The sequence below is a fragment of the Corynebacterium halotolerans YIM 70093 = DSM 44683 genome (assembly GCF_000341345.1).
GTDB classification, from domain to species: Bacteria; Actinomycetota; Actinomycetes; order Mycobacteriales; family Mycobacteriaceae; genus Corynebacterium; species Corynebacterium halotolerans.
In genome coordinates this window covers 343,622-399,348 of the sequence record NC_020302.1, presented here as the reverse complement: position 1 = coordinate 399,348, position 55,727 = coordinate 343,622, and the positions used below count along the sequence as shown (strand labels likewise).

Annotated in this window: 55 protein-coding genes and 2 tRNA genes (2 of these 57 running past the window's edge); 26 read left to right on the top strand and 31 right to left on the bottom strand. The window is 69.4% G+C overall.

Translation table 11 applies throughout. The annotated features are described in order from the left end of the window. The 3 genes in view from A605_RS01875 to A605_RS01865 are tightly spaced (at most 18 nt apart) and all read left to right on the top strand, a layout consistent with a single transcriptional unit that may run on beyond the window. Window positions 1-752 carry the 3' portion of a glycosyltransferase gene (locus A605_RS01875; protein ID WP_015399808.1) on the top strand. Its footprint begins 88 nt before the window's first position, so only the last 752 of its 840 coding nucleotides appear in the window; its start codon lies beyond the left edge, outside the window; its stop codon occupies window positions 750-752. Between the two features lie 18 nt (window positions 753-770). Next, complete coding sequence (locus A605_RS01870) at window positions 771-1,493, top strand: glycosyltransferase family 2 protein (RefSeq protein WP_015399807.1); 723 nt, start codon at window positions 771-773, stop codon at window positions 1,491-1,493. After that, window positions 1,494-1,904, top strand: coding sequence for a DUF2304 domain-containing protein (locus A605_RS01865; RefSeq protein ID WP_015399806.1), 411 nt, complete (start codon window positions 1,494-1,496; stop codon window positions 1,902-1,904). A 30-nt stretch (window positions 1,905-1,934) separates the two neighbouring features. Here the strand turns inward: A605_RS01865 and A605_RS01860 are convergent, their stop codons facing one another. Genes A605_RS01860 through A605_RS01850 form a run of 3 tightly spaced genes read right to left on the bottom strand, consistent with a single transcriptional unit; the run spans window position 1,935 to window position 4,661 of the window. After that, window positions 1,935-2,873: an NAD-dependent epimerase/dehydratase family protein gene (locus A605_RS01860; RefSeq protein ID WP_015399805.1), complete on the bottom strand. Its 939-nt coding sequence runs from the start codon at window positions 2,871-2,873 to the stop codon at window positions 1,935-1,937. A 52-nt stretch (window positions 2,874-2,925) separates the two neighbouring features. Continuing rightward, window positions 2,926-3,555, bottom strand: coding sequence for an MBL fold metallo-hydrolase (locus A605_RS01855; protein WP_015399804.1), 630 nt, complete (start codon window positions 3,553-3,555; stop codon window positions 2,926-2,928). After that, complete coding sequence (locus A605_RS01850; protein ID WP_015399803.1) at window positions 3,555-4,661, bottom strand: S-(hydroxymethyl)mycothiol dehydrogenase; 1,107 nt, start codon at window positions 4,659-4,661, stop codon at window positions 3,555-3,557. The genes A605_RS01855 and A605_RS01850 overlap by 1 nt, the downstream gene beginning before the upstream one ends. Window positions 4,662-4,843: 182 nt before the next feature. Here A605_RS01850 and A605_RS01845 point away from each other — a divergent pair, with 182 nt between their 5' ends. Further along, complete coding sequence (locus A605_RS01845) at window positions 4,844-5,527, top strand: 8-oxoguanine DNA glycosylase OGG fold protein (RefSeq protein WP_015399802.1); 684 nt, start codon at window positions 4,844-4,846, stop codon at window positions 5,525-5,527. Between the two features lie 25 nt (window positions 5,528-5,552). On the opposite strand, the gene A605_RS01840 is transcribed toward A605_RS01845, so the two are convergent. Both A605_RS01840 and A605_RS01835 read right to left on the bottom strand, forming a co-directional pair. Continuing rightward, window positions 5,553-7,568, bottom strand: a complete 2,016-nt coding sequence (locus A605_RS01840; protein WP_015399801.1) for a glycoside hydrolase family 3 protein — start codon at window positions 7,566-7,568, stop codon at window positions 5,553-5,555. A 141-nt stretch (window positions 7,569-7,709) separates the two neighbouring features. After that, on the bottom strand, window positions 7,710-8,567 hold the full coding sequence (locus A605_RS01835; protein ID WP_015399800.1) for a GDSL-type esterase/lipase family protein: 858 nt from the start codon (window positions 8,565-8,567) through the stop codon (window positions 7,710-7,712). Window positions 8,568-8,923: 356 nt separating this feature from the next. On the opposite strand from A605_RS01835, the gene A605_RS01830 reads away from it, so the two are divergent. Then, window positions 8,924-10,564: an AMP-binding protein gene (locus tag A605_RS01830; RefSeq protein ID WP_015399799.1), complete on the top strand. Its 1,641-nt coding sequence runs from the start codon at window positions 8,924-8,926 to the stop codon at window positions 10,562-10,564. Window positions 10,565-11,094: 530 nt separating this feature from the next. Here the strand turns inward: A605_RS01830 and A605_RS01825 are convergent. Both A605_RS01825 and A605_RS15765 read right to left on the bottom strand, forming a co-directional pair. Continuing rightward, a tRNA-Thr gene (locus A605_RS01825) sits at window positions 11,095-11,170 on the bottom strand. 72 nt (window positions 11,171-11,242) lie between these two features. After that, the gene (locus tag A605_RS15765; RefSeq protein ID WP_425277961.1) at window positions 11,243-12,445 is read right to left on the bottom strand and encodes a DNA polymerase III subunit delta'; all 1,203 of its coding nucleotides are present in this window, start codon (window positions 12,443-12,445) and stop codon (window positions 11,243-11,245) included. Window positions 12,446-12,538: 93 nt separating this feature from the next. On the opposite strand from A605_RS15765, the gene A605_RS15760 reads away from it, so the two are divergent. The 4 genes from A605_RS15760 (at window position 12,539) to A605_RS01800 (ending at window position 17,223) form a co-directional block, all read left to right on the top strand. Further along, a complete protein-coding gene (locus A605_RS15760) occupies window positions 12,539-14,065 on the top strand; it encodes an adenylate/guanylate cyclase domain-containing protein (protein ID WP_015399797.1) in 1,527 nt (508 codons plus the stop codon). 344 nt (window positions 14,066-14,409) lie between these two features. Next, complete coding sequence (locus A605_RS01810) at window positions 14,410-15,126, top strand: YczE/YyaS/YitT family protein (protein WP_015399796.1); 717 nt, start codon at window positions 14,410-14,412, stop codon at window positions 15,124-15,126. Between the two features lie 86 nt (window positions 15,127-15,212). After that, window positions 15,213-15,926, top strand: a complete 714-nt coding sequence (locus tag A605_RS01805; RefSeq protein WP_015399795.1) for a YczE/YyaS/YitT family protein — start codon at window positions 15,213-15,215, stop codon at window positions 15,924-15,926. A 118-nt stretch (window positions 15,927-16,044) separates the two neighbouring features. Further along, complete coding sequence (locus A605_RS01800) at window positions 16,045-17,223, top strand: calcium:cation antiporter (RefSeq protein ID WP_015399794.1); 1,179 nt, start codon at window positions 16,045-16,047, stop codon at window positions 17,221-17,223. Window positions 17,224-17,230: 7 nt separating this feature from the next. On the opposite strand, the gene A605_RS01795 is transcribed toward A605_RS01800, so the two are convergent. Beyond that, window positions 17,231-17,839: a flavodoxin family protein gene (locus A605_RS01795; RefSeq protein ID WP_015399793.1), complete on the bottom strand. Its 609-nt coding sequence runs from the start codon at window positions 17,837-17,839 to the stop codon at window positions 17,231-17,233. Between the two features lie 164 nt (window positions 17,840-18,003). After that, a complete protein-coding gene (locus tag A605_RS01790) occupies window positions 18,004-18,312 on the bottom strand; it encodes a monooxygenase (RefSeq protein WP_015399792.1) in 309 nt (102 codons plus the stop codon). A 247-nt stretch (window positions 18,313-18,559) separates the two neighbouring features. On the opposite strand from A605_RS01790, the gene A605_RS01785 reads away from it, so the two are divergent. Next, complete coding sequence (locus tag A605_RS01785; RefSeq protein ID WP_015399791.1) at window positions 18,560-19,150, top strand: hypothetical protein; 591 nt, start codon at window positions 18,560-18,562, stop codon at window positions 19,148-19,150. Window positions 19,151-19,152: 2 nt separating this feature from the next. Here A605_RS01785 and A605_RS01780 read toward each other — a convergent pair whose 3' ends face one another. Both A605_RS01780 and topA read right to left on the bottom strand, forming a co-directional pair. Beyond that, window positions 19,153-19,878: a lysoplasmalogenase family protein gene (locus A605_RS01780; RefSeq protein ID WP_015399790.1), complete on the bottom strand. Its 726-nt coding sequence runs from the start codon at window positions 19,876-19,878 to the stop codon at window positions 19,153-19,155. A gap of 3 nt (window positions 19,879-19,881) precedes the next feature. Next, window positions 19,882-22,824 carry a type I DNA topoisomerase gene (gene topA, locus A605_RS01775; protein ID WP_027004206.1) on the bottom strand — a complete coding sequence of 981 codons (2,943 nt, stop codon included), beginning with the start codon at window positions 22,822-22,824 and terminating at the stop codon, window positions 19,882-19,884. A gap of 691 nt (window positions 22,825-23,515) precedes the next feature. On the opposite strand from topA, the gene A605_RS15225 reads away from it, so the two are divergent. The 3 genes from A605_RS15225 to A605_RS01760 are packed head-to-tail and all read left to right on the top strand — an operon-like array spanning window position 23,516 to window position 26,257. Beyond that, the gene (locus A605_RS15225; RefSeq protein ID WP_015399788.1) at window positions 23,516-24,550 is read left to right on the top strand and encodes a type IV toxin-antitoxin system AbiEi family antitoxin domain-containing protein; all 1,035 of its coding nucleotides are present in this window, start codon (window positions 23,516-23,518) and stop codon (window positions 24,548-24,550) included. Window positions 24,551-24,586: 36 nt separating this feature from the next. After that, the gene (locus A605_RS01765) at window positions 24,587-25,210 is read left to right on the top strand and encodes a DedA family protein (RefSeq protein WP_015399787.1); all 624 of its coding nucleotides are present in this window, start codon (window positions 24,587-24,589) and stop codon (window positions 25,208-25,210) included. Window positions 25,211-25,261: 51 nt separating this feature from the next. After that, complete coding sequence (locus tag A605_RS01760; protein WP_015399786.1) at window positions 25,262-26,257, top strand: DNA topoisomerase IB; 996 nt, start codon at window positions 25,262-25,264, stop codon at window positions 26,255-26,257. A 91-nt stretch (window positions 26,258-26,348) separates the two neighbouring features. On the opposite strand, the gene A605_RS01755 is transcribed toward A605_RS01760, so the two are convergent. Then, the gene (locus A605_RS01755) at window positions 26,349-26,552 is read right to left on the bottom strand and encodes a cold-shock protein (protein WP_015399785.1); all 204 of its coding nucleotides are present in this window, start codon (window positions 26,550-26,552) and stop codon (window positions 26,349-26,351) included. 280 nt (window positions 26,553-26,832) lie between these two features. Between A605_RS01755 and A605_RS01750 the strand changes: the two genes are divergently transcribed. Further along, window positions 26,833-29,199, top strand: coding sequence for a DEAD/DEAH box helicase (locus tag A605_RS01750; protein ID WP_015399784.1), 2,367 nt, complete (start codon window positions 26,833-26,835; stop codon window positions 29,197-29,199). Here A605_RS01750 and A605_RS01745 read toward each other — a convergent pair. The 7 genes from A605_RS01745 to ssd form a co-directional block, all read right to left on the bottom strand. Next, a complete protein-coding gene (locus A605_RS01745; RefSeq protein ID WP_015399783.1) occupies window positions 29,196-29,516 on the bottom strand; it encodes an Rv3654c family TadE-like protein in 321 nt (106 codons plus the stop codon). The two genes, A605_RS01750 and A605_RS01745, sit on opposite strands and share 4 nt — an antisense overlap. After that, entirely contained in the window at window positions 29,513-29,809 is a 297-nt protein-coding gene (locus A605_RS01740; RefSeq protein WP_015399782.1) for a hypothetical protein, read from the bottom strand. The genes A605_RS01745 and A605_RS01740 overlap by 4 nt, the downstream gene beginning before the upstream one ends. Further along, a complete protein-coding gene (locus A605_RS01735; protein WP_015399781.1) occupies window positions 29,809-30,009 on the bottom strand; it encodes a DUF4244 domain-containing protein in 201 nt (66 codons plus the stop codon). Before A605_RS01735 ends, A605_RS01740 begins: the two co-directional genes overlap by 1 nt. A gap of 72 nt (window positions 30,010-30,081) precedes the next feature. After that, on the bottom strand, window positions 30,082-30,720 hold the full coding sequence (locus tag A605_RS01730; RefSeq protein WP_015399780.1) for a type II secretion system F family protein: 639 nt from the start codon (window positions 30,718-30,720) through the stop codon (window positions 30,082-30,084). Further along, a complete protein-coding gene (locus A605_RS01725) occupies window positions 30,717-31,499 on the bottom strand; it encodes a type II secretion system F family protein (protein ID WP_015399779.1) in 783 nt (260 codons plus the stop codon). Before A605_RS01725 ends, A605_RS01730 begins: the two co-directional genes overlap by 4 nt. Further along, window positions 31,496-32,638: a TadA family conjugal transfer-associated ATPase gene (locus tag A605_RS01720; RefSeq protein ID WP_015399778.1), complete on the bottom strand. Its 1,143-nt coding sequence runs from the start codon at window positions 32,636-32,638 to the stop codon at window positions 31,496-31,498. Before A605_RS01720 ends, A605_RS01725 begins: the two co-directional genes overlap by 4 nt. Further along, on the bottom strand, window positions 32,638-33,786 hold the full coding sequence (ssd, locus tag A605_RS01715) for a septum site-determining protein Ssd (RefSeq protein WP_015399777.1): 1,149 nt from the start codon (window positions 33,784-33,786) through the stop codon (window positions 32,638-32,640). Before ssd ends, A605_RS01720 begins: the two co-directional genes overlap by 1 nt. Window positions 33,787-34,252: 466 nt before the next feature. On the opposite strand from ssd, the gene A605_RS01710 reads away from it, so the two are divergent. Continuing rightward, window positions 34,253-35,080 carry an HAD family hydrolase gene (locus tag A605_RS01710; RefSeq protein WP_027004204.1) on the top strand — a complete coding sequence of 276 codons (828 nt, stop codon included), beginning with the start codon at window positions 34,253-34,255 and terminating at the stop codon, window positions 35,078-35,080. A 45-nt stretch (window positions 35,081-35,125) separates the two neighbouring features. On the opposite strand, the gene A605_RS01705 is transcribed toward A605_RS01710, so the two are convergent. Further along, window positions 35,126-35,833, bottom strand: a complete 708-nt coding sequence (locus A605_RS01705) for a hypothetical protein (RefSeq protein WP_015399775.1) — start codon at window positions 35,831-35,833, stop codon at window positions 35,126-35,128. Window positions 35,834-35,977: 144 nt separating this feature from the next. On the opposite strand from A605_RS01705, the gene A605_RS01700 reads away from it, so the two are divergent. From A605_RS01700 to A605_RS01690, 3 genes are all read left to right on the top strand, one after another. After that, entirely contained in the window at window positions 35,978-36,481 is a 504-nt protein-coding gene (locus tag A605_RS01700) for a phage holin family protein (RefSeq protein WP_015399774.1), read from the top strand. A 147-nt stretch (window positions 36,482-36,628) separates the two neighbouring features. Continuing rightward, entirely contained in the window at window positions 36,629-37,573 is a 945-nt protein-coding gene (locus A605_RS01695) for an alpha/beta fold hydrolase (protein ID WP_015399773.1), read from the top strand. A 107-nt stretch (window positions 37,574-37,680) separates the two neighbouring features. Then, entirely contained in the window at window positions 37,681-38,028 is a 348-nt protein-coding gene (locus A605_RS01690) for a hypothetical protein (RefSeq protein WP_015399772.1), read from the top strand. A 356-nt stretch (window positions 38,029-38,384) separates the two neighbouring features. Here the strand turns inward: A605_RS01690 and A605_RS01685 are convergent, their stop codons facing one another. From A605_RS01685 to nth, 4 genes are all read right to left on the bottom strand, one after another. Next, on the bottom strand, window positions 38,385-39,578 hold the full coding sequence (locus A605_RS01685; protein WP_015399771.1) for a MarP family serine protease: 1,194 nt from the start codon (window positions 39,576-39,578) through the stop codon (window positions 38,385-38,387). 75 nt (window positions 39,579-39,653) lie between these two features. Then, window positions 39,654-40,415: an NUDIX hydrolase gene (locus A605_RS01680; protein WP_015399770.1), complete on the bottom strand. Its 762-nt coding sequence runs from the start codon at window positions 40,413-40,415 to the stop codon at window positions 39,654-39,656. Next, entirely contained in the window at window positions 40,412-41,038 is a 627-nt protein-coding gene (locus tag A605_RS01675) for a TlpA family protein disulfide reductase (RefSeq protein WP_015399769.1), read from the bottom strand. Before A605_RS01675 ends, A605_RS01680 begins: the two co-directional genes overlap by 4 nt. Beyond that, window positions 41,039-41,836 (bottom strand): endonuclease III, encoded by a 798-nt coding sequence (gene nth / locus A605_RS01670; protein WP_027004202.1) that lies wholly within the window; start codon window positions 41,834-41,836, stop codon window positions 41,039-41,041. 80 nt (window positions 41,837-41,916) lie between these two features. Between nth and A605_RS01665 the strand changes: the two genes are divergently transcribed. Both A605_RS01665 and glxR read left to right on the top strand, forming a co-directional pair. After that, window positions 41,917-42,147: a hypothetical protein gene (locus tag A605_RS01665; protein ID WP_149029368.1), complete on the top strand. Its 231-nt coding sequence runs from the start codon at window positions 41,917-41,919 to the stop codon at window positions 42,145-42,147. Window positions 42,148-42,353: 206 nt separating this feature from the next. Next, entirely contained in the window at window positions 42,354-43,037 is a 684-nt protein-coding gene (glxR, locus tag A605_RS01660; RefSeq protein WP_015399766.1) for a CRP-like cAMP-activated global transcriptional regulator GlxR, read from the top strand. Window positions 43,038-43,139: 102 nt separating this feature from the next. Here glxR and A605_RS01655 read toward each other — a convergent pair whose 3' ends face one another. The 4 genes from A605_RS01655 to A605_RS01645 form a co-directional block, all read right to left on the bottom strand. Continuing rightward, a complete protein-coding gene (locus tag A605_RS01655) occupies window positions 43,140-43,958 on the bottom strand; it encodes an MBL fold metallo-hydrolase (RefSeq protein ID WP_015399765.1) in 819 nt (272 codons plus the stop codon). Window positions 43,959-44,047: 89 nt separating this feature from the next. After that, the gene (locus A605_RS01650; protein ID WP_015399764.1) at window positions 44,048-44,506 is read right to left on the bottom strand and encodes a RidA family protein; all 459 of its coding nucleotides are present in this window, start codon (window positions 44,504-44,506) and stop codon (window positions 44,048-44,050) included. Continuing rightward, the gene (gene sp36 / locus A605_RS15220) at window positions 44,506-44,661 is read right to left on the bottom strand and encodes a Sp36 family protein (protein ID WP_015399763.1); all 156 of its coding nucleotides are present in this window, start codon (window positions 44,659-44,661) and stop codon (window positions 44,506-44,508) included. The genes A605_RS01650 and sp36 overlap by 1 nt, the downstream gene beginning before the upstream one ends. Window positions 44,662-44,690: 29 nt before the next feature. After that, window positions 44,691-45,050 (bottom strand): WhiB family transcriptional regulator, encoded by a 360-nt coding sequence (locus tag A605_RS01645; protein ID WP_015399762.1) that lies wholly within the window; start codon window positions 45,048-45,050, stop codon window positions 44,691-44,693. A gap of 160 nt (window positions 45,051-45,210) precedes the next feature. Here A605_RS01645 and A605_RS01640 point away from each other — a divergent pair, with 160 nt between their 5' ends. Then, window positions 45,211-47,619, top strand: a complete 2,409-nt coding sequence (locus tag A605_RS01640) for a transglycosylase domain-containing protein (protein WP_027004201.1) — start codon at window positions 45,211-45,213, stop codon at window positions 47,617-47,619. A gap of 21 nt (window positions 47,620-47,640) precedes the next feature. Here A605_RS01640 and A605_RS01635 read toward each other — a convergent pair whose 3' ends face one another. Next, window positions 47,641-48,108, bottom strand: a complete 468-nt coding sequence (locus A605_RS01635) for a GatB/YqeY domain-containing protein (protein ID WP_015399760.1) — start codon at window positions 48,106-48,108, stop codon at window positions 47,641-47,643. Window positions 48,109-48,143: 35 nt separating this feature from the next. On the opposite strand from A605_RS01635, the gene A605_RS01630 reads away from it, so the two are divergent. Both A605_RS01630 and A605_RS01625 read left to right on the top strand, forming a co-directional pair. Beyond that, on the top strand, window positions 48,144-49,064 hold the full coding sequence (locus A605_RS01630) for a metallophosphoesterase (protein WP_015399759.1): 921 nt from the start codon (window positions 48,144-48,146) through the stop codon (window positions 49,062-49,064). Window positions 49,065-49,159: 95 nt separating this feature from the next. Further along, a tRNA-Pro gene (locus A605_RS01625) sits at window positions 49,160-49,236 on the top strand. 95 nt (window positions 49,237-49,331) lie between these two features. Here the strand turns inward: A605_RS01625 and A605_RS01620 are convergent. After that, window positions 49,332-50,915 carry an ABC transporter permease gene (locus A605_RS01620; protein WP_015399758.1) on the bottom strand — a complete coding sequence of 528 codons (1,584 nt, stop codon included), beginning with the start codon at window positions 50,913-50,915 and terminating at the stop codon, window positions 49,332-49,334. Between the two features lie 188 nt (window positions 50,916-51,103). Continuing rightward, the gene (locus A605_RS01615) at window positions 51,104-52,693 is read right to left on the bottom strand and encodes a catalase (protein WP_015399757.1); all 1,590 of its coding nucleotides are present in this window, start codon (window positions 52,691-52,693) and stop codon (window positions 51,104-51,106) included. A gap of 187 nt (window positions 52,694-52,880) precedes the next feature. Between A605_RS01615 and A605_RS01610 the strand changes: the two genes are divergently transcribed. The 3 genes from A605_RS01610 to A605_RS14720 form a co-directional block, all read left to right on the top strand. Continuing rightward, complete coding sequence (locus A605_RS01610; protein WP_015399756.1) at window positions 52,881-53,450, top strand: RNA polymerase sigma factor; 570 nt, start codon at window positions 52,881-52,883, stop codon at window positions 53,448-53,450. 276 nt (window positions 53,451-53,726) lie between these two features. Beyond that, window positions 53,727-55,133 carry a YkvI family membrane protein gene (locus A605_RS01605; RefSeq protein WP_015399755.1) on the top strand — a complete coding sequence of 469 codons (1,407 nt, stop codon included), beginning with the start codon at window positions 53,727-53,729 and terminating at the stop codon, window positions 55,131-55,133. Between the two features lie 122 nt (window positions 55,134-55,255). After that, window positions 55,256-55,727: the start of a hypothetical protein gene (locus A605_RS14720; protein ID WP_015399754.1), read on the top strand. 731 nt of this gene lie beyond the right edge of the window; the window shows 472 of its 1,203 coding nt (coding positions 1-472); its start codon is at window positions 55,256-55,258; the stop codon falls past the right edge of the window.

Here is a 55,727-nt window from a genome sequence, read left to right as displayed (position 1 = left end):
CCCGTCCGGCGGACGAGATCGTCATCGTCGAGGACGGGCCGGTCGGTGACCGGCTGCGCGCGGTGATCGACGCGTTCGTCGACAAGCGGCCGGAGGCGCGTACCGTCGTGCTCGCCCGCAACCAGGGTTCCGGGCCCGCGTCGGCGGCGGGCATGGCCACGATCACCAGTACCTTCGTGGCGCGTCTCGACGCCGACGACATCGCCGCCGCGGACCGTTTCGCGCGGCAGTTGGACTGGTTCGCCGCCCACCCCGAGTTGGATGTGCTAGGCACCTCCGTCACCGAGCTCAACAACGCCGCCGTCCGTGCCGGGGCAAGCCTGGAGGAGGCGGCCGGGAAGGTGCGTGCTCTCCCCGAGCACCACGACGCGATCACGCGGTACCTGCGTATCAACTCCCCGGTCAACCACCCGTCGGTGATGATGCGCACCGCCGCCGTCGTCGAAGCGGGCGGCTACCGCGACGTCCACCACATGGAGGACTACGACCTGTGGGCCCGTCTGCTCGCTGGCGGCGCGCGCTTCCACAACCTGTCCGAACCGCTGACCTATTTCCGTGTCAGCCCGGAGCAGTTCGCCCGCCGCACCGGAAAGGGCATGTTCGCCGCCGAGCGGCAGATGCAGCGCAACCTCGTGTCCTACGGGCTCATCTCGCGGCCGCGGGCGGTGGTCAACCTCGTCGTGCGCACCGCCTACCGGCTGTTGCCGGCAGGGCTGCTCACCCACGTCTACGGCAGGTTGTTCCACCGGTGAGCGCGTCCGGGGGATAGCATGAATGACATCATGGACGAGACCACCAGTGCCGCCGACAACCGGGACACCTGGCTGATCATCCCCTGCTACAACGAGGGACCGGTCATCCAGGACGTCATCGAGCACGCCCGCGCCACCTTCCCGAACATCGTCGCGGTCAACGACGGTTCCGCCGACGACTCGGCCGAACGCATCCACGCCGCCGGCGCCCACCTGGTCGACCACCCGGTCAACCTCGGACAGGGGGCCGCGCTGCAGACCGGCGTGGAGTACGCCCGGAAACAGCCCGGCGCGAAGTACTTCGTGACCTTCGACGCCGACGGTCAGCACCAGGTCAAGGACGTGCTGACGATGGTCGGCCGCCTGCGCACCGAACCCTACGACATCATCGTGGGCACCCGCTTCGGCCGCCCCCGTGCCGAGGACGACCAGGTGCCCTGGATCAAGCGTGTCGTGCTGAAGACCGTCGTGGCGCTGTCGCCGACCACCCGCAAGCTCGGGCTCTCGGACGCCCACAACGGGCTGCGCGCCTTCAACAAGAAGGTCGCCGACGAGATGGACATCCGCATGAACGGGATGTCCCACGCCTCCGAGATCGTCTCCATGATCGCCGACAAGGGTTGGCGCGTGGCGGAGGAGCCGGTGGACATCCTCTACACCGAATACTCGATGAGCAAGGGCCAGTCGCTCATCAACGGCGTCAACATCCTCGCCGACGGTCTGCTGGCAAGGAGGCTCTAAGTGACCGCCACGATCATTCAGCTGCTACTGCTCGTCGCCACCTTCGCGCTGGTGTTCTACTTCCTGAGCAACCGCCGCAAGGCCCGCGCGCGGGCCGGGGTGAAGCTCGGCTTCGTGCTGTTCGTCATCCTGGCGGTGTGGGCGGTGCTGCGCCCCAATGACCTGACGGTGGTCGCGAACTGGGTGGGCGTGGACCGCGGCACCGACCTGCTGCTGTATTTCCTGGTTATCGCCTTCTTCTTCACCACCATGTCCACGTGGTTCCGCTTCCGTGAGCTGGAGGTGCGCTACTCGCGTCTGGCGCGCGCCGTCGCCCTGCAGAACGCGGTCAAACCCGAACGCGACGACGCCGACACCGCCTCCGGCACGGACTCCGATTCCGCGGGCTCCACCGGTTCCACACAGCTCTGACAGATCCGGCCCCGCAGGGCCGGACCCCCGCTACGCCTCCCGGCGGAAATAGTCGACGGTCTGGGCCACACCCTCGGCGATCGGGGTCAGCGGCTCCCAGCCGAGGACCTCCCTCGCCCGTGCGTAGTCCAGGGCCGAGCGCGGCAGATCGCCCAGGCGGGCCGGGGCGTACTCCGGATCGTCGGCAGCACCGGCGGCCTCGGCCACCAGGGAATGCAGCTGCCGGTCACTCGTCTCCACAGCGGTGCCGATATTGAAACGCATCCCCCCGCCCTTCTCCCCCGACGCCAGGTAGAACGCGCGCACGACGTCACCGACGAAGACGTAGTCGCGGGTGTTCGACCCGTCGCCGAAGACCTTCGTCGGCTCACTGGCCAGCAGCCGCTGGCTGAAGATCGCCACCACCCCGGCCTCGCCGTGCGGGTCCTGGCGTGGACCGTAGACATTCGCCGGGGCGATGTGCGAGCAGTCCAGCCCGTACAGGTGACGGTAGGTGTTCAGGTACACCTCACCGGCGAACTTGGAGGCCGCGTACTGCGAATGGGGATCCACCGGGGTGTCCTCGCCGACCGGGAAGCCCTCCGGCTCGCCGTAGATCGCCCCACCGGAGGAGGTGTGGACGACCTTGCGCACCCCGTGTTTCCGGGCGGCCTCGGCCAGGCGGATGGTGGCCAGGATATTGGTCTGCGCGTCGTGCAGCGGATCGTCGACGGAGTTGCGCACGTCGATCTGCGCGGCGAGGTGGAAGATCACCTCGGGGGCGTGCTCGGCGACCAGGGCGTCGAAGTCGACGTCGAGCAGATCCGCCTCGATGAAGGTCAGCGTGCCGCCGGCCCGGGCGTTCTCCAGGTTGGTCAGCTTCCCGTGGGAGAGGTTGTCGACCACGACGACCTCATGGCCCTCACCGATGAGCAGATCAACCAGATGGGAGCCGATGAACCCGGCGCCGCCAGTGACAAGAGTTCGCATGCCGGTCACTCTAGCAGCGGCAACCGGGCTCCCGGTGAAGATCCGGGGCGGGTCAGTGGCCGCGCTTTATCCACTCCTCGAGGTGCGGGGCCTCGGCGCCGACGGTGGTGTGGTCGCCGTGGCCGGTACGCACGATCGTCTCGGCCGGCAGGTCGAGAACCGACTTCTGCAGGGACTCGATGATCGTATCGAAGGAGCTGTAGGACCGCCCCGTCGCGCCCGGTCCGCCCTGGAAGAGAGTGTCACCGGAGAACAACTCGCCCGCCTCCGGCAGGTACAGGCAGACCGAGCCCGGCGAGTGGCCGGGAGTGTTGAGCACCGTCATGTCGGTGCCGGCGATCTGGAAGACCTGGCCGTCGTGCATGGTCTCGTGCTCGACACCATGGTGGGTCTCGTCCCAGAGCATCTCGTCACCCGGGTGGAGCAGGATCGGGGCGTCGAGTTTCTCCGACAGCTCCGGGGCCACGGTGATGTGGTCGTTGTGCCCGTGGGTGAGCAGGATGCCCTTGACCTTGCGGTTTCCCACCTTCTCGATGATCGGGGCGGCGTCGTGGGCGGCGTCGATGACGTAGACCTCGGAGTCGTCGCCGACGATCCAGATGTTGTTGTCGACGTCCCACTCGCCGCCGTCGAGGGCGAACTTCCCGGAGGTCTCCACGTGGTCGATTCGCAGGCCCGCCATTACAGGATCACCACCGAACGCAGCACGTCGCCGGCCTTCATGGTGTCGAAGGCCTCCTCGACGTCGCCGAGGCCGATGCGCTCGGAGACGAACTTGTCCAGCGGGAAGCGGTCCTGCAGGTGCAGGTCCACGTAGAGCGGGAAGTCACGCTCCGGCAGGCAGTCGCCGTACCAGGCCGGGCGCAGGGAGCCGCCGCGGCCGTAGAAGTCGATGGCCGGGACGTCGATGCGCGAGGTCAGATTCGGCACGCCGACCATGACCATGCGGCCAGCGTGGTCGCGGGAGTAGAAGGCCTGCTGCCAGGTCGGCATGATGCCCACGGCGTCGATGGCCACGTCGGTGCCGAAGCCGTCGGTGATCTCGCGGACCTTGGCGACGACCTCGGAGTCCTCGCCCTCGCCGGAGAGCTGCGAGGAGTCGATGACGTGGGTGGCGCCGAACTCCTTCGCCCAGTCCAGCTTCTTCGGGTCGATGTCCACGGCGATGATGGTGGTCGCACCGGCGATCTTCGCGCCGGCGACAGCGGCCATCCCCACGCCACCGAGACCGAAGACGGCGACGGACTCGCCGCGCTTGACCTCACCAGTGTTGACGGCCGCGCCCAGGCCCGCCATGATGCCGCAGCCCAGCAGACCGGCGGCCGCCGGATCCTCGTCCGGGTTGACCTTGGTGCACTGGCCCTCGTGGACCAGGGTCTTCTCGGCGAAGGCTCCGATGCCCAGGGCCGGGGTCAGTTCGGTACCGTCGGTCAGGGTCATCTTCTTCGAGGCGTTGTGGGTGTTGAAGCAGTACTTCAGATCCCCCTTGCGGCAGGCGCGGCACTCGCCGCACACGGCACGCCAGTTCAGAACGACGAAGTCGCCGACCTCGACGTGGGTGACGTCGTCGCCGACGGTCTCGACGACGCCCGCGGCCTCGTGGCCCAGCAGGAAGGGGTACTCGTCGGCGATGTCGCCGTCGCGGTAGGCCAGGTCCGTGTGGCAGACGCCGCAGGCCTGGATCTTCACGATGACATCGTTGGAGCCCGGATCCGGGATGACGATGTCGGTCTGCTCTACCGGTGCTCCCTTTTCGCGGGAGATGATTCCGGTGACAGTTGTGCTCAAGGGGATACTCCTCATGTTTCACGGTGCGTTTTTGGCGGCATCCGCGAGCCTAACGAAAATCCGCCGACCCTGGCCTGCCATCTGACAGAAATAGCGCCGAACGGGGTTGAGGGCGGACGCCCCCGCCGAGGAGCGACTCTCACGACCCTGCACGCAAATGAGATCTCTGCCACACTTTGGGCATGAGTAACCCACTGACGCTCCCCCTCCCCGACCGCGTGACCGACTGGCTGAAAGGAAAGGACGGGTCCACGATCCGTGAGCATTCCGTCGCCGTGGACCTGCCCTGGCTGAAGGAACTGCTCGCCGCCCACGAGTTGAACTGCGACTTCCTCGGCGAGCGGATCTCCCGGGGCCAGCTCTTCACCCTCGCGGAGGAGGCCCGGGACTCCGCGGACAGGGCCCTCGACCTGCTGTGGAACACGCTCGCGTGGGGCGCGGATTCCACCAGGCAGGACGTCCGGGCAGACTTCCCCTTCATCATCGAGGCCGTGGCCGCCGAGCCCGACAGGAGAGCCGGGGACCTGATGCGGGCCGCGGAGTTGGCGGGCGACGACCCTGTGGGCGCGTTCCGCACCCTCAACGCGGGCCGGTCGAAGATCCCCCGGCTGGGCCCGGCCTTCTTCACGAAGTTCCTGTACTTCTCGGGGGCGGGCGCACCGTGGCATCCGAGCCTGATCATCGACAGGTTCGTCGCCGCCGAACTGCGGCACAGCGGGTGGGCGCACCCGGACCCGGCCAGGTTCGACGAGGTCGACTACGGCAGGTACACGGAGCTCGCGCACCGGTGGGCGGACGAGGCCGAGGTCCCGCGTATCGACCTCATCGAGCTGGCCCTGTTCTCCCTGAAGGGCGCCACCGCCTGAGCGCCTGACACCTGAGCGCCGCCGCTCAGAGCGTCAGTCCGTGCCCGTGGCCGTAGGAGACGCCCTCGCGGTCGAGGTAGGGGTAGGCGTCGCCGCAGAACTTGCCGGGCACGTCGCGGGGGGAATCCGCGACGACCTTGAAGGAGGCGGGCAGCGTCATCGGCAACCGGCCGGCCGGGCCGCCGTCCTGCCCGGCGAGCGAGGCCAGCAGGTTCTCCGGCGTGATCTCGAAGGTGGCCACCACCGCCTCGGCGGCCGGTTCGATCTCGCCGAGCAGCCACGGATTGGTGAGGTTGACCGCGAGAATCGTCGGCACGGTCTGCTCGATGTGCTGGATGCGGTCGACGTCGACGCCGTTGTCCCGCGGGTCGATCGACAGGGGCACGCCCTCGCGGTCGTCCTCGAACAGCGCGATCTCGGGCCGGGCCCATACGAGCGCGAGGTCGGCGTCCTCCGGGTGCTCGACCACCGTGGCGGTCGGCCACACCTTGGCGATCGCCGCCTCGAGTCGGCTCTGCACCTGGTCGCTGCGGGTGCGGCCGGTGACCAGCGCATGGATCCTCGGCGCGGACCCCAGGTCCAGGGGCAGCAGTTCCGCGTTGCCGCGCAGCAGGGTCACGGAGCGCCGCTGCGTGCGCCCGCCCAGTTCGGAGACGGTCTCGCCACCGATGACCGTCTCGGCGTCGTCGACGTCGACGTAGGGGTTCTCGAAGATGCCGAGCGAGAACATCTCGGTGAGCAGGCGTCGGCAGGCGCGGTCCAGAGCGGATTCCGCCAGCAGCCCCTCGTCGACGGCCGCGAGCAGGTCACGGGGGCTGGCCATGTCGGAGAAGAGGTCGGTGCCGGCCTGCACGGCGGCGGCGAAGCGCTCGGGTTTGGTGAGCTCCTCCACGCCCCACACCATGGCGTCGATGACGCCGGAGTCGGAGTTGACGTAGCCGGTGTGGCCGAGGTCCGTGCGCAGCAGTTCCCCGAGGAAGGTGGCGTTGTAGGCGAAGGCGACCTCCTCGAACTGGGTGGTCGGGCCCTGCCAGTACCGCTCGGGCAGCTGCGGCGCGGAGCTGTTCACGGGCCGGGCGTAGTAGGGCATGACCGAGCTGGCGCCGGCGTCGACGGCCGCCCGGAACGGCGGCAGGTGGTGGGTCGCCAGCGCGTCGTCGGTGGGGTACTCGTTGGTCTGGCCCCACTCGAAGTGCGGGTCGTGGCCGTCGAGGCGCACGCCGCCGCCCGGGAAGTGCTTGATGGTGGTGGCCACGGACTCCCCCGTCAGGACCATGCCCTGCATGCCGCGCACCACCGCGGTGATGTAGTCGGAGACCAGCTCCGGATCCTCGCCGAAGGTGCCGTTGAAGCGCGACCAGCGCGGCTCGGAGGCGACGTCGGCCATGTAGCCGTAGAGCTTGTGGATGCCCCCGGCGCGCCACTCCTTCGCGATCTCCCGGCCGAAGGTCTCGACCAGCTCCGGGTCCCGCAGCGCGGCCAGGCCGAGCTCGCCGGGCCACTCGGAGAAGACGCCGGCGGACTCGTTGACGCCGAACTGCGCGACGAGCGCGACGTGGTTGCGGGGGTTGGAGGCGAAGACGGCCGGGATACCCAACCGGGAGCGCTCCGCGACCTCCTGGACGGCGTTGGTCCAGGTGGCCAGGTCACGCGGGGCGAGGTTGTCGCGGACGATGAGGTAGCGCTGGTGGCGGGCGTTGACCGCGTTGTCCGTCGAGGAGGTCACCAGCACCGGTTCGGGGTAGGCCTGGCCGGTGATGGGGTTACGGTCGCGCCACACGTCGTGGCGGTTGAGGATCTCCCCCGGCTCCGGCTCGGGCAGGAACTCCGAGTAGCCCGGGTGGTGGGAGCCGATGACCATCAGCCCGGCCTTCTCGGGCACGGTCAGGCGGGCGACCAGGTCGGCGGCCCGCTCCGCCGCGGGGACGCGCCAGTCCTCGTAGGGGGCGAGCTGACCGTCGCCGTCGAGGTCACGGAACTCGAGTCCGTCGAGGTGGAGGATTCTTCCGGTGCGGCTGCCCAGCTTCGGCTGTGTGCTCATGTCGGCCCCTGTCCGTCGGCGTGGCGTGCCGCGGGCACGTCCCGACGGCGCGACGCGGGCGTCGGCAAGCGCTTGTCGACGCCGCGCCCCGCCCCGGACGCGCGGCACGGTTGCCCGCCACCCTACGCGCGGACCGGAGGGTCAGCTGGCGGCGATGACGTTCGCGACGTGCTCGTGGCCGCGGGCGTTGATGTGGATGGGCATGTTGCCCGGGCCGCCGTGGAAGTCGATGAGGCCCGCCCACATGCGGCGGTCGTCGGGGGCGCACATGCCGTTGTCGGCGGTGGATGGCTTCAGGTCGACGAACTCGGTGCCGGTGGCGTGCGCGAGGTCGTGCTGCATGTCCTGGGCCAGCCGCTCCCAGTAACCGACCCGCGGGAAGAAGGTGCGGTCGTGGATGTTGGCGCCGATGTGCGCCAGGCAGACGAAGTCACCGTCGGTGATGGTGGCGTAGCCGACGATCTGGATCCGGGCGTTCGGGGCGGCGGCCTTGATGCGCTCGATCTGCGGGGCCATCGCGTCGACGAAACGGGAGCGGACCTCGCCGACCGGGAGACTGTCGTTGTTGTAGGTGTCGTTGAAGCCGGTGGTCACGACGACGCGCTGGGTGGCCGGGGTCAGGCCGCCGGTGGCCAGGGCGCGGTCGACCTGGGCGGAGAACTGCGTGCCCGGCGAGATTGACGTGGTGCCCGGGCAGGAGTAGTCCCAGGCGGCCAGGTTCAGCTTGCGGGCCGCGCGGGCACCGAAGTTGTCCGGGGAGGTCGCGCAGTTCCCCACCGAACTCTCCGCGGAACCGGAGCTGCCCGAGGAGGTGCTCGAACCGAAGCGCTCGGCCAGGTACTCCAGGGACGGGGTGTCGGCGATGATCGAGTCGCCGAAGATCACCAGGTTGCGTTCCTGGGCGTCCGCGGGCGCGGACGCCGCGACCATCCCCGTGACGACGAGCAGGATTCCCGCCAGTAGCGTGGCCAGTCGGCGGCCGACACCGTGCAACAGCATGTCTTCTCCTTCAATGGACGGTTCTCTGACGCTCCCTGCCGGACGCGGTGGCCATCGACAGATGAGACCCTGGGGCTGATGGTACAGATGGTGCGGGAGTGATCAGGGTGATTTAATCAGTCTGGCGCAGACAGGCGGGAATGTCACTTCGGAATATCGTCAGGTAAGCCAAAACAGTTACATTCCCGATCTCCCCGAAACAGAGGACCGTTTCCGCCGGAAGTACCTCACCAGAGGGGTGGAAAACGTTTGGCGGCTGAAACTACAGTAACGTGTGCGAAACCGTACGACAGAAAACCGAGGGGCCGTCGGTTCGTTCGCCCGGCGCGCCCCTGCCACGCCGAAGGAGAGCCCACTTGACCATCTCAACCAGGCTGAAGAGTGCCGCCGTCACCGCCCGTGCGCTCGGGCAGTTCGTCCCCGCACTCTTCCGGTCCGGAATCGTCAGTGGCGACGGTGGACCCTCCGCGGTGGCGGGGCTGCCCCCCGTCCTCGCCCGCTACTGGTTCACCACCGCCCGCGAGGTGGAGCAGGGCCACCTGATGACACCGCACCGCGTCGCCCTGATCGACGACGACGGCCAGCTGACCTACCGCCAGCTGCGTGAGAACTCCCGGACCCTGGCCCGCCACCTGGTCTCCCTCGGGCTCGACGAGCTCCGCCTGGGCGTGATGGCCCGCAACGGCCGGGGCATCATCTACCCGCTGGCGGCCAAGGGCTACGCCGGCGCCACGATCTTCCTGCTCAACGTCGGCTCCTCCCCGGAACAGCTCGCCGGGATCATCGAGGAGAACGACATCAACGTCCTCATCATCGACGACGAGTTCCTCGACCGCCTCGAGGACCGCGACAACCTCCACGTCATCGTGGGGCACGCCTCCCGTGATCACGAGGATCTGCCGGTGCTCAACGACATCGTGGACCGGCCCTGGGAGACCGCCGAGACCGATCTGCCCGCGTTCCCGAAGCACGGTCCGATCGTGCTCATGTCCTCGGGCACCTCGGGCGTGCCCAAGGGCGTGGTCCGCCCGGAGCCGAAGCTGCCGCTGGTGCTGGCCGGCATCCTCCGGAAGATCCCGTGGCACTGTGACATGCCCATCCAGCTGCACGCCTCGATCTTCCACACCTGGGGCTGGGGCATGCTCAACATCGCCCTGGCCACCCGCGCCACGATCGTCACCCACCGCCACTTCAACCCGGAGCAGGTGCTCGACGACATCGCCACCCACCGGCTCGAGGCGATGTTCACCTCCCCGGTCTTCCTCAAGCAGCTGCTGGAGATCCCCGGCGGCGGGTCCTACGACACCTCGTCCCTGAAGTTCATCGTCTCCTCCGGACACGCGCTGACCCCCGCGCTGGTGAAGGGGACCATCAACCGGTTCGGCCCGATCCTGTGCAACGTCTACGGCAGCACCGAGGTCACCCTGGCGTCGGTGGCGTCCATGGAAGAGCTCGCCGAGGACCCCACGGTCTCCGGGGAGATCGCCGTGGGCACGGAACTGAAGATCCTCGACGACGACGGCAACGAGGTCCCGGTGGGGACGTCGGGCCGGATCTACCTGCGCAACTCCACCACCCTGACCGGCTACACCAACCCGGGCATCCCGATCCACCGGGCTGACGGCCTGGTCCAGATCGGCGACCTCGGCTACCTGGACGAGCATGGGCAGCTGCGCGTCCTGGGGCGCATCGACGACATGATCATCGTCGGCGGCGAGAACGTCTACCCCCGCTCCGTGGACGAGGTCCTCGACGCCATGCCCGGCGTGGCCGACGCCTTCGCCACCGGCGTCGACGACCCCGAGACTTTCCAGCGCATCGCAGTATGGATCGTGCGGGCCGACGACGCCGAGGGCGCAGCACTGACCGAGGACTCGATCCGTGACTGGGTCCGCGACAACCTCGCCGACCACTCCATCCCCCGCGACGTGCACTTCATCGACGAACTGCCCCGCAACGCCACCGGCAAGGTCGTGCCCAGGCTGCTGAAGAAGTAGGGGTTTCGGACTGATCTGGCTCGGGCGGGGGTGGGGTGCGCGTTTCTCCACACATGACCAGCTGGCGTGGCCGATTTCGCCCCGGAGCGTGTGGAGAAGAGCGTCGGGCGACCGGTTCTCGGGCTCGCGCGGATGGCACGGACGTCTGTTTCTCCACACGGATGCGGCTCGCGTGACTGATTCAGCCTCTGCGCGTGTGGAGAAGAGCGCGGGCCGGGTCGGCCGCTGACCGGCTCCCCGCTGCGGGGCGTCGTGGACGGCCACGGTGTCCTTTTCTCCACACGGATTCCGTCGGCGCATCAGTTTTCGGCCCGGAGCGTGTGGAGAAGAGTGCGGTTCCGCCCAGCTGCCGGTTTTCCACCGACTTGAGGACACTGCCCCTCGCCACGGTGCCCCCTGCTCCACACAGCCACAGGCGACGCACCGCTTTTCGGCCCGGAGCGTGTGGAGAAGAGAACACGGCGCCACCGCGCGCCGACCACAGAGAAACCAGAAACCCCGGCTCACAACTTCGTGAGCCGGGGTTTCAGTGGAGCCGCCTGCGAGAATCGAACTCGCGACCTTCTCATTACGAGTGAGACGCTCTACCGACTGAGCTAAGGCGGCGTGGTGATTACACCAGTTAAACAGCTTACCGCACGGGGCCAAAAGCAGAAAAACCGCAGGTCATAATGTAGGTCAGGACACGCCGCAGGCCTTGCGGATGCGGCCGACCATACCGTCGAAGGCGATGACCGGGGTGACGTTCTGACTGATGTGCTCGCGGCAGGCCGCGACCGCGTCGAGACAGGCCACCAACCCCGTTTCGCTGACCTTGCCGGCCAGGTCCCGGGCGAGACCCTCGAAGTCGGGGTGGGTCAGCTGCACCTGGGCCCCCACGGAGAGCATCAGGGCGTCGCGGTACAGGCCGGACAGGTCCACCAGCGCGAGGTCCAGGGAATCCCGGATCTGCCGGGTCGTGCGCTTCTTCTGCTTCTCCTTCAACTGCTTGATCACGCCGGCGCTGCCGTCCATGGCCTTCTGGGTGCCTTTTCCACGGCCGCCCTTGCCCAGCGCGCGTTCCAGCTCGGCGAGCTCCTCGGCGTTCTCATCCTCGAGCACGTCCTTGATGTCCTTGTCCGCCTTCTTCACGAACGCCTGGGTGGCCTTGAACGCCTCGTCTCGGTGGAAGACCAGCTCGGCGAGGTTGAGGATCGCGGCGCGGCGCTTCTGGTTGGCGGGGTCGGTGACCAGTCGGCGCGCGCGTCCGACGTGACGCAGCGAGGCGACGGCGGCCAGGCGGGCGTCGTCAGGCGAGGCTCCGACCTCGGTGGCGAGGATGCGCACGATCTCATCGACCGAGGGAGACGGGATGTAGAGGTGGCGGCAGCGCGAGCGCAGCGTCGGCGAAAAGTCCTCCGGGTCGGTCGACGGCGCGCACATCAGGATCACCGTGTGCTCCGGCGGCTCCTCGACGGTCTTGAGCATCGCGTCGGCGGCGGCATCGGTGAGCCGGTCGGCGTCCTCGATGATGACCACGCGCCACGGCGAGATCGTCGGCAGCTTCGCCGCCTCGCCGCGCACCTCGCGCATGGAATCGATGCTGATGGACAGTTCCGTCGGCACCACGTGGAGGACGTCGGTGTGGGCGTCGGCGAAGACGTCGCGGCAGGATCCGCAGCGGCCACAACCCAGTACCTCGGGGTCCTCGCACTGCAGGGCGGCGGCGAAGGCGGTGGCCACGATGGAGCGTCCGGAGCCGGGCGGGCCCGTCAGGACCCAGGAATGCGACATGGCCAGGCCCAGTTCCGCCGCTTCGCCCCGGACCTTCGCCCGGGCCGCTGCGGCGGCGGCCAGCACGGTGTCGCGGACGGCCGGGGTGTCGGCGAGGCGGTCGGCCACGGTGAGCGCAGGAGTGTTCACCCGGACCAGCCTATTCCCCGCGCCCACCCGTCGCCCACGCCGGACCCCGGGGAACGGATAAAGTGGTGAACCATGAGTCGACTGCTGCGTGCGCTGAAATGGCTGTGGGGAACATCCTGGCCCCTGTATGCCGCGCTCGTGCTCGGTTCCAACGTCATCGGGGCGTTGGCGATCATGACCTTCATCCGGCTGCTGATCCCGCTGCCGGAGCTCAGCGCCTTCTCCACGGACATCCCCCACCTGACCGTGATCGGGGTGGGGTATCTGGTCTTCGCGGTGGTCATCGGCATCGTGGTCACGTTCTTCCTCTTCCGGCCCGTCCTCGACTGGCAGCGAAGTCCCGACGAACACGACCCGAACATGGTCCGCAACCTGGTCATGCGCATCCCCGGCTACCAGGCCTTCGTGTGCGCGGTGGTGTGGCTCATCGGCATCGCCATCGCCGTGGTCCTCGTCGCCCCCGACAGCTGGCGGGTCGCGCTCGTCATCGCGATCGGCACCTCGCTGGCCGGCATGGTCGTCGTGCTGCTGACCTACCTGCAGGCCGAACGTCTCGTGCGCCCCGTCGCCGCGGAGGCCCTCGCCCGCCGCTTCGAGGACTCGACCCTGGAGCCGCCCATCAAGCAGCGTCTGCGCATGACCTGGACGATGACGACGGCCGTGCCGGTGGCCGGCATCCTGCTGCTCATGCTCGGCCAGCGCAACGGCTTCTTCACCGACGACGCCCGCGACCTGATGCCGGCGGTCGTCGCCCTGTCGGTCACGGCGCTGATCACGGGCTTCATCGGCACGACCCTGTCGATCATGAGCGTCGTCGATCCCATCCTGGAGCTGCAGGAGGCCATCAACCGGGTGCGCCGCGGCGACACCGACGCCGAGGTCGACATCTACGACGGCTCCGAGATCGGCGTGCTGCAGGCCGGCTTCAACGAGATGATGCGCGGCCTGAAGGAGCGCCAACGGGTGCGCGACATCTTCGGCCGCTACGTCGGCACCGAGGTCGCCCAGCGCGCGCTCGAGGAACGCCCCACCCTGGGTGGCGAGGACCGCAAGGTCGCCGTCCTGTTCATCGACGTCATCGGTTCGACCACCTTCGCCGTCAACCACACCCCGGAGGAGGTCGTCGAGGAGCTCAACAAGTTCTTCGACCGGGTCGTCGCGGTCGTCCACCGCAACAAGGGCATCATCAACAAGTTCCAGGGCGACGCCGCGCTCGCCATCTTCGGCGCCCCCCTGCCGCTTTCCGACGCCTCGTCGCACGCACTCACCGCCGCCCGCGAGCTGCGCCAGGAGCTCAAGGACATGGAGCTGCAGGCGGGCATCGGGGTGGCCGCGGGGCACGTGGTCGCCGGACACATCGGCGGCCACGACCGCTTCGAGTACACCGTCATCGGCGACGCCGTGAACCAGGCCGCCCGCCTGACCGACCTGGCCAAGGACACCCCGGGGCGGGTGCTGACCTCCGCCACCACGCTGCGCGGCGCCAACGAGGCCGAGCAGGCCCGCTGGACCGTGATGAAGTCCGTCGAGCTGCGCGGGCGCCGCGAGATGACCCAACTGGCCCGGCCCATCCGGCCCACGCTGGCCGACCGCTCCTGATACCCCGGGATGTCCGGCCACCTCCCCGTCACCTGTTCTGCTGCACAGTGACGGGCGGAAAACACCGGGCACGAGGAGAACACGGTGTCCACTCCGACCCGGACCGCCGGACATGACGCGGCTGCCGGAACGAGGTCGGCGACGTCATCATCATGATCTACCCGGGCCCCTGCCCCGACGGGCCGATCAGCCACCTGGAGCACCACACGGCCCAGATCCTGTGGCTCCCCACATCGCACCTCGGGGGATGACCTACCCGGAACCGGCTCGGAACCGGCGGGCACACTCTAATCTGAAATGACGGCGGACCGCCTGGTCCGCCGCTGTTTCCGATCAGGGGTGCCATGACCGAAAAAACCGAGAAGATCGAAAAGACCGGAAAAACCGAAAAGCGCAGCGCGAGGAGCCATCTCCGGCGTTATCTCCTGCTGTCCCTCGGTCTGTCCATCATGGCCCTCGGGATCGCCTTCTCCATCCGGAGCGGTCTGGGCACCACCCCGATCTCCACGCTGCCCCTGGTGCTCAGCCTCATCGCGCCCCTGTCCGTGGGCACGACGACCATCCTGATGAACCTGTCCTTCGTCGTGGCGCAGATCCTCATCCTCCGCAAGCGGTTCGAGCCGGTCCAGCTGCTGCAGGTGCCGGCGGCCTTCCTCTTCGGGTTCCTCATCGACGTCGGCCTCTGGGTGCTGCACGGCGTCAACTACTCCGCCTACTGGCAGCAGTGGGTGCTCGTGCTCATCGGTATCGTCTTCGTCGGTTTCGGGGTGGCCTGCCAGATCACGGCGAACACGCTGACGCTCGCCGGGGAGGGCATCGTGCTGGCGATCAGCAACTCGCTCATCCGCCACTTCGGAGCGAAGACGTACCTGCTGTTCGGCTCGCTGAAGATCACCTTCGACGTCTCCCTGGTCATCCTCTCCGCCCTCCTGTCGCTGCTCTTCCTGCACGAGCTGGCCGGCGTCCGCGAGGGCACCGTCCTCGCAGCCGTCGGCGTCGGTTTCGTCGCCCGGCACCTGATCACCCTGCTCAGGCCCCTGGAGCGTTGGCTACGCGGGTGACGCACGGACATGGACTTCCGTGTTGATAACACTAAAGTGGACTGTCGGCCGGTTTCGGCCGACATTTTTCTTTATTCAGAGGTGTTATGTTTCACAAATCCCGCGTGGCCGAGGTGGTCATGCGTTATCTCGTCCTGTTCTTCGGTCTGAGCCTCATGTCGCTGGGCATCGCGTTCTCGATCCGCAGCGATCTGGGCACCACCCCGATCTCCAGCGTCCCCTACGTGCTCAGCGTGATCACCCCCCTGTCGGTGGGCACGCTGATGATCCTGATGAACCTGGTGTTCGTGCTGGCGCAGATCCTCATCCTGCGCAGGCGTTTCCCCCCGATTCAGCTGCTGCAGATCCCCGTGGTGTTCATCTTCGGCATCCTCAATGACGTCGGGCTGTGGGTGCTGCGCGATGTCGACTACTCCACCTACTGGCAGCAATGGCTCCTGGTGGCCGTGGGCATCGTGCTGGTCGGCATCGGCGTGGCCTTCCAGGTCAAGGCACGCGCCACCCCGCTGGCCGGCGAGGGGCTCATCCTCACCATCAGCAATGAGCTCATCCGCCGCTTCGGCGCGAAGAAACCGCTGCTGTTCAGCTCCATGAAGATCCAGTTCGACACGACGCTGGTGCTGGTCGCCGTGGCACTCGCGCTGATCTTCACCCACGGCCTGGCCGACGTCCGGGAGGGCACCGTCGCCGCCGCACTGTTGGTGGGCGTGATCGTGCGGTGGACGACCCGCCTGCTCGAGCCCGCGAAGTCCGTGGAGAAGGCCAGCGTCCGCATCGCGGACTCGTCCGTGGCCAGCTGAGCAGGCTTGCCACCCCACCCGCTCCTGGCTACCATCATGGGACGTCAATCCTGGGTCAGGACGACCTGACCCCGGGGTAGCCCCGGCGGGGACGGCCCCGGAGAAAGCCACTTTTTCCATGACCGTGTCAGTCTCCTCCACCACGTCCGTGGGGTCGATGGTCACCCCCGACGTGATCCTCCGTCTCATCCTCGGCTGGGGTGCGTTCCTCGCCCTGAAGCTGGCCGCTTCCCTGCTGGGCACCCACCTGCCGACGCCCGTCCTCTGGGCCCTGCTCGGGTTGGTCGTCGCCGTGATCGTCGTGTGCGCCTTCGGTGTCATGCGGCAGGCGGAGCACCTGGCCCACCGCCTCGGTGATCCCTACGGCACGCTCGTGCTCACGCTGTCGATCGTGGCCATCGAGGTCATCCTCATCTCCGCGGTCCTGCTCGGCCCCGGTGACCACACCACCATCGCCCGCGACTCCGTGATGGCCGTGAGCATGATCATCCTGAATCTGGTGCTCGGCGCCGCCCTGCTCATCGGCGGACTGAAGCACGGCGACCTGGTACCCAACCGCACGGGTGTGTCCGCCTACCTGGCGATGACCGTGGTCCTGGCCTCCGTGGCGTTCGTCCTGCCCGTGGTCATCGGCGAGAACGGCGCCTACACCCCCGGCCAGGCGGTGCCGATCATCATCCTGACGGTCACGATCTACGCCTTCTTCCTCTGGCGCCAGATGGGCGCGCAGAAGGAGGACTTCCAGGAGGTCGGCTTCGTCGCAGCGGGGGACGTCGTCGCCCCGCGCCCGCCCGTCACGCGGGTCATCGCCGAGCACCGCGTCGAGGTGGCCACCCGCGCCGGCCTGCTCATCGCGATCGTGCTGCCGATCGTGCTGCTCAGCCACGACATGGCCGCGCTTCTCGACGACGCGCTGGGCCGCGCCGGCGCGCCCGTCGCCCTGTCCGGCATCATCATCGCCGCGATCGTCTTCCTCCCGGAGACCATCACCACCCTGCGTGCGGCACTGAGTGGCGAAATTCAGCGCGTGAGCAACCTGACCCACGGCGCACTGGTGTCCACCGTGGGCCTGACGATCCCCTCGGTGCTGATCATCGCGATGCTCACCGACCAGCGGGTCATCTTCGCCGAGACCCCCGCCAACCTGGTGCTGCTGGCGGTCACCGGCCTGCTGTCGGTGGCGGTGTTCTCGGGGCGGCGGGTGACCGCGATCCACGGTGCGGCGCACCTGATGGTCTTCGCGGTGTACCTGCTGAGCGTGTTCTCCCAGGAGGAACCGCCGGTAACGGCTTTCTGACCAGCCACTACCCGGCCGGATAGGGCTCGGCGCGCAGCAGCCGGGCGAGGTGCACCGCGTTGCGGGCGGCCCCGGCGGTGGTCGATGCGACCGGCTCCGGCACCTCATCCAGGTCCTGGTAGTCCACGCTCTGCATGGCCTCGCCGACCCAGTAGGTGCCGGCCTGGGCCGGGATGCTGAACCCGACGTCGTTGAGCGCCTGCAACATGTCGGCGATGATCTTGTGGGCGCCGTCCTCGTTGCCGACCACGGCGACGATCGCAGTCTTGTCGTACATGATCGGCCGGCCCTGCTCGTCGGTCTCGGCCAGATCGGCGTCGAGACGCTCAATCACCCGTTGGGCGATGCTGGAAGGATGGCCCATCCAGACGGGGGTCGACAGCACCAGGATGTCGGCGTCGAGGACCCGCTGCCGCAGAGCCGGCCACTCATCGCCGGGCCCCATGTCCACCTGGACGCCGGGTTTCACGTCGTGGTCGACCACCCGAACGGAGGAGGTGCTCACCCCGTGCTTTTCAAGCTGCTCCAGTACATGGCGGCCCATCAGTTCGCTGCTCGAGGGGGTCGGTGAGGGGGTCAGGGTGCAGACGAGGGCAACGGCGGAAAGTTCGGTCATGACGTGTTCCTCCTGTCGGTGGACGTTTTCCGACGACGTGCGGAGATAACCTGTCGTCGTGTGCCGCCCATTGTGCCCGAGGTTCGGCAACGGTGGCGGGGCTCTCTGATTCCGCTCCGCCTGATGACCACGCGGGTAGCTACCGGCGACAACCAGGTTCCGTCTCAGCGCCTGAGTACTGCGTGATCGGTCAGCGAGAGCTTCTCGTTGACCTCATACGACTTCGCGGTGATGTCCGTGATGCCGAATCCGGCCAGCCGCCCGGTGTGCTTGTCCACGTACGCGGCTGCCGACTCAGCGTCCTCGAAGAGATAGACGCCTCCGGCGACGCCGCGCTCGGGCGCCTCGGTCCAGACCTTCCAGATCAGGCCGTTCTCACCGGCGATGTCGGTGGCCAGGCCCGCGTAGGCGGTCTCCGCCTCAGCACCGAAGGGGCCGGTGAACGGGAACTCGAAGAACAGTAGCTGTGCCATGGGCGCCAGCCTAGGCGGATTCGACCGGTCGGAGCGGGTCTGCCGTGGGAGGGTTCAAGCGGTACCTGATGCCCAGATGGTCACGACTGGTCCGGGATCAGCCTGAAAGAACCACAACGGTGGAATGTCAACTCTTCCACCCGTCTTCTGTGGATAACTCTCCACTCCCCGCCGGTTGTCCACAGCTCAATGGTTCTGCCCCCTTCGACAGGCTGTTCGTGTCCGTACCAGCTGTCATGCTGCAGCCATGACCAACAAACGAAACCGCACCCGCACCATTGTCATCCAATCTGCCCACGGCCTTGAGGTGGGCCGTTTCGTGCATGCGCGCCGGCGCAGCCGAAAAGACCGGACGAAGGAGACCTACGAACTCATTGACGACGCCCTCGACCTCGGCCTGGTCTCCGGTGATGTCGTTTCCTGCGAGGTCAGTGGACAGGGTGGCCGGTACATGACCGGGGTCGAGTCCCTCCGCAACGGCACCCTGGGCACGCTCTCCGCAGCGGGCAGCTTCTGTCATCAGCATCTGGATGAAGTGCTGGAGCAGACCATCGGGGACTGGAAAGCCACCGGCTGCGAGGTTGTCCGCCCCCACGATTCCGGGTGGCTGTCCGGCTTCTGGCCGGCGTCGATCCCCGTCGCCGACGCAGACATGACCGTGGCCCGTTCCGCTGCGGAGTTCGGACTGGACGGCTTCATCTCCGCGCTTCCGCAGCGTCTCGGCTACATCGAGTTCCGGGTTGATCCATCGCCACGCGACGCAATGATCGATCCGGTTCTCCGGGCTCTGCGCGAGCGCCAGGGCCGGGACCGGGACACCGGTCGGTCGGCCGCCTGACCCTATTTCCGTGCCAGCCCGTCCACCAGCAGGAGGTGCCCGAAGAACGAGGTGGCCGCCGTCCCGGCATCGATCACCCGGCCGAGGGCGTTGTCCTTCGTGAACACCGCGGACCGCAGCAGGGTCAGCCCCTCGGAGACGAGCACCAGATTGGCGCCGTGCCCGAGGCCCTGCCGGGCGGTGGAACCGTCCTGGAGGTCGCGGTCGTCGGCGAGCGTTGAGGTGACGGTCACCGCGGCACCGGCGATGGTGACCGCGGGTACCAGCTGCCGCCGCTTCCGGGCGGACAATCCGACGCCAGCCGCCCAGACCGCCCCGCGCAGCACGGCACCGCTTCCCGACGCCCGCGCCCCGCGCCCCAGCAGGGCCCGGGAGTAGGCGGCGTGCTGACCCGCCACGCCGGCGAAACCGGGAACCGACGCCCGCGCGGGCGTGCGGGTCTTCTCGACGTCGCCGAGCCAGCCGGCGGTCAGGCCTGCCAGGAGGGTGGCCTTTTCGCCCGCGGCGGCGTCGGCGCGCAGCACGGTGCCGGCCAGCAGCGGCAGCAGCGTGGGCTTGAGCGCGGAGTGGAGTCGTCGCCAGCCGAAGAGCTTCGCCCAGACGGTCAGTTCTCCGGCGGCCAGGTACCCGAGGCGCTCAGGCTCGGAGCGGGCCGCCAGGACGGAGCCGGCGAGCGCCTCAACGCCCAGCCGGGTACGGCGGACGGCCTCCTCTGCAACGGATGCCACGGTCTACTTCTTCCTCGCACCGGCCTTGACCACCCGCTTGGTGGTCTGCGGGGGCTTCTTCGTCGTTTTCTTCGTCGTCTTCTTGGTCGTTTTCTTGGTGGTCTTCTTCGCCGCTCCCCCGCCGTCGGCGGCCTCCTTGGCGCGCCGCTCGGAGAGCAGCTCGTTGGCGCGGGCATCGGTCATCGTCTCCGGTTTGTCACCCTTGCGCAGGGAGGCGTTGGTGGTGCCGTCGGTGACGTAGGGACCGAAGCGGCCGTCCTTGACGGTCATCGGCTTGCCGGAGACGTCGTTGTCGCCGAGCTCCTTCAGCGGCGGCTTCGCGGCGGCCCGGCCACGGCGCTTCGGCTCGGCGTAGATGCGGCGGGCCTCATCGAGGGTGATCGTGAAGATCTGCTCCTCGTTGGCCAGCGAACGGGAGTCGCTGCCCTTCTTCAGGTACGGGCCGTAACGGCCGTTCTGGGCGGTGATCACCTCGCCGTCGGACGGATCGACCCCGACCTCGCGCGGCAGGCTCAGCAGCTGGAGGGCGTCGTCGAGGGTGACGTTCGCCGGCTCCATCGACTGGAACAGCGACGCGGTCCCCGGCTTGAGGGTCTCCTCGACCAGCGCGTTGATCCGCTTCTCCTTCTGCGCGGCCGCCGTCTTGGTCTCCCAGTTCTTGGCCCGCTTGCCCTCGGCCTTGCGTTGGGCGTCCTCCTCCTTGCGCTCCCTCGCGACGACCTTCTCGGCGTCGGCCTCGGCGCGCTCGCGCTCGTCGTCACGCACGATCTCGGTGACGTACGGACCGTAGCGGCCCTCCTTCGCCACGACGGTGCGCCCGTTGGCGGGGTTGACGCCCAGTTCACGACCGCCCTGCGGGGTGGCGAAGAGCTTCTCGGCGACCTCGAGGGTCAGCTCGTCCGGGGTGGTCGACTCGGGCAGGTTCGCGCGCTGGTACTCCGGCTCGCCGTCCTTCTCGCCGACCTTGCGCTCGATGTAGGGACCGTAGCGGCCGACACGGACGTAGATCGCGCGGCCCTCGGTGTCGTCGAACAGGTGCAGCGAGTTCACCGCGCGCGCGTCGATCTGCTCGAGGTTGACGTCGATGAGCGACTTCAGGCCACCGTGGCGGGCGATCGAGTCGGCCTTCGCGTCGGAGGCCTCCGCGTTGCCGAAGTAGAAACCGGTCAGCCACTCGGTGCGGTCCTCCTCACCGGCGGCGATGTCGTCGAGTTCGTCCTCCATGGAGGAGGTGAAGTCGTAGTCCACCAGCGACGAGAAGTTCTGCTCCAGCAGGCCGACGACCGCGAACGCCACCCAGCTGGGCACCAGGGCGTTGCCGCGGGGGAAGACGTAACCGCGGTCCTGGATCGTCTTGATGATCGACGCGTACGTCGACGGGCGGCCGATGCCCAGGTCCTCCATCTTCTTGACCAGGCTGGCCTCGGTGTAGCGGGCCGGCGGGTTCGTGGAGTGACCGTCGGCGGTGATCTCGTTGGCGGTGAGCCGGTCGCCCTCCGTGAGGTTCGGCAGGCGCTTCTCCGCGTTGTCGGCGACGTCGCGGCCGTCGACACGCGTGGTCTCCACGTAGGCGCGCAGGAAGCCCGGGAAGGTGATCGTGCGGCCCGTCGCGGAGAACTCGGTGTTTTCCCCGGTGCTGGCCTGGCCGGAGATGGTCACCTTGAGCGAGGTGCCCTTCGCGTCCGCCATCTGGGAGGCGACGGTGCGCTGCCAGATCAGCTCGTAGAGCTTGTACTCCTCGGCGTCGAGCTGCGAGTGCAGCTCACCCGGGGTGGCGAAACGCTCGCCCGCGGGACGGATGGCCTCGTGGGCCTCCTGGGAGTTCTTGACCTTGCGGTCGTAACGGCGCGGGGACTCCGAGACGAAGTCCGCGCCGTAGAGCTCGCGGGCCTGGCTGCGGGCGGCCTTCATGCCCTGCTCGGACAGGGAGGTCGAGTCCGTACGCATGTAGGTGATGTGACCGTTCTCGTACAGCCGCTGCGCGATGCGCATCGTGCGCTCGGAGGTGAAGTGCAGCTTGCGGCCGGCCTCCTGTTGCAGCGTCGACGTCATGAACGGCGCGTACGGGCGACGGGTGTAGGGCTTGTGTTCGACACCCGTGACCTGCATATCGGCGTTCTCGAGCGCGGCGGCGAGGGACTCCGCGCGGGACTGGTCGACGACCTCGACGTCCGCGGTCAACTGGCCGCGATCGTCGAAGTCGCGGCCCTGGGCGATGCGGCGGCCGTCGATGGTGGACAGCTTCGCGGAGAAGGTGCGCGGGTTATCCGCGTCACCGGCGGTGTTGCCGGTGTCCAGCTCGGCACTCAGATCCCAGTAGTCGGCGGAGATGAACGCCATGCGCTCACGTTCGCGTTCGACGATCACGCGGGTGGCCACCGACTGCACGCGACCGGCGGACAGACGCGGCATGACCTTCTTCCACAACACCGGGGAGACCTCGTAGCCGTAGAGACGGTCGAGGATGCGGCGGGTCTCCTGGGCGTCGACGAGGTTCTCGTCGAGCTCACGGGTGTTCTCGGCGGCGGCGAGGATGGCGGGCTTGGTGATCTCGTTGAACACCATGCGGCGCACCGGGACCCGGGGCTTGAGCACCTCGAGCAGGTGCCAGGCGATGGCCTCGCCCTCACGGTCGGGGTCGGTGGCCAGCAGCAGCTCATCGACCTGCTTGAGCTTCGCCTTCAGATCGGCGACCTTCTTCTTCTTGTCCGGGCTGACCAGGTACAGGGCCTCGAAGCCCTCCTCGGTGTTCACACCCAGGCGTGCCCACGGTTCCTTCTTGTACTTCGCGGGCACGTCGGCCGCGCCCCGCGGCAGATCACGGATGTGTCCGACGGAGGCCTCGACGATGTAGTCGTTCCCCAGATACGGCTGGATCTTCTTCGCCTTGGTCGCCGATTCCACAATGACCAGGGTTTTCTTACCTGATCCCTTCGCTTCCGCCACGGGACGCCATCCCTCTCATATTGCTGAGACATATGCACTCGGACAGGTGTTCCCCATCCTTTCCGGGTGACTTTAGCCGAGACCCGGTCATGGACAACACCGTACACAGTATTTAATGGCCCTCCTGCGAACGGGCGAAATTCGGTTGTCCGGGTGGGGTGGGACCGTTTCTGCACACGCTCGGGTGGATTCGGGGGCCGGCGGGGTGTGTGCGTGTGGTGGAAGGGGCGGGTCCGGCGGGGTGAGGTGCCGGTTTCTCCGGGTGAGGGGCCAACGGCGGGGCCCGGGCCGGTTCCCTGCCGTTCTGGGCTCACCGGGTCGGCGGGCGGGTGCGTGTTTCTCTGCACAGGCGGGGGTGAACCGGGCCGGGAGGGCATGGACGTGTGGCGGAAGGGGCCCTGCGGCTGTGCGGTGTCTCTTCTTCCACACAGTCAGCGGGGGATCCGGGGCGGCGGGGGCACGGCCGTGTGGAGGAACAGGCACCCGCCGGCAGCGCGGTATCTTCCTCCACACGCCCAGCGGGAATCCAGACCCGCAGGCGCTCGACCGTGTGCAGAAACAGGCGCCTGTGAACCCCGTGGCCTCTTCCTCCACACGCCTGGCCCCGTTCGCGGTCCATTCAACAATTCTGTGTGGAGAAACCGGCGCACTCCCCCGCCGCCGGGGCAATCCGGCCCTAGAATCAGCGCCCATGGGGGAGAAAAACACGGGGGATGTGTCACAGAAGGAACCGGACCTTCTGCAGGAGAACCAGGTTCTGACCACCGCTGATCTCCGAGTAGCGGGGATCAGCGGTCGGCGGGCCCGCACGCTCGTGAAGAAGGGGAGGCTCCACCGGGTCGAGCGGGGCGTCTACACGACGTCGCCCCCTGAGGGGCGGCTGCTGTTGCAGGCCCTGATCAGGAACCGGCCCTATCTGGTGTTCACGGGGACAACCGCGATCCAGCTCCGCACGCAGCAGGAGATCACCCTGCCGGTGGAGGCGCTGGCCCCGGCCGAGCAGACCGCCACCTCCACTGACCTGCTGCAGGTCCGCCGTAGCCGTGTCCTCCAGGCCCGGAATGTCGCGGGGCTGCCCGTGGTCACGGCGGTCATCGCGGCGCGGGACGCCCTACGCAGGTGGGGTGAGCAGATCGAGCAGAAGATCGTGGGATTCCTGGAGCAGCAGTACAGCCGGCGGCGGGGACAGGAAAGGCTCGACCGGGATCTGGCCGCAGCCGGCCGCAGTGGCCTGGGCGGGGTGCGGCGGCTGCTCGGGCGGGCGTCGATAGGCGCGGACAGCGGGTCGGAGCGCAAACTCGTGCGGGCCCTCAAGCAGCAGGGGATCGAGCTGCGGCAGAACGTGCGGATCGGGGACTACCACTGGGACGCCGTCATCGAGGAGGCGAAGGTGGCCATCGACCTGGACAGCTATCTCTATCACGGGGTGTCGGCGGACGGGGAGACGGAGGAGACGTTCATCAGGGACCGGTGGAAGGGCAACGACGCGGCCCGACGCGGTTATATGGTGTTGCGCTACACCGGTGAGTGCGTGTTCCACCACCTGCAGGAGGTGGTCGCGCAGGTGCGGGCGGCGGTGGAGCAGCGGCGGAAACGCGGACCGGTGCAGCTGCTCGACCTGGAGACGACGCCCGTGTGGCGCTGGCACCGGGCGCTGCGGGTCGTGTGGGGTGCGGACCTGCCGGAGGAGTCCGTTCCTCCGGCGGGATCATGGGCCGGTTACTAGACTTGCCTGACACGTCGTCGTCGCCCCGGAGGATTCATGACCGATCAGATCGTCGCGTGGGTGGAGACCCTCATGACGCTGCCGGTCTTCTATCCCGTGCTGGCGCTGCTCGTGCTCGTCGACTGCCTGTTTCCGCTCATACCCAGCGAGACCGTGATCACCCTGGCCGGTGCGTGGGCCGGCAGCCGCGGGGTGCCGAGCATCTGGGTGGTCATCCAGGTCTCGGTGGTGGCGGCGGTCATCGGCGACAACATCTGCTACCTGCTGGGGACCCGGCTCATCGGCTTCGTGGAGCGCACCCCCGATGATTCGGCCCGCGGGAAGGCGGTCGCCTGGGTGCGCCGGAACATGCGGCGGCGGGCGGGCACCACGATCATCGTGGCCCGGTTCATCCCGTGGGCGCGCTGGTTCATGACGATCATGCTCGGATCGGTGCGTTACCCCTGGCGGCAGTTCATCTTCTACGACACCGTCGGCGTGATCATCTGGGCCCTGCAGGCGGCGCTGATTGGTTACCTCGGCGGCTACCTGTTCCGGGACCATCCGCTGATCGGCCTGCTGGTCGGCGTCGCGGCCGGCACGGTGGTGGGGCTGCTCATCCAGCGGCTGCAGTCGCGGTTCTTCGCGTGGCGGGACCGGCGCCGTGCAGCACAGGCCTGACCGGACCGGGAATCATGGCGGGACCGGCGCCGACTCCCTACACTCTCGGGTATGTCCAGCAGCAGTGGTCCCCGCCGCGTCCGGCTGCGGCGCAGCGACCCCTCCGGCCCGTGCATCACCCGCCGTCGACGCGGCAAGGGGTGGTCCTTCCACCTCCCGGACGGCACGAAGGTCGACGACCCAGACGAACTCGAGCGTCTGCGCGGCCTGGCGGTTCCCCCGGCCTGGACCGAGGTGTGGATCTGCCCGTTCCCCAACGGGCACATCCAGGCCACGGGCGTCGACGACGCCGGGCGCAAGCAGTACATCTACCACTCACGCTGGAAGGAGCGGCAGGCGGACAAGAAGTTCGACCACGTCCTCGACGTGGGCGACGCCCTGCCCGCCGCCCGCCCGAAGGTCACCCGCCTGCTGCACCGGGAGGAAACGGACCTGGCGAAGGCCTGCGCCGTGGCGTTCCGGCTGTTCGACACCACCGGTATCCGGGTGGGCAACGAGGAGTACGCGGAGGAGAACGGCTCCTACGGGCTGACGACAATGCTGGTCACACACGTGCGCCTCGACGGTGACACCGTGCACCTGGAGTTTCCGGCGAAGTCGGGCCAGCACGTCAGCGTGGAGACCCGCGACGCGGATCTGGCGGAGGCGTTGGCGCCGATGCTGGCCCGCCACCCCGACGACACCGCGATCGCCCACCGGGAGGGCGACACCTGGTGCCCGTTGACCTCGGCGCAGGTCAATGACTTCCTGAAGGAGATCACGGGGGTGGACATGACGGCCAAGGACTTCCGCACCTGGCACGGCACGGTGATCGCCGCCCGCGAGCTGGCCCGCCGGTTCGAGCCGGAGGCCACACAGAAGGACCGGAAGCGTGCGGTCAAGGAGTCCGTGGAGGCGGTGGCGGAGCACCTGCAGAACACGGCGACGATCGCACGCAACTCCTACGTGGATCCGCGGGTGATCGACCTGTTCCACGAGGGAGAGGTGATCGAGGCCGGCACCTACCGGCAGGCCGAGCGCGCGCTGCGGGAGTTCCTCACCTCGTAGGGACGCCCGCTCCGGGCCCCGGGAGCCGACCCCGGAAACGACAAAACCGTCCCACCCGAAGGTGAGACGGCCGGTCAGTCAGCGTGGCTGATTAGAGAGCGCGGACCTGCTGGGCCTGCGGGCCCTTGGCGCCCTCGCCGATCTCGAACTCAACCTGCTGGTTCTCCTCGAGGGTCCGGAAGCCGGAGCCCTGGATCTCGGAGTAGTGGACGAAGACGTCAGCGGAGCCGTCGGAGGGGGCGATGAAGCCGAAGCCCTTCTCAGCGTTGAACCACTTCACAGTTCCCTGTGCCATGATGAATTACCTTTTTCTTGATGAGAGTGGTGCTACGTTCGCCGACATGATTCATCGACGACCGGGTCGTTCGAACTCCTCGGTGACCACCAAACCCCGCAGTTACTGCATGGTTGAGGAAAACCGGGCGCTCGCGTGTACATCTCTTGCGAGCGCCTAGACACTGCGCACAGAAACCGCGACCAGCACCCAGTGTGTCATGAATCGGGGGCGGGCGATAGTCTTAATTCGTTTCGAGTCAAAAAAGTCAGGTCAAATCCCACGAACAGGGGTGGTAGGGGTGACTGATTCCAACCCTCTCGGCGGCGAACTCACCGCGTCCGTCGCCCGCCGTTTCCCCTCCTCCACCTGCACCTACACCACCACGCTCGACGCCCGGCCGGCCGTCCACGCGGACTGGCCGGCGTGGGTGCATCCACAGCTGCGGGATTTCCTGACTGAGACGCAAATCACCCTTCCCTACTCCCATCAGGCGGAGTGCGCGCAACTGGCGCGCGAGAATCGCGACGTCGTCGTGGCCACCGGGACGTCGTCCGGCAAGTCACTGGGCTACCAGCTGCCCATCCTCACCGCCCTGGCCGAGGACCCCCGGACGTGTGCGATGTACCTGACCCCGACGAAGGCGCTGGGCTCCGATCAGCTCGCCGCCGTCTCGCGGCTGACCCGTGAGGTCTCCGGCCTCGACGGCGTCCACCCGGCGCCCTATGACGGCGACACCCCCACGGAGGCGCGCGCCGGCATCCGGGAGTCCACCCGCTTCGTGTTCACCAACCCGGACATGCTGCACGTCTCCGTGTTGGCGCACCACCAGCGCTGGGCGCGGCTGCTGCGGCACCTGCGCTACATCGTCGTCGACGAGTGCCACTCCTACCGGGGTGTCTTCGGTGCGAACGTCGCCCTGGTCCTGCGCCGCCTGCTGCGCATCGCCGCCCACTACGGGGCGGAACCGACGGTCATCCTCGCCTCCGCGACGGCGGCGGACCCGGCGGAACACGCCGCCAACCTCATCGGCCGCCCCGTGACCGCCGTCACCGACGACGGTGCCCCCACCGGCGCACGGACGGTCGCCCTGTGGGAGCCCGGTTTCCTCGAGGGCGTCGAGGGCGAGAACGGCGCGCCCGTCCGCCGCGCCGCCACCACCGAGGCCGCCGAGATCATGGCCACCCTGGTCGCCGAGGGCGCGCGCACCCTGACCTTCGTGCGCTCCCGGCGCGCCGCGGAGACCGTCGCCATGCGGTCCGCGGAGGAGCTGAGCGGGCTGGGCCGACCCGATTTCGCCCGGCGCATCGCCTCCTACCGGGCGGGTTACCTGGCCGAGGACCGCCGCCGGCTGGAGCGCCTGCTCGACGACGGCACCCTGCTGGGGGTGGCCACCACGAACGCCCTGGAGCTGGGCATCGACGTCGGCGGCCTGGATGCGGTGGTCACCGCCGGGTTCCCGGGCACGGTGGCCTCCTTCTGGCAGCAGGCGGGCCGGGCGGGCCGGCGCGGGCAGGGCTCGCTGGTGATGCTGGTGGCCCGCGACGAGCCGATGGACACCTACCTGGTCCACCACCCCGGGGCACTGCTGGGCAGGCCCGTGGAGCGCAGCGTGTTCAACCCGCGCAACCCGTACGTGCTGCGCGGGCACGTCTACTGCGCAGCCGTCGAGAAGCCGCTGAGCGAGGCCGACGTCGACGCCCTCGACGCGGGCGCGGTCGTCGCCGAGCTGGCGGAGGCAGGTCTGCTGCGGCGGCGCCCGCGCGGCTGGTTCGCCGTGCCCCGGCCGGGCGATGACGGCCTGCCGACCCCCGAGACCGCGCACTCGGCGGTGAGCCTGCGCGGCGGGGCGGGCACCGAGGTCATGATCGTCGACGCCACCGACGGCCGTCTGCTCGGCACGGTCGACGCCGGCCGCGCCGCCGCCCAGGTCCACCCGGGTGCGGTGTACCTGCACCAGGGCGAGAGCTTCGTCATCGACGAGCTGGACCTCGACGACCATGTGGCGCTCGCACACCCGGAGACGCCCGAGTACACGACCTTCGCCCGCTCGGAGACGGACATCCGGATTCTCGCGGAGCCGGGCGAGGGCGGCCTGGTCCACCCCTCACCCGGGTTGTGGGTGGCGAACCTGGAGGTGGAGGTCACCGACCGGGTGACCGGCTACATCGTGAAACTCGCCGACGGCACCACCGCCGACATGGTGCCGCTGGACATGCCGGAGCAGCGCCTGGTCACCCGGGCGGTGGCCTACACGATCGACCCCGCGGCACTCACGGCGATGGGGATCGCCGCCGCCGACACCCCGGGCACGCTGCACGCGGCAGAGCACGCGGCGATCGGTCTGCTGCCGCTGCTGGCCACGTGCGACCGCTGGGACATCGGAGGGGTGTCCACGGCGTTGCACGCCGACACCGGCCTGCCCACGGTGTTCGTCTACGACGGACACCCGGGCGGGGCGGGCTTCGCCGACGAGGGTTTCGCCCGCTTCCCGGAGTGGATCGAGGCGACCTTCGAGGCCGTGCGTTCCTGCCCCTGTGAGTCGGGGTGCCCCTCGTGCGTGCAGTCGCCGAAGTGCGGCAACGGCAACCATCCGCTGGACAAGGCCGGGGCGCTGAAACTGCTCGGGGCGCTGGTGACGATGCTGGGCGGGTCGGACGGTTCCTAGACCGGGCCGGCCTTTGCCGCCACCTCCCTTCCGCGGATCCCGGCGGTGACGGTGACGTCCGCACCGTCGATCCGGCACTCGCTGAGCGACGCCCCGTTGAGTCCGGCCGTGCGCCCGGCGGCGGCGCAGGCGTCCTCCCCGCGGTAGAGCGCCCACGCGCCGGCCACGGCGGCTAAATCCGCGGCGACGCGTGCCTCGTGTTCGGCGATGACCAGCGAGGCCGCCGCCCCGACGACGGCGCACAGGCCGATCAGGGCGGCGGCCATGCCCGCGCTTGCCACGGTGGCGTAGCCGCGCTCGTCCAGCCGGGCCCTCATCCGCGGTGCTCCACGGGGAAGACGGCCTCGGCCCGCATGGTGCCGAAGACGGCCGGGACCTCCGCGGTCGCGGTGACCGTACCCGCCGACTCGCTGACCTGCACGCGCCCCCGGGCCGGCCGGTACTCGACGCCGACGGCGTGGGCCCGGGCGGCGGCCCCGGCGGCGTCGACGGCGGCGACGTGGGCGGCCATGGTGGCCACCGCCCCGACGATCAGCGCGCACACCAGGACCAGGCTGGACAGGGTGAGCGCCGCCTCGACGGTGACGGAGCCGCGGTCGTCCAGGCTCATCAGCCCGGGGTGTTGGACAGGGCGTCGGTGATGATGGACTCGATGGCGTCGACGACCCCGCCGCCGTTGATGACCATGTAGAGCACCGCGGCCAGCGCCGCGGCCGCCAGCGAGCCCATGGCGTACTCGATCGTGGACATGCCGTCGTCGTTGTCGGTCACGGCACGGATTCGGGAGGCGAACTGGGACATGTGGGACATGGTGGAACTCCTTCTGGGATGCTTGGGATTCGGTGACTGGTGGAACCTGGGGTTGAGGTGGGACTGGTCGGGTCAGCCGGCGAGCAGCCGGGTCCCCAGCCCGATCACCACCGGGGCGAGCCCGAGGGTGAAGAAGGCCGGGAGGAAACACAGGGCCAGCGGCAGCGCGATGAACACGCCGGCGCGTTCGGCCCGGGCGGTGGCGTCGTCGGCGGCGTCCGCCCGCAGCCCTGCGGAGATGCGGTCGCAGCCGTCGGCGATGGCCGCCCCGGAACGCTGGGACATCCGCGCCAGGCCGGCGAGCTCCGACAAACCCGGCAGGTCGACCATCGGAGCCCACGCCCGGCCGGCGGGCACCCCGATGGCCAGCAGGGCGGCCACCGAGCGCCACCGTTCGGCGGCGGTCGGTTCGGTGCCGGCGGCGGCGACCGCATGGGCGGCCGCGGAGGTCGACAACCCGGCGCGGGCGCAGGCGGCGAACAGGTCGATGTCGGCGGCCACAGCGAGCCGGTCGACGCGGTGGGGACGGGAGGCGCGGGTGCCCGGCCACCGCCACCGCCGACACCCCGGCGGGCCGTCCCGGGGGTTCTTCGGACCGGTGCGTGGATCCGCGGGTGCGCCGGTGCCCGCGGCGTCGGGCAGCAGTCGGGTGAGCAGGCCGGGGCCGGGTATGAGCAGGGTGGCCGCGAGCAGCAGGAGGGTCAGGGTCATGCCGCCGCCCCCGCGATGAGGTGGCGGGACCACAGGAAGCCGCCGGCCGCCAGGCCGACGCCCGCGACCAGCAGGATTCCGCCGAGGCCGCCGCCGAACAGGAAGCCGAGCGGGTCGGCGCCCATGGCGGTGCCCATGCCGATGCCGGCGACGGGCAGCAGGGTGAGCACGACCGCGGTGGCTTGGGGCCCCTGCAGGGCGGCGGTGGTGGCGGCGCGGTGGCGGGCCCGGGCGTCGAGACGTGCCTGGGCCTGCTCCATGAGCGGGGCCAGCGGGATGCCGTGACGGTCGGCGATGCGCCAGAGTGTGCCCACGGCGGCCAGTTCAGGCACGCTTCCGCCCGCCTCGAGCAGCAGGCCGGCGCCCTCGCCGCCGCGGCGGGTGTGCCCGGCGGTGGTGCGCAGCACCTCGGCGAGTTCGGCCGGGGCGTGGTCGTCGAGCTGTTCGGTGGCCGAGGTGATCGCCTGCGGCAGGGCGGACCCGGCGCGCAGCTGCCCGACCAGATGGCCGAGGAAGGTGGCGGTGGCCGCCTGCCGACGCCGCGCCCGGCGCCCGCGGTGCAGCTCGCGCACGCTCCAGACGGCGGTGGCCACGGCGATCAGCGTGGCGACGGCCACACTCAGCCGGCCGACGGTGAGGAAGACGACGACCCCGACGAACACGGCCGCGGGTACGAGTGCCCCGGGCAGGTGGCGTGGGCGGCCACCGCGGGTGATGCGGCCGGCGGGGTTCGGGGCGCCGGGGATGAGCGCGGCGGCGAGCAACAGGACGGCGGTCACGGCGCCTCCCCGCTGAGTTCGGCAAAGCCGTCGAGGGCGCCGTGGTCGGCGTCCCACACGACACGGGCGGTGACGGGGTTGCCGCCGAGCACGCCGATCTGGTGGACGCGGCGCCGCCCGTCGGTCTCCCGCCGCATGGCGATGACGACGTCGACCGCCGCCGCCAGCTGGGAGTGCAGCGCGGTGCGGTCGAGCCCGCCGAGGGCGGCGAGCGCCTCCATGCGGGCGGGGACCTCGGCCAGGGAGTTGGCGTGGATGGTGCCGGCCCCGCCGTCGTGGCCGGTGTTGAGCGCGGCGAGCAGGTCCACGACCTCGGGCCCGCGGATCTCGCCGACGACGATGCGGTCGGGGCGCATCCGCAGGGCCTGGCGCAGCAGGTCGGACATGGTGATCTCGCCGCGGCCCTCGATGTTGTGGGAGCGGGAGACCAGGTTGAGCACGTGCGGGTGCGGCGGGTGGAGCTCGGCGGTGTCCTCGATGCAGATAATGCGCTCGTCGTGGCCGACCTCGGCGAGCAGGGCCGCCAGCATCGTGGTCTTGCCGGATCCGGTACCGCCGACGACGAGGAAGGCCTGGCGCTGCTCGACGACCGCGCGCAGCAGGTCGGCGGTGTCCTCCCCGAGGGTGCCGCGGCCGACCAGCTGGTCGAGGGTGGTGGTCGCCTGCCGCAGCATCCGCAGGCTCAGGCAGGTGCCGGCCTCCGCGGGCGGGGACAACAGGGCGTGCACGCGGATGGAGCTGCCGTCGTCGCGGGCCAGGCGGCCGTCGGCGAAGGGTTGGGCGTCGTCCAGGCGGCGCCCGCAGGCCACGGCCAGGCGGGTGGCCAACTGGCGGACCTCGGCGTCGGAGCCGAAGGACAGTTGCGCGCGTTCCAGGCCGCGGCCGCGGTCGAACCACACGCCCCGGGGTCCGTTGACCACGATGTCGGTGACCCCGTCCTGGGTGAGCAGCTGTTCGAGCAGGCCGACGCCGGTGGAGTCGTGGCGCAGGCGGCGCAGCAGGTCGAGCACGTCGACGTCGCTGATCACCCCGGCCTCGGCGCGCACGAGTCGGGCCAGCTCGGTGGGGTCGCCGGCTACGTCGGGCTCCTCTGCCAGGCGGCGTTGCACGCGTTCGAGGAGTCCGTCGTGGGAGTCCATCACGCCACCCCCGCCTCGTCGAGGACCGCCCGGGCGGCGGTGGCCAGTGGTCTGGGCAGTTGTTCGGGCAGGCCGGTCAACTCCACGGTGCGCGGCAGGCGGGCGACGGTTCCGAGTTCGGCGACGACGTCCGCGCGGGCGACCTTCTCCAGGTCGGCGGGCGTGAGCCCGGACCAGCCGCGGTGGCGGGCGATGACGGCGACCGGGGTGCGGGTGCGCGCCAGCTGGGCGGTCAGCCGGGCCGCCGCGGCCGCGGGGCGCACTTCGGCGGGCACGACGAGCGCGACCTGTCCGCAGGTGTCGAGGACCGCCTCGCCCGACGCGCTGAGCAGACCGTCGGGCGGCAGGTCGACGACGGTGGTCCCGGTCCCCGCCCGCAGGGAGTCGAGCACCGTGGTCACGGCCTGCGGGTCGAGGGTGAAGGGGTCGGCGATGGCGGAGCGGGCGGCGGCGAGCACGGCGATGCCGTCGCGGGTGGCCGGCAGCGCGGCGCGCAGATCCTCGGCGGCCACGGCCCCCTCCCCCAGGCGCAGGTCCGGCCAGCGGGCGCCGGAGGTGTCCTCCAGACCGAGTAGCAGGTCGAGGCCGCCGGAATTGCCGACGCCGTCGACGAGCGTCACGGCCCCGGCCTCCCCCTGGGCGGCGAGCCGGGCGACGGACCCGGCCAGCGTGGAGACCCCGGCGCCGCCGCAGGAGCCGGTGACCGCGATGACGGTGCCGCCTACCCCACCGGTGCCCGGGCGCCGCTCCCGACCGCCGGCCGGACCCGCGTCCGCCCCGGCGTGCGGGGCGCTGGCGTGGCCGAGTTCGGCGAGCAGTTCCGGGGCCTGCGCGGGCAGCAGGAAGGCCTGGTCGGCGTGGCAGGTCAGGGCGGCGCGCCAGTCCACCGGCCCCGGGTCCGGGGCCAGGAAGTAGATGCGCTCCCGCCGGCCCAGGGTGGCGACGTGGCCGGCGGTCTCGGCGTCGACGAGCATGGCGTCGGCACGCGGGAAGTGGCGGGTCACGTCGCGCGGGTCGACGGTGTCGACGACCTGGTGGCCGGTGGCCGCGGCGACGTGCATCGCCTCCGGGTGGGTCACCGGGTCGCCGACGGCGACGAGGATGAAGGCCTCGGAGCGGCTGGTGCTCGGGTGGTGGGTCTCGGTCATGGCCCCACCTTCTCCCCGTCCCCCGGCGGGCTCAACGGGGTGCGCGGCGGCCTGTGGAGTACCCGGCAGTTGGATGACGTATCAACGCGGTTCTGTGGATAACCCGGCGGCCCGGCGCACGGAAAACCCCACCGCGGTCCATACTCGCGGTGGGGTGAAAAATAAGGGACGGCCCGCGCCTCGGGGGGGTGTGCGCGGGCCGTCGTAACCCGGCCTCGGGGGGTGTGCCGGGGCAGGCCGCACGGTATATCGGGGCCTTGCACGAAGAATTATGGCATATCTCAGCCCCTGTGACAATACCCGGCCCGACTTTCCCCGAAACCTCTTTCGGGTCCCCGGGGGCACCCGGGATCAGATCCGGGAACCCCGTTCGTTCCCCCTCCCCCACACCTCCTCAACCACATCATTCACGTCTGCAACAACTGCCTCTTACTTCTCGGGGAAACGAGGTCTACACTATGGGTCCATGACAACCGGGTCCCGCCCTGCAGAACAGGCCCCCACCCCCCGCGTGGCGGCCTTCTTCGACCTGGACAAAACCATCATCGCCACCTCCTCGGCCTTCGCCTTCGGCCGCGAGTTCATGCACAGCGGCCTGATCACCCCGACGGAGGCGCTCCAGATGTCGCTGGCCAAGGCGACCTACATGTTCGCCGGCCAGTCCAGTGAGCAGATGGACACCACCCGTGACCAGCTCGCCGCCATGGTGGCCGGCTGGTCCGATGAACAGGTGCGGCAGATCGCCGAGGAGACCATGCACCACGTGGTCACCCCGGCGATCTACGCCGAGGCCCGCGAGCTGATCACCTTCCACCACAACGCCGGCCACGACGTCATCATCCTCTCCGCCTCGGCGACCCAGCTCGTCGAACTCATCGGCGCCGAACTCGGCATCGACCGGGTGGTGGCCACCGAGCTGGAGATCCGGGACGGCCGCTTCACCGGTGAGCTCCTCTTCTACTGCAAGGGCGACGCCAAGGCCGAGGCCATCGCCCGGCTCGCCGAGGAGCACGGCTACGACCTCGCCGCCAGCTACGCCTACTCCGACTCGGCGACCGACCTGCCCATGCTCGAGACCGTGGGCAATCCCGTGGCCGTCAACCCGGACCGTGCCATGAAGAAGGCGGCCCTGGAACGCGGCTGGGAGATCCGCATCTTCAAGAATCCGGTGCCGCTGTTCCAGATGCCCTCGACCAAGGAGGTCGGCATCGGCGCGGGGGTGGCCGCCGCGGTCACCGCCGGCGTCGTCGGCGGAATCTGGTGGGCCCAGCGGGGCCGGCGCGGCAGCGCCTGAGACGGGCCGGCACCGCTTGTCGACGCCGCCCGCCACGACGCCCCGCTACGACGCCGCCCGCGCGATCGCCTCGGCCTCCTCGGCCCCGGCGGTCCAGGCCCGCAATAGCAGCTCCACGAAGACCCGCACCCCCTCGGGCCCCTCGGCGAATCCTGCCGCGGCCCGCTCATAGTCACCGCGGTGGCGGTTGAGCCACGGCTCCGGCACCGCCAGGCCGCGCGGGTCGAAGCCGGTGGCCACCGCCGCCAGCCGGCCCGCCGCCCGGGCGATGACCCCGCTGCGCCCGCCGAAGATCTCCCGGGCCAGGATCTCCCCGTGGACGATCTGCGGGAGCAGCGCCGGGTGCGCCCCGGAACCGATCACCTGCGCGAGCACCCGCAGCCGCCCGGCCCCGTCCGGGGTCGCCGGCACCCCGTCGCCGCCGGCGAGGGTGTCCATGCGCGCCAGGATCTGCAGCGGGGCACGGTTGAAGGTGCGCGCGGAGGTCTGCAGGGAATCAGGCGCCAGCAGCCCGTAGACGCTGATCGCCTGCCCGAGCATGCCGGTGGGCTCGGCGTCGAGGGTGACCTGCGCGCCGTCGAGAAGCGCCGAGGTGCGCGCACCCCGCAGCACCGATTCGGAACCGGTGATCTCCGCGCGCCGGAGATTGACCGGGCGGCGGTGCACGGCGGCGACCGCCCCGGTGGCGGCGGCGGCGAGCTGGGTGATGTCCCCGAGCGAGAGCAGGGGCGATAGCGGGTCATCGGTGGGCATATCAATTACGATAGCTGTCGGACGGTTGTGGCCGGGCCCCGCCGATCACACACGATCGGGCAATCCGTGGCACGATTGGCTACAACTACACTGAACTGGCAGTACCGCGACAACCCCAGTCGATCACCCGGAGGAAGGCACATCGTGAGCAACAACGGACTCTTCACTGACGGACCCCAGGACTTCTCGTCGAAGGTCAGCTCGATTCCGCTCAGCGACGTCGACGCCACCCGGGCGGGCGAGAACTCCATCGGCGAGCTGGTCTCCAACGCGACATCCCAGATGTCGCGCCTGTTCCGCGCCGAGCTGGAGCTGGCCAAGACCGAGCTGGCCGGCGAGGCGAAGAAGGGCGCGATCGGCGGTGGCCTGTTCGGCGCCGCGGGCGTCATCGCCCTGTACAGCTCGTTCTTCTTTTTCTTCTTCGTCGCCATGCTGCTGACCCTGTGGCTCGAGCCGTGGGCCGCCTTCCTCATCGTCTTCCTCGTGATGATCGTCATCGCCGCCGGCCTGGCCCTGTTCGGCTGGCGCAAGGTCAAGAAGATCAGCGCGCCGAAGGCCACCATCGAATCAGTCAATGAACTGAAGAACCTGGTGCCCGGCCAGGCCACCAAGCGGATCGAGGGCAAGAACCGCGGCCTGTACAGCTAGCGGCACACCCCTGCAGTCCGTCCGTGGCCACCCACCGGGCGGGCTTTTTCGTCCCCCGCGCAGCCCGCTGAAGCATCCCCGCTGAGACATCCCCGCCGCGCAGCCTGCCCTCCCCCATCCCGAGCCCGACCCCGCCCGAGGAGACCCGTGCCGACGAGCCGCCGCCCCGTACTGCCGCCCTCCACGGTGGAGCTGCCCGGCCCGTTCACCCACCAGTTGGTCCACACCCGCGGGCTGCGCCTGCACGCGGCCGTCGCGGGCAATCCGGGGGATCCGCTCATCGTGCTGCTCCACGGAGCCTTCGGCGGTTGGTTCGACTTCGCCGAGGTGATCGCGCCGCTGGCGGAGACCGGCTTCCACGTCGCGGCCGTCGACGCCCGCGGCTACGGCATGTCCGACAAGCCCCCGGGCCCCTACGGCGGCGACCTGCCCACCGCGGTCGACGACGTCTCCGGCCTCATCCTGGCGCTCGGTCACGACTCCGCGGTGGTCGTCGGTTCCGACACCGGCGGCACGATCGCCTGGGCGCTGGCCGCCAACCACCCGGAGCGGGTGCGCGCACTGATCTCGGTCAGCTCCGCCCATCCGGTGGACCTGCGCCGCTCGATCGCCGCGCGCCCCTGGGAGTTCCCGTGGATGATCGCGCGCACCCTGCTCTCCCGCCTGCCCGGCCCCCTGCTGTACTCCCTCCCGGGCCTGATCCCGGCCGCGTACCACCGCCAACTGCGGCTCAACACGGCCGCAGGGTTCCACCGCTCCCCACGCTTCACCGAGCTGCTCGATCTGCGACGTCGGGCGGCGGCGATCGGCAACGCCCGCCCGGCCATCCTGCGCAACAACCGGCTGCTGGCCTCGGCCGTGCCCGCGAAGTGGATGGGCACGAAGGTCACCGCCCCCACCCTGCTCATCCAGCCACCGCAGGGCGCGTGGCCGCACCTGGCGGCCCGCTCCGCCGACCGGGTCACCGGCGGGCTGGAGACGGTCGCCGTGCCCGGGACGAAGAACCTGCCCCAGGTGGAGGACCCCGCCGGTTTCGTGCGGGTGGTGCGGGACTACCTGACGCGTATCGACGTCGCACCGCGGGCGGATTAGCGGGCGCGTGCGGGGTGGCCCGGCCCCGGCGGCCGGCCCCACCCCCGCCCGTCGACCAGCACTGTTGCCGTTTCGCTCCGGTGCCCGGAAAAAGTTAGCATGAGGCCATGGATCTTCTGCACTCCCTGCTCCTCTTCCTGCACCTGCTGGGCACTGCCGCTCTCGTGGGTGGCTGGCTCGCGACCTTCCGGAAGCCGACGGTGCTGCAGTGGCAGCATATCGGCGCATGGGTGCAGCTGGTCACCGGTCTCCTGCTCGTGGGGTCGTTGGAGATGGGTGACGGCGCGGTCAACCACATGAAGATCGGCGTCAAGCTGGTGATCCTCATCGCCGTGCTGGTGGCCGCGATCATCGGGCGCCGCAAGGTGGCCAAGGATGAGCCGGTCTCCAAGGGCCTGGCCCACGCCGTGGGCGGACTGTCGCTGATCAATATCGCCGTCGCCGTCTTCTGGTGACGGACGGGTCGCTGCCCCACAGGCCGCGACCACCGACCGGGCGGAGCTGCGCGCCAGGGCCAGAATGGCCCTGGCGCTTTTGTCGTTCCGGCAGGCGACTGCGGTGGAGGCGGCCGGATGAGAGGCCACCCACCTGCTGAGCAGGAATTCCGCCGGGAAGCACACGACCCGTCAAGGTGCATTATCTCGCCTCCCGGAGTGGGGTGAACAGGGCGGATACACAATGCTTCCGCGGAAAATACACCTCGCCGCGGTTTCTCCCCCAGCAACAGGTCCGCCATCCCCTCCCAGGCCCGGGGGCCAGGCACACCGGGGAGCGCAGGCCACGCCCGCCCTGCCCGGGCCCTATCCCGGTCCTATCCCGCCACGCAGACCTGGGTATCCACCGGCGCAGTCAACGAGGTGTAGTCGCCGATCTGACGCTGGACCTCCCCGGCGGTCAGGGCGTAGCCCGTGTCGGACTGGTCGACGGAGGCACCGAAGACCATGCCCAGGACATTGCCGTCGGTGTTGACCAGGGGGCCGCCGGAGTTGCCCTGTCGGATGGAGCCGCGGACGATGTAGGCCTCGCGCTCGACCCGGCCGGAGGCGTAGATGTCGGGGCCGGCGATGGTGATCTGGTCGCGGATACGCGCCGGGGAGGCCTCGAAGGGACCGGAGTCCGGGAAGCCCATCACCAGGGCGTCGTCGCCACTGTCGCCGGCCTCGGTGGCCCAGGGCAGCACGGGCAGCTCCAGACCGGGGCTGTGGAGGACGGCGATGTCGATGTCGGGGTTGTAGTAGACCACCGTGGCGTCCTTGACCCCCAGGACCGTGTCGAGGCGGACCCGCTCGGTACCGGCGACCACGTGGGCGTTGGTGACCACGTAGTCGGGGGCGGAGACGAAGCCGGAACCCATGAGCCGGCGGCGACAGACCTGCGAGTCACCCATGACGTGGATGACGGAGGGCCGCAGGTTCTCCACCAGCTCCTGGTCGGCGACGTTGATGCGCGGCGCCTCGACCTCACGGGCGGACGGTTCCTCGAAGGGCGAGGTCAGCGGCGGCAGCCCGGATTCATTGAGCATCGCCGCGATCCGGGTCGGCAGCTCGTCCAGTCCGGGTGGGGTGTTGCGGTCGACGAACCCGAGAATCGCGGAGTCGCGGATGCCCTGACTGGGCGGACCGCTCAGGCCCGTGGCCAGCGGGATGGACACCAGCCACACGACGATCAGCGTGGCGGCCGCCGCGAAGACGGAGCCGATGGCCGAGTCGATGGTCTGCGACGATCTCATCCGCATCCGGTCGCGCACGGACGCACCGATCATGCCGCCGACCAGGTTGCCGATGCCGACCAGCAGGATCACCGTACCCAGGGCCAGCAGGAAACGCAGCGCCACCGAGTCGGTCAGCTGCATGGCCAGCGGGGCCAGCGCAGCCCCCAGAATGAGGCCGGCGACCACGCCGACGGTGGACAGCACCGAGGCGAACGCGCCCTGCCGCCACCCGGCCGCGACCGCCAGAAGCAGGATCACGACGATGATCCCGTCGACGATGAGTGCGGGTGTCACTTGGCGGGGCCCTTTCTTCGGCGTTGCTGGGCGCGCTGGGCGCGACGAGCGGGGTGATTCCGGCTGATCTTACGCCTACCGGAGCCGCTCATTATTGCGGGACGCCGCCAGGGTGTCGCGCAGGTCCAGCACGGTCTCCCGATCCCAGGGCTGCGCCCAGCCGGACTGGTGGAGCACCGCGGACAGCAGACCCCCCGTGAATCCCCAGATGACGTAGTCGCGGATGCGGAAGGCGGGGCCGCGCCACCGGTCCCAGCCGACCATGATCCGGTTGGCGGGGTCAATGAGGTCCAGGACCGGGGCCTCGAAGACCTCATCGGCCTCGTCCGGGCTGACCACCCCCACGGGCGAGGGCGTGTGCCAGTGCCCGAGCACCGGGTGCACGGGGTAGCCGGAGGCGCGGATGTGCACCTCATCGAGCTGGGCGACGGGCGTGACGGTGGTGCGGTCCAGCCCCGTCTCCTCCCAGGCCTCGCGCAGCGCGCAGTCCACGGGGTTGGCGTCGGTGTCGTCGACGCGGCCGCCGGGGAAGGCGATCTGCCCGGAGTGCGAGCGCATCGTCGGCGAGCGGTGGGTCAGCAGCACCGCGGCATCGTTCGGCAGCTCCGCGGAGGTCTCCGCCCCGGAGAACAGCATGAGGACGGCGGCCCGGCGCGCCGGCGCGCCGTTGAGGTCGGCCGTCCCCCGGCCGCGGGCGTCGACACCCGTGATGTCCGGGTGGCGGCGCACTGTACCGGTGGACATGCGCTCCACCAGCGGCTGCATCCACAGCGGGGCCTTCTCCGGGTGGAGGTCGACGTTGTGGCCCGGGTGGTCGGGCCCGTGCGGGGCGGTCATGCGCCACCCCCGGCATTCGCGAGCGCGCCGTCCACGGCGTCCTCGAGCTGTGCGACGGAGTCGAAGGGCGTGGGGAACATGCCCACCTGTTCACCGTCGTCGAAGACCACGGTGATCGGCACGACGCCCGGCAGGCCCAGGGTGCCGGCGAAGAGATTGCCGTCGTCCTGGTAGCTGGGCAGGGTCAGGTCGAGCTCGTTGAGGAGGGCCGCGCCGTTGGCCGGGTTGGGGTCGGCGTGGACACCGACGACCGTCTGCCCGGGATGGGCGGCGGCGTACTCCTCGAAGACGGGCAGCTCGTCGCGGCAGGGCCCGCACCACCAGGCCCACACATTGGCGACGGTCGTGCCCTCGTCCGGATCACCCGTACCGTTCTCCGCGCCCAGGCACGGCAGCTCCACCCCGCCGACACCGGTCGCGGGGCAGTCAGGGCGGGCGGGGACGTCGGCACGCGTGTCGTCCGCCGGGGATCCGGTGGCTACGGTGGGCGCGGTGGTCGCGGCCTCCCCCGCGGCGCCGGGCTCGGGGGCGTTGACGTCGCGCAGCAGCACGACGGCGCCGGCGAGGACGACGACGGTGACGACCACGGCGGCGATCACGCCGGCCAGGAGCTGCCGGTTCACTCACTCCACCTCCGCGAGCGCGAGCAGGTGTTCACGGTCGTCGCTGGTGATCAGTCGCTCGGCCTCCGCCGGATCAGCCGGACCAGCGAGCCCGTAGGAGGGGCAGTCGGCGGCGAGCAGGCAGGCGCCGCAGGCGGCCTTGCGGGCGTGGCACACGCGTCGGCCGTGGAAGATGATCCGGTGGGAGAACATCGTCCACTCGCCCTTCTCGATCAGGGCGGAGACGGCGTGCTCGATCTTGACCGGATCGGTCTCCGCGGTGAGCCCCAGGCGGCCCATCAGCCGGGCGAAGTGGGTGTCCACCGTCAGCCCCGGTCTGCCGAAGGCGTTGCCGCGGACGACGTGGGCGGTCTTGCGGCCCACACCCGGCAGGCTGACCAGATCCTCGAGCGCCTCCGGCACCCGCCCGTCGAAACGCCCCACGAGCGCCTCCCCGAGCCCGATGAGGTGGCCGGCCTTGGCGCGGTAGAAGCCGGTCGGCCGGATGATCTCCTCCAGCTCGGAACGGTCGGCGGCGGCGTAGTCCGCGGCCGCCGGGTAGCGGGCGAACAGCGCTGGGGTGACCTGGTTGACGCGCACGTCGGTGGTCTGGGCGGAGAGCACCGTGGCCACGAGGAGTTCGAGGGGGTTGGTGAAGTCCAGCTCGGCGTGCGCGTCCGGGTAGGCGACGGCCAACGTGCGGTTGATCCGGCGGGCACGCCGGGTGCGGCCCAGCGACGTCTCCTGACCGCGGGCGGCAGGGTGCGCGCCCACGCGCCGACGACGGCGTGGGGTGAGCGATCCTGGGGTCTGCGGCATGACCATCAGCTTAGCCAGCCGACCCCGCAAGCTCCCAGCCGACCTCGCAACCGTTGCGCACTGCGGTTACCATGTTCCCCATGACTGCTGTGCTCGTCGTCGCCGTCCCCGTCGTCCTCGCAGTGTTCGCCGGCCAGATGGAGCGCCTCGAGTCCGCGGTGCTCGGCCGCGACACCGACTCCACCGACCCGACCTCCACCGCCACTGAACCGGAGGAGGACTCCGGCATCGCCGCCGACCACGGGACCGGAATCGAAACGTATGTCGAGGTCCCCGCGGAACCCGCTGAAGCCTTCACCTCCACCCGGTGACTGTGGTGAATATAACGCACCGATAAACTCAGGATGTACCGTCCCAATTAGCGTCATTCAGCGGAATATTGTGACAAATTCCCCTCCCGTTCTTGTTAGTGATTAATTCCACGGTAGTGTAGGAACCGATACGAGCGCGGGAACTTCCGAATGTCACCAACTTTCCCCGCGTCCCGACGCCGACTTCAACACCGAGGAGCAATAACGTGGAAGGTGTACAGGAGATCCTCTCCCGCGCCGGAATTTTCCAGGGCGTAGATACCCAGGCCGTCAACAACCTGATCAAGGACATGGAAACCGTCCGGTTCCCGCGCGGCACCACCATCTTCGATGAGGGCGAGCCGGGCGACCGGCTCTACATCATCACCTCCGGCAAGGTGAAGCTGGCCCGCCACGCCTCCGACGGCCGCGAGAACCTGCTGACCGTGATGGGCCCGTCCGACATGTTCGGCGAGCTGTCCATCTTCGATCCGGGCCCGCGCACGTCCTCCGCGGTCTGCGTCACCGAGGTCCAGGCCGCCACCATGAACTCCGAGATGCTCCGGGATTGGGTGGGCAACCACCCGGAGATCGCCGAGCAGTTGCTGCGCGTGCTGGCCCGCCGCCTGCGCCGCACCAACGCCTCGCTCGCCGACCTCATCTTCACCGACGTCCCGGGCCGCGTGGCCAAGACCCTGCTACAGCTGGCCAACCGCTTCGGTTCCCAGGAGGGTGGCGCCCTGCGCGTCAACCACGACCTGACACAGGAGGAGATCGCCCAGCTCGTCGGCGCCTCCCGCGAGACCGTGAACAAGGCCCTGGCCACCTTCGCCCACCGCGGCTGGATCCGTGTCGAGGGCAAGTCCGTGCTCATCGTCGACCCCGAGCACCTGGCCAAGCGCGCCCGCTAACCGGGGGCCGCCGGGCACGGGCCACCGCCCACGCCAGAAGCGCCGGAAACACTGAAAGCCGGACCAGCTGGTCCGGCTTTCAGTGTTTCCGCCCGTTGAGCCCTACGACTCGCCGTGGGCGGCCAGGTAGCGCAGCGCGACGCGGGTGGACTGCTCGGCGGCGCCCCGCAGGACGGGATCGACGTCGTCGTACATCTCGTCGATGAGGGTCTTCAGGTCGACGTCCGCGCCGCGACGGGCCCAGATCTGCCGGATCTGGTCGAGACGGTGCTGGCGGCGGTCGAGGTACTTGCGCGCGTAGGCCGAAACATCGACACCCTCCGGGCCGTGGCCCGGCAGCAGGGGGATGCCCCTGCCGCGCTCCTCGAGCATCTGGAGGGTGGCGAAGTAGTCGCCCAGGTCGCCGGTGGTCTCGGAGATCATGGTGGTGTGGCGACCGGCGATGGTGTCGCCGGTGATGATGCCCTCGAGGGTGGAGGAACCGGCCTCGCCCGACCAGATGAAGAAGCAGACGGAGTCGGACGTGTGGCCGGGGGTGTGCACGACCTCGATCTGCGGGGTCACGCCCTCGATGGTGATGATCTCGCCGTCCACGAGCCGTGCACCACCACTGCAATAGGTGGGGTCCCAGGCGCGGACGGGGGCACCGGTCAGCTGACGGAACCGGCTGGCCCCGTCGGCGTGGTCGTGGTGGCGGTGGGTCAGCAGCACCAGACCGACCCCGGCGGCCTTGGCGCCGAGCACGTTCAGTTGGCCCTCGTCCTCGGGGCCGGGATCGATGACGATGCTGCGCTCATCCTCCGCGGCCCGGACGACCCAGGAGTTCGTGCCCTCAAGGGCGGCGTAGCCCGGATTCGGGCACAGAACGACAGACACGGAATCAGTGACCGGTCGAAGCTGGCTGTAAGCGGGGTGCTCCATGACCCCCAGCTTAGCTGCCTGAGCATGTTCCGCCGAACCGGAGTGACCGGGGCAGCCCCTGCCCCCGGTCCCGTGTTCAGCAGGCGGTTCTAGTCCTCGATCTCGACGATGAGCTCGACCTCGACGGGCGAGCCCAGCGGCAGCTCAGCCACGCCGACGGCGGAACGGGCATGAGCACCGGCCTCGCCGAAGATCTCACCCATGAGGTTGGAGGCGCCGTTGATCACGCCCGGCTGACCGGTGAACCCCTCGGCGGAGGAGACGAAACCGACGATCTTGAGGACCCGGGTGATCCGGTCCACGCCGACGAGCGCATCGACCGCGGCCAGGGCGTTGAGCGCCGCGGTCCGTGCGAGCCGCTCGGCGGTCTCGGCGGTGACCTCGGCGCCGACCTTGCCGGTGGCGGGCAATTCCCCGTCGACGAAGGGCAGCTGGCCCGATGTCCACACCTGATTGCCGGTCCGGACGGCCGGGACGTAGGCCGCCACCGGGGCGGCCACGGTGGGCAGGGTGAGATCCAGGCGGGCGAGCTGATCCGAGACGCTCATCAGTTCTTCTCCCGCTTCATGTAGGCGACGACATTCTCCGGGTTCGGCCCGGGCATGACGGTGACGAGCTCCCAGCCGTCCTCACCCCAGGTGTCAAGGATCTGCTTCGTGGCGTGGGTGAGCAGCGGAACGGTGGCGTATTCCCAAGTAGTCATGCCAGACACAGTACCTTCGTTGCCTTCGTTCAGATACCGGTCAGCTCCCCACCGGAGGCCAGGTACTCGGCCCAGTTGGTGATGTGGGGGTTCTTCCGCAGCAGGGCCCGGCGCTGACGCTCGGTCAGCCCACCCCACACGCCGAACTCCACCCGGTTGTCCAGGGCGTCGGCGCGGCACTCCAGCACCACGGGACAGTGACGGCAGATGACGGCGGCCTTGCGCTGCTCGGCGCCGCGGACGAACAGGGCGTCCGGATCCCCGCTGCGGCACTTGGCCTGCGTAACCCATTCACCGCGCTCGAAGTTGAGCTCCTGCTGACAGTTGGTGACCGGTGCGGTCCTGCCGGGGGGGAGTCTCTGTCCCTCTCCCGCGAGTGTTGCTGTCATCGTGCTCTCCTTCCGACCTTACGTCTCGACCTTGTAACGTTCTGCTCCTCGCAGTGTGTGTAAGTGTATTCACAGGTTTCACAGCCTGTCGACCATGTCACACCTTGTGGGGGGATTCCCGGGTTCCCACATCCCCCCGTCACTGCGTAGGGTATGGAGCGTGTCTGTTACAAAATCCCTGGCCAAGATCGGCGGCGCCGTCGTCGCCGCCGCCGTAGTCGGCGCCCTCTCGCTCGCCCCCGTCGCGGGGATATCGGGCGTGGCGATCGCCCGGACAAACGAGACGATGGAGTCCAACCTCGCGGATCTGACCGACGGCACCGCCCCGGGCGTCACCACGATCACGGACTCCACCGGCGAACCGATGGCCTGGGTGTTCGACCAGCGCCGCCACGAGGTTGACGGCGACGAGATCTCCCAGCACATGAAGGACGCGATCGTCGCCATCGAGGATCACCGCTTCTACGAGCACGACGGCGTGGATATGCAGGGCACCGCCCGGGCCATGCTCACCAACGTGCTGGCCGGCGGCGTCGAACAGGGCGCGTCGACCCTCAACCAGCAGTACGTGAAGAACTTCCTGCTGCTGGTCGCCGCGGACGACGACGCGGAGCGGGCCGCGGCCGTCGAGCAGTCCGTTCCCCGCAAGCTGCGCGAGATGCGCATGGCCTCGGATCTGGACCAGAACCTGAGCAAGGACGAGATCCTCACCCGCTATCTCAACCTCGTGCCCTTCGGCAACCACGCCTACGGCATCGAGGCCGCCGCCCGCACCTACTTCGGCATCTCCGCTGCCGAGCTCAACGTGCCACAGTCGGCGATGCTGGCCGGCATGGTGCAGTCCTCGGAGGCGCTGAACCCCTACACCAACCCCGAGGGCGCGACCGAGCGCCGCAACACCGTGCTGCAGTCGATGGTCACCGTCGGCTACATCGACCAGGCCACGGCCGACGCCCACAAGCAGGAGCCGCTGGGTGTCCTGGATTTGCCGGCCACCCTGCCCAACGGCTGCATCGCGGCCGACAACAGCGGCTTCTTCTGTGACTACGCCCTGACCTACCTGGACTCGAAGGGGCTCAGCCGTGAGGAACTGAGCACCGGCGGTTACACGGTCACCACCACCCTGGACCCGCAGGTCCAACAGGCGGCCCACCAGGCGGCGGTCAGCCACGTGAACCCGGACCAGCCGGGCGTGGCCGAGGTCATCAACGTCATCGAGCCCGGCCAGGACTCCCGCGACATCCTCGCCATGACCTCCTCCCGCGACTACGGCCTCAACCTGGAGGAGGGCGAGACCATGCTGCCGCAGCCGAGCTCCATGGTGGGCAACGGCGCCGGCTCCATCTTCAAGATCTTCACCGCCGCGGTGGCCATTGACCAGGGCATGGGCCTCGACACCATGCTGGACGTGCCCGCCCGCTACGAGGCGCGCGGCCTGGGTTCGGGCGGCGCGGCCAATTGCCCGGCCAACACCTACTGCGTGGAGAACGCCGGCACCTACGCCCCGCGCATGACACTGGCGGAGGCGCTGGCCCACTCCCCCAACACCACCTTCGTGCAGCTCATCGAGGAGGTCGGCGTGGACGCGGTCGTCGACATGTCCGTCGCCCTAGGTCTGCGCAGTTACGAGGTGCCGGGCAGCCACGACGGGGAGCGCTCCATCGCCGAGTACATGAAGGAGGCCAACCTGGGTTCCTACACCCTCGGCCCCACCGCGGTGAATCCGCTGGAGCTGTCCAATGTCGGCGCCACGATCGCCTCCGGTGGCCGCTGGTGCGAGCCGAACCCGATCGAATCCGTCGTCGACCGCGAGGGCAACGAGGTCTTCCTCGAGCGCCCGGCCTGCGAGGACGTCGTGGACACCGATGTGGCCAACGCCCTGTCCGTCGGCATGGCGGGTGACATCGAGTACGGCACCGCCGCGGCCGCAGCCGGTGCCATGGGCTGGAGCGGTGAACTCGCCGCGAAGACCGGCACCACCGAGTCCAACCAGTCCTCGGCCTTCCTGGCCTTCAACTCGAATATCTCGGCCGCGCCGTACATCTACAACGACGGCACCAACACCACCCCGCTGTGCACCTCCCCGGTGCGCCAGTGCTCCACCGGCAGCCTCTACGGCGGGCTGGAGCCGGCCCGCTCCTGGTTCGCCATGGCCAACCAGCTTCCGGAGGCCCGGCAGGGCACCCTGCCCCAGGACGATCCCCGCTACGGCCAGGGCGCCGCGCAGCAGACGGTCTCCTCCGCCACCGGGTTGACCGAGGCCGAGGCCCGTCGTCTCCTGGAGGACCAGGGCTACCAGGTGACCACCCGCACCGTGGCCGGTAACGGCACGCCGCGCGGCCACGTCCTCCGTGCGCTCCCCGAGGGCGGGACGCTCGGCCCCGGCGGCATGGTGATCCTCGAGGTGTCCGACGGCACCCGCCCCGCCCCGGAACCCCAGCCGGAGGCCGGGCGCGGCAACGGCGGCGAATCCGCCCCGTCCCGCCAGGATTCCCCGGCCCGGCCGCAGATCACCCAGGACGACATCGACCAGTTCACCAACCGACTGCTCGACGCCTTCGGGCTGTAGCCGGCGGGGTGTGAACCGGAATTAACCGGCCAGGCGGGCCTTGACGGCGGCCGACAGGCGCTTGCCGTCGGCCCGGCCGGCGGCCTTGGCGGTGGCGGCCTTCATGACCTGCCCCATCTGCTTCATGGTCGGGGCCTCTCCGGTCTCGGACTCGACGGACGTCAGGGCCTCGTCGACGAGCTGGTCGAGCTCGGCGTCGTCAAGCTGCTTCGGCTGATAGTCCTCCAGGACGGCCACCTCAGCGAGCTCGGCCTCGGCGAGCTCCTGGCGGCCGTTGACGGTGTAGATCTCGGCGGATTCGCGGCGCTTCTTGATCTCGCGGGCGATGACCTTGAGGATGTCCTCGTCGGTGGCCTCGTGCTTGGTTCCGGTGGTCTCCTCGGCCTGGATGGCGGCCAGCAGCATGCGGATGGTGCCGGTACGCTCCTTCTCCTTGGCCTTCATGGCGGTCTTCAGGTCGGCGCGGATGGTTTCTTTGAGCTGGCTCATGTAGCCCAAGATACCCGCCGGGTAGGGTTGGGCAGGTGAATACTTCAGCCAAGCGCGTCCTCGGGAACGTCGCCGCCGTCGTCGGCGCGGGTGCCGCCACCGGAGCCGGCCTGGCGGCCTGGGGGCACTCGGAGCTCACCAAATTCGAGCTCAAGCAGATCGACCTGCCGCTGCTGGCGCCCGGCGCCCTGCGCGGAGCCGGGGAGTTCAAGCTGCTGCACGTGAGCGACCTGCACATGATCCCCGGCCAGCAGACCAAGATCGCGTGGGTCTCCGCGCTCGACGCCCTCCAGCCTGACCTGGTGGTCAACACCGGCGACAACCTCTCCGACGAGCGCTCCGTCCCCGACGTGCTGCGCGCCCTGGGCCCACTGCTCAAACGCCCGGGCATGTTCGTCTTCGGCACCAACGACTACTGGGCTCCGCGGCTGGCCAACCCGTTCGGCTACCTGGTGGGCCGCAAGCGCGTCCCCTCCTACATCGACCTGCCGTGGCGGGACATGCGCGCGGCCTTCATCGAGCACGGGTGGCGCGACGCCACCCACACCCGGCACGAGTTCCAGGTCGGCCCGGTGCGCATCGCCGCCGCCGGTGTCGACGACCCGCACCACGACCTGGACGACTACGACGAGATCGCCGGCCCACCCAACCGGGACTCCGACCTCTCGCTGGCCCTGCTGCACACCCCGGAGCCGCGGGTACTGGGCCGGTTCGCCGAGGACGGCTACCAGCTGTCCCTGTCCGGGCACACCCATGGCGGGCAGATCTGCCTGCCGGGCGGCCGGGCGCTCGTGACCAACTGCGGGATCGACCGCAGACGCGTGGCCGGGCTGCACGAGTTCGGCCCGATGCTGATGCACGTGTCCACCGGGCTGGGCACCTCCAAGTACGCCCCCGCGCGGTTGTTCTGCCGCCCGTCGGCCACCCTGCTGCGCATCATGGAACGACCGGAGTAGCCGCTCGGGAACAGCCCGGCAATAACCCGACTGCCCTGCCGTTTTGCTTCTTCAATACGTTGTGGGCTAACGTTATCCGGGCACCGAGAGGTACACGGGATATGGCGCAGCTTGGTAGCGCGCCTCGTTCGGGACGAGGAGGTCGCAGGTTCAAATCCTGTTATCCCGACCACAGGCAAGCCCCCGATCAGAGAAATCTGATCGGGGGCTTCTTCGTTTCCCCACCGCCCGCCGGGCCCGCTCCCGGCGAGGTTGAGCGGTGACCGCCTACCGGGAGTGGCCGGCCTCCCCGAGCCCGGCGTAGACGGCGGTGTCCCCCACCGGGCCGTGCCCCTCCCCTTCGGCCGGCTCAGACCCGGTCACCGCGGGCATCGTCACGGAAGCTGCCGCGGCCGGGAACACCATGCGGCCGGCGGCGAGGCCGATGACCGCGATGGCCGCCAGCACGCCCACGGCCAACCACAGCGCCTGCCCGGAACCGCCGTTGCCCAGGGCCGTCAATGCGGAGGTCGCCCAGTTCAACGGCAGGAGGTTGGCCAGGACCTGCCAGACCACGGCGATGTCGGCGGCCGCGGCGGACTTCCACACCCAGCCGACCAGCCCGACCTGGGCGATACCGCCCACGGCGGCGAGCACCCCGCCGACAACCGCTCCGAGCACGGCGATCGTCACCCGCGTCAGCACCGCCGAGGCCAGCACGCCGAGTGCCAGCACGACGGCCGCCAGCGCGCCGGTGGCGACCGTCAGGCCCGTGGCGACGAGCGCGAGGCAGACGACCCCGAGCGCGGTGAGGCCGAGCGTGCCGGCGGCGAGAATCACCACGCGACGGCCGGATGCGAGCCGCGCCGCGACCCCCAGGGCGGCCCCGCCCAGCATGACCAGTGCGGCGATGAACATCGCGTACAGCGGGGTGAGCGCGCGGGCCGGCTCATCCTCGAGGGCCTGGCCGTCGGCGGTGGCCTGCGGGGTGGCCTGGACGACCGGTAGTGCGCGCTGTACGGCATCGACCTTCTCGTCGGTCCGGGTGGCCATCTGGTCGAGGCGCTGGGCCCCGTCATCGAGGGACTCCACACCGGCGATCGCCTCGTCGATGCCGCCCTGGGACTGCGAGAGCCCGTAGGCAAGGTCCTGCGCGCCCTTCGTGGCGGAGTAGATGCCGTCGTGGAAGGCGTAGCCGGGGACGTTGAGCTGATTGGCGATCTCCCGGGCACCGTCCTTCAGGGCGGTGAGCTGATCGGCGACCGGCCCGTTGAGCTGGATTGTCTCCACCTGGCCGCGCAGGTCGATCAGCTGCTGCCGCGCCTCGGTGAGCCGCGGATCGTCGCTGCCCTCCAGGTCGCGCACCGTGCGGTTGATCGCCTCCACGAGCTGGCCCTGCAGCGCGCCGAGCCCGACCACCTGGTCGACGGCCTGCCCGACGCCGTCGGCCACCTCAGTCGCCCCACTGCCCAGCCGGCCGGTGCCCGCCTGCAGCTGGACCAGGCCGTCGGCGAGCTGCTGTGCGCCGGTGACGGCCTCGTCGAACTGCTCCGGGATCACGGCGGCCTCCTCCCGCATCTGCCCCGTGCCGTCGACCAGCTCGCCGGTGCCCGTGGTGAGGAAACCGGCCTGGGTGGCGGCCTCACCGGCGGCGCGGCGGGCGTCGACGAGCTCGGCCGGGTCGATGCCCGCGGGAGAGGCCACGGCCGGCGCCCCCGACGCCTCGTCGCCTGCGCTCCAGGTGCGGGCGGGATCCAGATCAGCGACGGCCGCGACGGCGGCGCCGATGATCAGGGGAAGCACGAGCACCAGCGCGAGCAGGAGACTGCGGGCGCGCGGTCGGACGGAGGAGCGGGAGGCGGGTTGGCTCATGCCTCGAAACTATCGCCCGCCCGGGTGGGTCGGGGGTAAGGCGCACCGACACCGGGGGCACGGGGACGCGGCGCCGGACGGATCTCTTCCCGGGAAGAGGCCCGCCCGCGGGCATGAAAAAAGGGCGTGACCACGGTTGGGTGGTCACGCCCCTCGGCCGCTGTCACAGCCGGCCGGTGCGCACAGCCTTAGTCGGCGGTGGCGGTGAGCTTGTCGTCGTTGCCCTTCTTACCGGCGAAGAGCTCGCGCACGCGGGCGCCGAGGTTCTCGTCGACCTGGGTCCAGTACCAGTAGCAGCGCTCCTCGACCTCGGGGGAGACGCCGATCATGGCGTTGGTGATGTTGTGGGCCAGACGCTCCTTCTCGCCGTCGTCCAGCACCTCGCGGTAGAGGATGCCGGGCTGGACGAAGTCGCCGTCCTCGGCGTGCTGCACGTAGGCCGCACGGGTCAGGTCGTTGCCGTGGGGGTCAACGGCGATGTACAGGTCGTTGGCCGCACCGTAGCTCCGACCGGAGGAGGAGGACTCGCCGTCGTCCAGGTAGCCCATCCCCTTGTCGGAGCTGTTCGGGGAGTAGACCGGCTCCTCGGCACCGTTGAACTGGTACTGCATCGGGCCTTCATGGCTGTAGGTGTTGACCGGGTTGACCGGCTGGTTCACCGGCAGGTGCTGGTAGTTCGGTCCGATGCGGTAGCGCTGGGCGTCCGCGTAGGCGAACACGCGGGCCTGCAGCATGCGGTCCGGGGACAGGCCGACACCCGGGACGAGGTTGCCCGGATCCAGGGCCAGCTGCTCGATCTGCGCGAAGAAGTTCCTCGGGTTGCGGTTGAGCACGAAGTAGCCGACCGGGATGAGCGGGTAGTCCTTCTGGGACCAGGTCTTGGTCAGGTCGAAGGGGTTGAAGCGGTAGTTCTCGGCATCCTCGACCGGCATGATCTGGACCTTGACGTCCCAGACGGGGAAATCGCCGTTCTCGATGGCCTCGTAGAGGTCCTCGCGGTGGTAGTCGGCGTTGGCGCCGGCCATCTCGGCGGCCTCTTCATCGGTGAAGGTCTCCCAGCCCTGGCGGGTCTTGAAGTGGTACTTCACCCACACGGGCTCACCCTCGGCGTTGATCCACTGGAAGGTGTGGGAACCGAAACCGTCCTGGTGGCGGGAGGTCTTCGGGGTGCCGCGGTCACCCATCAGGTAGGTGACCTGGTGGGCGGACTCCGGTGAACGGGTCCAGAAGTCCCACTGCATGTTGGCGTCGCGCAGGCCGTTGGCGCCGAGCCGCTTCTGCGAGTGGATGAAGTCCGGGAACTTGATGCCGTCACGCAGGAAGAAGGTCGGGGTGTTGTTGCCGACGATGTCGTAGTTGCCCTCGGTGGTGTAGAAGCGCAGGGCGAAGCCGTGGACGTCTCGCCAGGTGTCGCCCGAACCCTGCTCGCCGGCGACCGTGGAGAAGCGGATCGCCAGCGGGGTGACGGTGCCCGGCTGGAAGAGGGCGGCCTTGGTGTACTTGGAGACGTCCTCGGTGATGTGCAGCTCACCGAAGGCGCCGTGGCCCTTGGCGTGGGGGTTGCGCTCCGGGACGCGCTCACGGTTGAAGTGTGCGAGCTTCTCGATCAGGTGAATGTCGTTGAGGACATTCGGGCCCTGCGGGCCGGCGGTGATGGAGATGTTCTCGGAGGCGACGGGGGCACCGCCGAGGCGGGTGCTCGGGCCCTCCGGAGCGGGGCGCATCCCCTTGTTGAGGATCTGGTCGGCGGCCGACTCCTGCGGCTGGTTATTCGTCATATCCTGACTCCTTCTCGAACTACGGCTTTACCTATCGGTATCGCTTGATTGATAGACTATATAAAAGTCCGTCCGCTTGCAAGGTCAACTTATAAATAACGGTCCCGTCTTAAACTGCCAGTATTGGACCTATGTGCGGGCTTTTGCCCGGCGATGGCCGGATGGCCCACTGGTATCCTCTTCACCTATGACCTCTCCCCCTGAGCGCGATGACCAGCGCGTCACTGAGCTGGCCCTGGCGGCCGGCCGGGGGGATCGCACCGCGCTCACGGAGTTCATCAGAGCGACCCAGGGGGACGTGTGGCGACTGCTCGCCCACCTCGGCGGCCGCGATGTCGCGGACGATCTGACCCAGGAGACCTATCTGCGGGTGATGGGCGCGCTCCCCCGCTTCGCCGCGCGTTCGTCGGCACGCACCTGGCTACTCTCGCTCGCCCGGCGGGTGTGGGTGGACAATATCCGCCACGACATGGCTCGGCCCCGCAAATCCGCCACCGAGTACGAGGACGCTGCCGCCACCACCCCCTCAGAGGGGGCCAACGCGACGTCGTGGAGCGAATGGATTGACGTCCGCACGCTTATCGACGCCCTGCCCGATGAGCGCCGCGAGGCGCTCATCCTCACCCAGGTGCTCGGCTACACCTACGAGGAGGCCGCGAAGATCGCCGGAGTGCGCGTGGGCACCATCCGCTCCCGCGTGGCACGCGCCCGCAAGGATCTCATCGAGGCCACGGACGGGCCGGGCGACGGCGCCTGACGGCGGACGGCGACGCAGGGGGATCCCCTCCGGCCACCGCTACCCCGCCCTGTCCCGTAATTGTTGCCAATCGGTTATCAAACCGGACCCCGTGCGGTAGACCCTGCGCAAACATCGTCCCCGTTCACCACGGGGCCGGCCCCTCCCCGGAGACGACACGGGAAAACCAGATGAATTCCGACTTAACTGGAAGTTCGGCGTGCGGAGATCCGCGCGCCGGGCCGCCCCCGCACAGACGCCGGGGCGGGCGCGACAAATTTCAGGAGTAGTTTTCTCATGTTAAGACGTGCAATCGGCATCGCGCTGGCGTTCACCGGCGTCATCGTGGGAGCCGGCTTCGCCTCCGGCCAGGAAACCCTGCAGTTCTTCGTGGCGTTCGGAACCTGGGGCATCGTCGGAGCCGTGGTCGCCTCGGTACTGATGGTCCTCAGCGGTATCGCGGTGCTGCAGCTCGGCAGTTATTTCCAGGCCAAGGAGCATATGGCGGTGCTCAGCCGGATCTCCAACCGGACGGTCTCCTGGATCCTGGACATCGCGACCATCGCCACGCTTTTCTGCATCGGCTTCGTCATGTTCGCCGGCGGCGGAGCCAACCTCAACCAGCAGTTCGGCTGGCCCGTGTGGGTCGGTGCCACGATCATGCTCATCCTGGTCCTGGTGACCGGCATGCTCGACGTGAACAAGGTCTCCGCGATCATCGGCGCGATCACCCCCTTCGTCATCATCTTCATCCTGCTGGTGACCATCTGGACGATCGTGACCGCCCGCCCGGACATCGCGGCACTCAACCTGGCCTCCCGGGACGTGGCGACGACCCTGCCCAACTGGTGGCTCAGCGCCCTGAACTACCTGGGCCTGTGCCTGATGACCGCCGTGTCCATGGCGATCGTCATCGGCGGCAACTTCATGGACACCAAGGCGGCCGGACTGGGCGGACTGTTGGGTGGACTGTTCTTCCTGATCATGCTCATGCTGCTGGTGGTCGCCCTGTTCTTCGAGGTGGAGACGGTCAGCGGAGACGACATGCCGGTGCTCGCCCTGATCAATGGGATCCACCCGGTGCTCGGCTTCCTGATGACCTTCGTGATCTTCGGCATGATCTTCAACACCGCCGTCGGCATGTTCTACGCGCTCGGCAAGCGCCTCACACGCCGCCGCCGTGAGCTCTACCGCCCGGCCTTCATCGCCGCGTGCCTCATCGGTTTCGGCCTGAGCTTCTTCGGCTTCAAGGATCTGGTCTCCTACGTCTACCCGGCGCTGGGCTACCTGGGCATCCTGATGGTCGTCGTGCTCGCCACCGCCTGGCTGCGCGGCCGCTCCAAGCTGAGCGAGGAGGGCCGCCGCCGTGTGCGCGCCCGTGACCTGCTGCAGCGCAAGATGGACCCGCGCCTGCGCTACACCAAGCGCCACCAGAAGGAACTGGCGAAGCTGACCAGGGAATCCAATATTCCGGCCGAGGTCTTCACGGAACAGATGGCCGACGAGATCCACGGGGAACTCGAGGAGGACCCGGAACTCGACTACGACCGTGAGGACCCGCCATCGACCGTCGTCTACGTGCAGCACACCGAGCCCGCGGGCCGGGAGGGGTCGGGGAACGGGCCCGGGGACTCCGGGGATGCGGGCACCGGAACCGCGGGCGCCGGGGACGTGGATCCGGAGGAACCGCGCACCAGGTCCTAACTGCGGTGCCCCACTCCTCGATCCCCCCGGCCCCGAAACCCCGCAGAAAGATCGCCGAGTCCCGCGCCCGGATCCCGCCCCTTAGTAGAACCTCATCTGATTCTCATTTAGAATTCAGCTTCATGAGTGTCCTTCACCTCTCAAAACGACATAGGCGCGCTTCTGTCGCCGCCGCAGCCCTCGCCCTCACCACTGCACTTCTCCCGACTTTCGGCGCCACCCAGGCGCAGGCCCAGGAAACCACCGATCAAAAGACCATCCAGCAGCAACTGGCAGCACCCGAGACCGTCTGCGGCCCCTACGGACTCGACAACGACGATCCCCGCACCAACCCCGGCGGCCTTGAGGGAGAGGGTGTCAGCCTCGGCATCCCCCACGTCTCCGAGGCCGGCACCGAGGGCACGTACCACCTGTTCACCCGCGACGTCGATTTCTCCCGGCCCGTGGGCGTGGTCGTCCGCCTCCACGGTGACGGCGCCTACGAGTACTACTACCCCGGCCGCTCGATGAACTGTCAGGCGGCCGTGGCCGCGTCCCACAACATGGTCCTCGTCGCGCCCCACTCCCCCTCCGTCTCCGAGTACGGCGAGCCGA

Coding starts and splice junctions, on each gene's coding strand:
- A605_RS01870 (WP_015399807.1), top strand. CDS start 771: ATGAATGACATCATGGACGAGACCACCAGTGCCGCCGACAACCGGGAC.
- A605_RS01860 (WP_015399805.1), bottom strand. CDS start 2,873: ATGCGAACTCTTGTCACTGGCGGCGCCGGGTTCATCGGCTCCCATCTG.
- A605_RS01855 (WP_015399804.1), bottom strand. CDS start 3,555: ATGGCGGGCCTGCGAATCGACCACGTGGAGACCTCCGGGAAGTTCGCC.
- A605_RS01845 (WP_015399802.1), top strand. CDS start 4,844: ATGAGTAACCCACTGACGCTCCCCCTCCCCGACCGCGTGACCGACTGG.
- A605_RS01840 (WP_015399801.1), bottom strand. CDS start 7,568: ATGAGCACACAGCCGAAGCTGGGCAGCCGCACCGGAAGAATCCTCCAC.
- A605_RS01835 (WP_015399800.1), bottom strand. CDS start 8,567: ATGCTGTTGCACGGTGTCGGCCGCCGACTGGCCACGCTACTGGCGGGA.
- A605_RS15760 (WP_015399797.1), top strand. CDS start 12,539: ATGAGTCGACTGCTGCGTGCGCTGAAATGGCTGTGGGGAACATCCTGG.
- A605_RS01810 (WP_015399796.1), top strand. CDS start 14,410: ATGACCGAAAAAACCGAGAAGATCGAAAAGACCGGAAAAACCGAAAAG.
- A605_RS01805 (WP_015399795.1), top strand. CDS start 15,213: ATGTTTCACAAATCCCGCGTGGCCGAGGTGGTCATGCGTTATCTCGTC.
- A605_RS01800 (WP_015399794.1), top strand. CDS start 16,045: ATGACCGTGTCAGTCTCCTCCACCACGTCCGTGGGGTCGATGGTCACC.
- A605_RS01795 (WP_015399793.1), bottom strand. CDS start 17,839: ATGACCGAACTTTCCGCCGTTGCCCTCGTCTGCACCCTGACCCCCTCA.
- A605_RS01790 (WP_015399792.1), bottom strand. CDS start 18,312: ATGGCACAGCTACTGTTCTTCGAGTTCCCGTTCACCGGCCCCTTCGGT.
- A605_RS01785 (WP_015399791.1), top strand. CDS start 18,560: ATGACCAACAAACGAAACCGCACCCGCACCATTGTCATCCAATCTGCC.
- A605_RS15225 (WP_015399788.1), top strand. CDS start 23,516: ATGGGGGAGAAAAACACGGGGGATGTGTCACAGAAGGAACCGGACCTT.
- A605_RS01765 (WP_015399787.1), top strand. CDS start 24,587: ATGACCGATCAGATCGTCGCGTGGGTGGAGACCCTCATGACGCTGCCG.
- A605_RS01760 (WP_015399786.1), top strand. CDS start 25,262: ATGTCCAGCAGCAGTGGTCCCCGCCGCGTCCGGCTGCGGCGCAGCGAC.
- A605_RS01755 (WP_015399785.1), bottom strand. CDS start 26,552: ATGGCACAGGGAACTGTGAAGTGGTTCAACGCTGAGAAGGGCTTCGGC.
- A605_RS01745 (WP_015399783.1), bottom strand. CDS start 29,516: ATGAGGGCCCGGCTGGACGAGCGCGGCTACGCCACCGTGGCAAGCGCG.
- A605_RS01740 (WP_015399782.1), bottom strand. CDS start 29,809: ATGAGCCTGGACGACCGCGGCTCCGTCACCGTCGAGGCGGCGCTCACC.
- A605_RS01735 (WP_015399781.1), bottom strand. CDS start 30,009: ATGTCCCACATGTCCCAGTTCGCCTCCCGAATCCGTGCCGTGACCGAC.
- A605_RS01730 (WP_015399780.1), bottom strand. CDS start 30,720: ATGACCCTGACCCTCCTGCTGCTCGCGGCCACCCTGCTCATACCCGGC.
- A605_RS01720 (WP_015399778.1), bottom strand. CDS start 32,638: ATGGACTCCCACGACGGACTCCTCGAACGCGTGCAACGCCGCCTGGCA.
- ssd (WP_015399777.1), bottom strand. CDS start 33,786: ATGACCGAGACCCACCACCCGAGCACCAGCCGCTCCGAGGCCTTCATC.
- A605_RS01710 (WP_027004204.1), top strand. CDS start 34,253: ATGACAACCGGGTCCCGCCCTGCAGAACAGGCCCCCACCCCCCGCGTG.
- A605_RS01705 (WP_015399775.1), bottom strand. CDS start 35,833: ATGCCCACCGATGACCCGCTATCGCCCCTGCTCTCGCTCGGGGACATC.
- A605_RS01690 (WP_015399772.1), top strand. CDS start 37,681: ATGGATCTTCTGCACTCCCTGCTCCTCTTCCTGCACCTGCTGGGCACT.
- A605_RS01680 (WP_015399770.1), bottom strand. CDS start 40,415: ATGACCGCCCCGCACGGGCCCGACCACCCGGGCCACAACGTCGACCTC.
- nth (WP_027004202.1), bottom strand. CDS start 41,836: ATGCCGCAGACCCCAGGATCGCTCACCCCACGCCGTCGTCGGCGCGTG.
- A605_RS01665 (WP_149029368.1), top strand. CDS start 41,917: ATGACTGCTGTGCTCGTCGTCGCCGTCCCCGTCGTCCTCGCAGTGTTC.
- A605_RS01655 (WP_015399765.1), bottom strand. CDS start 43,958: ATGGAGCACCCCGCTTACAGCCAGCTTCGACCGGTCACTGATTCCGTG.
- A605_RS01650 (WP_015399764.1), bottom strand. CDS start 44,506: ATGAGCGTCTCGGATCAGCTCGCCCGCCTGGATCTCACCCTGCCCACC.
- sp36 (WP_015399763.1), bottom strand. CDS start 44,661: ATGACTACTTGGGAATACGCCACCGTTCCGCTGCTCACCCACGCCACG.
- A605_RS01645 (WP_015399762.1), bottom strand. CDS start 45,050: ATGACAGCAACACTCGCGGGAGAGGGACAGAGACTCCCCCCCGGCAGG.
- A605_RS01635 (WP_015399760.1), bottom strand. CDS start 48,108: ATGAGCCAGCTCAAAGAAACCATCCGCGCCGACCTGAAGACCGCCATG.
- A605_RS01620 (WP_015399758.1), bottom strand. CDS start 50,915: ATGAGCCAACCCGCCTCCCGCTCCTCCGTCCGACCGCGCGCCCGCAGT.
- A605_RS01615 (WP_015399757.1), bottom strand. CDS start 52,693: ATGACGAATAACCAGCCGCAGGAGTCGGCCGCCGACCAGATCCTCAAC.
- A605_RS01610 (WP_015399756.1), top strand. CDS start 52,881: ATGACCTCTCCCCCTGAGCGCGATGACCAGCGCGTCACTGAGCTGGCC.
- A605_RS01605 (WP_015399755.1), top strand. CDS start 53,727: ATGTTAAGACGTGCAATCGGCATCGCGCTGGCGTTCACCGGCGTCATC.